Below are 57,671 nucleotides of genomic sequence, written 5' to 3' on the forward strand. Positions count from 1 at the left end.
ATACAGGACATTGAGAACAAACTAAACAACAGACCAAGAAAACGATTAGGGTTTAAAACGCCTATGCAGGCGTTCTATAATATTAATTAGTGTTGCACTTGGTGTGTTAATCTAAGCCATAAAAATACCTGATAGTTAAATCATTTTCTTCTGTTTATGGCATTTACAGGCTATTATGGCAATTACCCTTAATCGCTTGCTGTAGCAACACTATGCCCAATCCAAGACCTATAGAAACCATACACGATTTATTTGCGACCACTCGGCGTCCCTCTGATGGTGAATTGAGCGCAAAAGCAGACTTTCAAGACGATGTCTATGAAGCGCTAGCAGAACTTGACTATATTTATGTCGATGAGCTGATCGCCAAAAATGTCGATAACAGTGTGATAAAACCGCATCAACCAATCTCTTTGGTGGATTTTTTTGAAGGCTTGGCGCAGCTTGCTACTATGGGTGTCGTGGAAGTAACGGATATTGTCGAAGCTATCCACCGTGAGATTTTGCTGCGTCCTTTGGGGCGGTTTAATAATGGTAATCTTGAGCACTGGCAGCGCGGTATCACCGGGCGCATTTATGGTACGGTGCGTCAAGCGATGCAATTGGTCGGCAACAATATTGCCATAGGGCTACGTTTGTATAACACGGTTTTAAAACCCAAAAAAATACAACCACTGCCTTTAAACTTACGGCGTATGGTCAATATCCTAAATGGCGTGATGGGCGACCACCTTGTCACCCATGACAATCCGTTGGCCGTGTCGATGATGCTATACGATAAAGATAATTATGTGCAAAGTGGCGCACTATCGGGGCGAGTAATTGTTTTGTGTCATGGGCTTTGTTTGAGTCATTTAAGCTGGCAAGTTGCGGGCGAAAATAATCTCGGTGCTATGCTGACCCACAAGTTGCCAGACAGTACAGTTTTATATTTGAACTATAATACCGGTCGGCGTATCTCCAGTAATGGGCGTAGCTTTGCTAAAGTCTTGCAAGATTTGGTCGAAAGCAATCCAGACATTACCCAGCTTGATTTAATCGGCCATAGTATGGGCGGCCTGCTGAGCCGTAGCGCACTGTTTTATGGTAAAGAGCAGGGATTCAGCTGGGTTGAGCGTGTGGGTAATTTGGTGACTTTAGGTACACCGCATCATGGCGCAAGTTTGGAGCAGATTGGCAATTTTGTGCAATATAAAATCGCTAAGCTGCCTTTTGCTGGGTCATTGGCGAAACTGGGCGACTTACGTAGCGCTGGTATTATCGATTTGCGTTATGGCAGTATTCGCGATGCCGATTGGAAATCTTTAGAGGAGCGCAGCGTGCTACCGGCAGAGTTTCGTCATCCGACGCGCCTACCGCTGCACGTCAATACTTATCTGGTCGCAGCGGCGTTGATTGAAACCCATTATGAAAATAAAACCACCAGCTTATTGGGTGATGGGCTGGTGTCAGTAGAGTCGGCGCTTGGCGAATATACTGAAGAGCACACATTGAGCGTACCTGAGGGTCATAAGGCGATATTTTATGGCGTCAATCATATGAATTTAACTTATAACGATCGGGTGCTTGCGCAAGTGATTTCTTGGTTATCAGCCAATAGATTAGGCGACGCGCATGACGCCAAATATGGGCTTGATAGCCGTATCTATTCTTATCCGATAGATTACGAGGTCGAGATTTAAGGTGTTAACACTATGAATGTTATTATCAATAAAATTATAAAAACGAAAAACCCTCAAGCATGACACTTGAGGGTTTTAAATTTTAGGGACGGTAGAAAACAGATAAGAAGCTATTCAGCGAAAATAGCCGCTACATCGTCTTTATCAAATTTGTAGACCTCACCGCAAAATCCGCAGTCCATCTCAAACGTACCGCCTTGTTCGTCCACGATATCTAACGCTTCGGTTTCACCGATTTGCTCAATTGCCATCTCACACTTCTCGCGTGAGCAGGTGCAGCCAAACGATAACGCTACAGGCTCAGGGGCAACGACTTTTTCTTCGTTATATAAACGGTACAGGATTTCATTGGCATCAAGCGTGGTCAGCTCTTCTGCTTTTAGCGTACGCGTGAGCACACTTAAGCGCGTCCACAAGTCATCATCGATCCCTGCGTCTTGGTTTTGCTCGACTTCATAGGTCTCGGCTGCGGTACGAGGTAGCATTTGCACCAAGATACCACCGGCTTGCAAACCATCGGATGCCAGATTGATCAGCGTTGGAATCTGCGCCGATTGTTTTTGATAATGCGCTAAGCAATCAGCTAAGTTGTCATGGCTACGCTCAACGATACCTTGATACGGCTCGCCGCCATCAGGCTGGATGTTGATAAATAACACGCCTTGACCAGCAGCGCCGAGCTCAGCAAAGGCGTCTTTGGCATGGATCATATTTTCCCATGCTTGCACTTGCTCGTCGGTGTCGCTTTTCCAGCTGGCAAGGGCGCGAATGATACCGTCTTGGTCGCATTCTGCCATCGCCCAATTGAGCAAGCTGTCACTATCTGATGATTGTAATTGAATCGATAAGCGACCATTAATTTTAACGGTACTGATCAACAAGCTTGCCGCCGTCAGCATCTCACCTAATAAGCGCTTAATGGCCTCAGGATAAGCTTTTTGGGCAATTGTCGTCGCATAGCTGTGCGATAGGCGCACCACATCGCCGCGCACCGGTGAGTCTTCGATAAAAAAGCGTTGGCGTACGTCATTATCGCGGTGGCTGCTCGCTTGTTGATTAATATTTGGGACTTGAGTATCTTGGGTCATAGGTCATAACTAGTATTAAGAAGTTGTTAACTTTATGGGGATTAATGGTTATTTATCAATCATAGCGGTTTAGTTATTGGTTTAATTTGAATGATTGATAAACGAAATCTGTAAAATATCAGTCGCATTAAAAAAAGTTTACCCGCATCGTGCAAATTGTTGTACAGTAACATTAAGTTGCATAGTGATAACTTAAAGCAACAGCATGGATGCATGACGGAAAAGTCAACCAAGGGCTTATATAAAGTCAAATAATGGCGCAAATACCGTCAAAGTCCCCCCTAGTTTGTATAAATGTGATAAAAGGATGTATCTCATGACCTACTTAATCTCAAAACCGCTAACGTTGGTTGCCTTTATGGCACTTGGCCTAGCAGGCTGTAACAATAGCAATCAAACCAACACCGAAGCGCCGCCAGCAGATGGCACAGCGACAACGACAGAAGCGGCAGAAAATACCAACGGTACGCTACAAAAGATCAAAGAATCGGGCACTATCGTGGTCGGTCACCGAGACTCTTCTATTCCCTTTTCTTACATCGCTGATGACCCAAATCAGCCGATTGGCTATGCGCACGATTTAGAAATGAAAGTGGTCGATGCGGTAAAAGAAAAGCTTAATATGCCGGATTTAAAAATTCGTTATAACTTGATTACTTCGCAAACGCGTATTCCACTGGTGCAAAACGGCACGGTTGATTTTGAATGTGGCTCAACCACCAATAACGAAGAGCGCCAAAAACAAGTGGCCTTCTCAAACGGTTTCTTTGAAATTGGCACGCGTTTATTGACCAAAAAAGACTCTGGTATTCAAGATTTTGAAGACCTAAAAGGTAAAACTTTGGTCACCACTGCTGGTACGACCTCAGAGCGTTATATTCGTGAATACAATGATAAAAATAAAATGGACATCAATGTCATCTCGGCAAAAGACCATGGCGAAGCTTTCCTTATGCTAGAAAACGGCCGTGCCGATGCCTTTATGATGGATGATGTACTACTTGCCGGTGAAAAAGCCAAAGCCAAAAATCCAGATGAATGGGTGATTGTTGGTACGCCGCAATCGTTTGAGATTTATGGTTGTATGATGCGTAAAGACGATCCTGAATTTAAAGCGGTGGTCGATGAAGCGCTTGCCAATGTCTTTAGCTCAGGCGAGATTAATAGCATTTATGATAAGTGGTTCACCAACCCAATTCCGCCAAAAAACGTCAATCTAAACTTTGAGATGTCAGACAATCTAAAAGCCTTGATTGCCAATCCACATGATAGCGCTCAGCCAAAAGTCGCGACAGCACAGTAATTATTGTCCCTCAACATAGCTTGCTTACGCGCTCAGATTGACAGCAATGTCAATCGGGCGCGTTAGCTTTTCAATCGCTGCTTGGAGAGACAATCATGAATTATAGCTGGAACTGGGGTGTGCTCTTTGAGCAGACCGGTATCGGTAACGAGCTTTACCTGCATTGGATGGTGACCGGTCTTGGCTGGCTGCTATTGATTGGCAGTATCGCTTGGGCAATTGCCATGGTGATTGGTACTATTTTGGGCATCATGCGCACCTTGCCAAATAAGGGCGCGCGTAGTATTGGTACCGCTTATGTGACATTTTTTCGTAATATTCCTCTTCTTGTACAATTATTCTTTTGGTTTTATATCGCCCCCGGTTGGCTGACGCCTGCGCTACAAGAGTGGTGGTATAAAGGCCTATCGCCTAATACCTCAGCCATGCTGTCCGCCAGTATTGGTTTGGGATTATTTACCGCCGCGCGTATCGTTGAGCAGGTGCGTACCGGTATCGAATCCTTACCTGAAGGGCAAATCAATGCCGCTTACGCGCTCGGCTTTACGATTCCGCAGGCGTATAAAGAAGTGCTACTACCGCAGGCATTTCGTGTTATTTTGCCACCGCTAAGCTCGGAGCTCACCAACTGCTTTAAAAACGCGTCGGTAGCGTCGCTTGTCGGGGTGATGGAGCTGATTAGCCAAACCAAAACCATCAGTGAATATACCCAAAACAGCCTCGAGATTTATACTTATGCGACCATTATTTATCTGGTTTTTAATCTGTCGTTAATTGCCATTATGGGACTGATTGAGCGTAAATTACGAGTACCTGGGCTGATTGCAGGGAGTCAAAAATGAATATGATGACCGAACTTGCAACGGCGTATCCGGGCTTAATGGGAGGTATGCTGACCACTTTAAAGGTGCTGTTTCTCGCTATCTTAGGCGGTATTAGCTTAGGGACGGTATTGGCTTTGATGCGCTTGTCCGGCATCAAAGCGCTAGAAATTCCTGCCAAATTATACGTCAATTACTTTCGTTCTGTGCCGTTGCTATTGGTATTGCTGTGGTTTTATTTTGCCGTGCCGATGATGTATTTTTGGATAGCCGGTAAATACCTACAGCTTGATACTGCGTTTACCTCGTGTGTCGTCGCCTTTATGATGTTTGAAGCGGCATACTTCTCAGAGGTGGTGCGCGCAGGTATTCAATCTATCGGTAGCGGGCAAGTGAATGCCGCAAAGGCATTGGGCATGACTTATGGCCAAACCATGCGCTTGGTGATTTTGCCGCAAGCCTTTCGCAAAATGCTACCGCTGATTTTGCAGCAATGTATTATTTTATTCCAAGATACGACATTGGTTTTTGCTATTGGGTTGACGGATTTTTTCCGCGCCGCTTACGTCCGTGGTGAGCTGATGGGCTTACTGACGCCTTACATTTTAGGTGCGGGAGCTGTTTATTTTATCATCAGCCTAAGTGCCTCTATCGGCGTACAGCAATTGCAAAAACGCTTGAGGTTTTAATTTAAATTTGGCGCAGTATTTTACTATTAAGATTTTCATTTAATAATGATGGAAAAAGTGGTTAGGAGCCAGCGATGAATGAGCCAGTGATAAATGAGCTAGGGATAAATGAGCTAGGGATAAACAATGCTGACACCTATATAAATGAATTTGGCGGACTGGTCACCGACAATGGCCATGCAAGCGCCGAGATAGTCATCAAAATGACTGACGTTAGCAAATGGTACGGCGACTTTCAGGTGCTAACTGACTGTACCGCGCACGTGCATAAAGGCGATGTGGTGGTGGTTTGTGGTCCATCGGGTAGTGGCAAATCGACCCTTATTAAAACCGTAAATGGCCTTGAACCGTTTCAAAAGGGCGATATCATGGTCAATGGTATCTCGGTTGGTGCAGCAAAAACCAACTTGCCTAAGCTGCGTAGTAGCGTAGGCATGGTGTTTCAGCATTTTGAGTTGTTTCCGCATCTGACTATTATCGATAACTTAACGGTCGCGCAAATCAAAGTGTTGGGCCGTAAAGAAGATGAGGCTAAGAAAAAAGGCATGGCCTATCTCGACCGTGTGGGCTTAAGTGCGCAAGCGCCAAAATACCCCGCCGAGCTATCAGGCGGACAGCAGCAGCGCGTAGCGATTGCGCGTGCTTTGGCGATGGATCCGGTAGCGATGTTATTTGATGAGCCAACTTCCGCACTTGACCCAGAGATGATTCAAGAAGTGCTCGATGTGATGGTCGAGTTGACCCGCGATGGCATGACCATGATGTGCGTGACCCATGAAATGGGCTTTGCCAGTCAGGTGGCCAATCGGATTATTTTTATGGATGAAGGGCATATTGTCGAAAACTGTAGTAAGGATGAGTTTTTTGAAGGCGCAAAAAGTGAGCGCGCGCAGCTGTTTTTATCAAAGATTCTCAATCATTGAAACTAAGTACTGTGTTTTAAGTATCTATCAAAGCGTCTTTAATAAAGGCGCTTTTTTATGTCTTTTACTTTTTGTTCATTACTCTCAGCTTACAAGTGTTCCCTGTTTGCTGCTACAATAGACGCCATCAGTTTTTAATCCTATTCCAAATTCATAACAAATAATAAATAGTGTTTCGGAGTCATTATGAGTGTAGAAAACCAATCAGCAGGTATTGTGATTATTGGCGCAGGCTTGGCAGGCTGGCACGTTGTCGATGCCATTCGCGCAAAAGATAAAGACATTCCCATCACCTTAATCACGGCTGATAATGGCGACCGTTATCATAAACCTATGCTAACAATGGCAATTAGTCAGCAGAAAAACGCCGCGGATTTGGTACGGGCGACCGGTAGCGATGCGGCAAAGGCGGCAAATATCAATTTGCTTGCCAATACGCAAGTGACCGATATCGATCCTGCTAGCCAAACGGTACAACTTATCTCAGCACTGCGCTTGGACCCTGTGTATACCAATTACGCCACTATTAGCTATGACAAACTGGTACTGGCGATGGGCGCCCATCCTATTTTTCCAAAAAGTCTGCCTGAAGATTTGGTTTGGCATGTCAATCATATCGAGCGTTTTGGGCAGCTGCAAGAAAAGCTGGCAGCAGGCAGTCAGCGTGTTGCCATCGTTGGCGCTGGTATGGTCGGGACGGAGATTGCCGAGGATTTATTAAAAGCGGGGCATGAAGTGACACTGATTGACTTAAATGACGCGCCGCTCTCGCAAATGCTACCGCCACAAGCGACCGCGCGTATTGCCAAGGCAGTACAGTCACAAGGGATTCACTTTTTAGGCGGTTATCAAGTATCCAATGTCACGCGTCATGATGATGGTAAATTGCAAGTCAGCTATGCACCAGTTGCCGCTACCGACAGCGATACGGCGCAGCAGCCAGAGCCATTAATCGTTGATCATGTGATTGCTAGTACGGGTCTGACGGTCGATGATAAATTACCAACCGCTGCTGGAGTTGAGTTCAATCGTCGCACTGGTATCGTGGTCGATGCCACCACGTTACGTACCCATGCGTCCAATGTGTATGCGATTGGCGATTGTATGTCCATCAACGGCGTCGCCTGCCGCTATGTCGCGCCACTACGTGCGCAGGCAGCGACGATTGCTGACGATATCTTGGGTCACGAGCACAGCGGTTATGATCATAAGCCACCGATGATTCGCTTAAAAAATAAAGCCATTTCGGTGATGGTCACTGGCGTACCGCAGGCTGCTGGTAATTGGCAAGTGACTACTGAAACGGATGACGAGCTGGTTATGGACTTGCTTGATAATAGCAATGCCGTCACTGCGACGGTAACGATTAAAGCACCGCCAATGGTGAAATCTTAATCAATGCTTAACCATTGCAGATTTAACTTTTAGCTTTAAATTCTAGTCTTAATGCTTATTAAAAGCCAGCTGTGTAGCAATACATAACTGGCTTTTTTGCATATAATAACCGCGTGATTTTATGCTATCTTTTACTGGGTAATGCTTCTTATTAATTAATTTAAATGATACATAATGTATTACTATGATTGACAGCCTTCGATTTAAGGCGGTATAGTAGCTCATGCTTGTTAAGACCTGTTCAAGGAAAAAAGAATAGGAACAAGCGAAAAATTAGCACCATTCAGGCGTGCTGTAAAAAGTAAAACGAAAGGACTCGTTATGACTCAAGTTTCTGACTTCGATAGCATTCTAAATAATATTCCCACCGTAAATATGGGCGCGCGCTCGGCAAATGCGCCGCTTATTCAAAGCTATGATAAAGGCCCCGATGTACCGCTGATTGAGGCGACTATCGGCGATTTTTTTGATGCGATTGTCTCCAAATATCCGGAGCGTGAAGCGCTGGTCGTCCGTCATCAAAATATCCGCTGGACATATCGCGAGCTACAACAGCAGGTCAATCAATTAGCCAGCAGCATGATTGAAATGGGGCTTGAGATTGGCGATCGCATCGGTATCTGGTCGCACAACAATGCTGAGTGGCTGCTGATGCAATTAGCGACCGCAAAAGTCGGCGTTATCCTCGTTAATATCAACCCTGCCTACCGTACCTTTGAGCTGCAATATGCGTTAAATAAACTCGGCTGCTCAGCCTTGGTATTGATGCGCCACTTTAAAAGCAGCGATTATGCGCAGCTGATTCGTGAGCTTTGTCCTGAAATTTATCATAAAGACTATACCCAGCTGGATTTGGTCGAGATTCCAACCATTGAGCGCATTATTTGGATTGATGAGCCAGACTCTGATGAAGAGTTTAAATTTATGCAGAAGTTCTCTGCTTGGATGGCGGAAGGCGATGCCAATGATCCACGCGTCGCCGAGCGTCAAGCCCAGCTTAAAAACACCGACGCGATTAACGTGCAGTTTACCAGTGGTACGACTGGCACGCCAAAAGGCGCGACCCTAAGCCACCGCAATATTTTAAATAACGGCTATTTTATCGGTGAGGCCATGAATCTCACTGAGGAAGACAGACTGTGTATTCCCGTGCCTTTATATCATTGCTTTGGTATGGTGCTTGGCAACTTAGCGATTTTGACCCATGGCGGCTGTATCATTTATCCGAACGATGGTTTTGAGCCTTTAAGCGTCTTGCAAGCGGTTGAAGAAGAGAAATGTACGGCTTTGCATGGCGTACCGACGATGTTTATCGCCGAGCTTGACCATCCTGAATTTGATAAATTTGATTTGTCGACCTTGCGGACTGGCATTATGGCCGGCTCTAGCTGCCCGATTGAGGTCATGCGCCGCGTCATTGATAAGATGCATATGAAAGAGGTGACCATTGCTTACGGCATGACCGAGACCAGTCCGGTTTCTTGTCAGACCAATGAGCATACGCCATTAGAGAAACAAGTATCAACGGTTGGGCTTGTGCAGCCTGCGCTTGAAGTCAAAGTCGTCGATACCGAAACGGGCGAGATTGTACCTTTAGGGGAAACCGGCGAGCTGCTAACGCGTGGTTATTCGGTGATGAAAGGCTATTGGGGCAGCCGCTTTAAAACCCGTGAAGCGATACAAGATGGCTGGATGCATACCGGTGATTTGGCGACGATGGATGAGGACGGCTATGTCAAAATCGTTGGTCGTAGTAAAGATATGGTCATTCGCGGCGGTGAAAACATTTACCCAGTTGAGATCGAAAACTATCTGTATCGCCATCCGAAAATTCGTGACGTCCAAGTTGTCGGTATCCCAGATAAGCGTTATGGAGAAGTGCTTGCTGCTTTGATCATATCAAAAGAGCCGGGCTGCCTAACCGAAGATGAAGTGCGCAAGTTTTGTAGCGAACACATCGCCCATTATAAAGTGCCGACTTACTATCGCTTTGTGACTGAATATCCGATGACCATCACCGGTAAAATTCAAAAGTATAAAATTATCGAGCAGATGAAGGCGGAGCTAGGAATAGAGTAGTCAAAAAATCGGTCAAGATTTTAAGAAGTTATTGAATAATAAACACAAGTATAAAAAGGGATATCATGAGCGCTATCATAACCAGTAAATTGAGTCCGAACGCTGCCGATTTTCAGCAAAACCGTGCCGCCATGCAAGAAATAGTCGATGACTTATATGTGCACCTGCGTAAAGTCGCTCAAGGTGGTTCAGAGCGCGCGCGTGCCAAGCATTTAGCGCGTGGCAAGCTGCTACCTCGTGAGCGTGTTGAGCGCCTGCTCGATGTCGGTACGCCATTTTTAGAAGTCGCACCAATGGCAGCGCATGATATGTATGGCGAAGAGATTCCAGCGGCGGGCGTGATTGCCGGTATCGGCCGTATCAACGGCACTGAGTGTATGATCGTCTGTAATGATGCCACCGTAAAAGGCGGCACTTACTATCCGATGACGGTCAAAAAGCATCTGCGCGCGCAAGAAATCGCCCAAGAAAACAACTTACCTTGCGTGTATTTGGTCGATTCAGGCGGCGCAAACTTACCCAACCAAGATGAAGTATTCCCTGATAAAGATGACTTTGGCCGTATCTTTTTTAATCAAGCAAATCTGAGTGCGGCCGGTATCCCGCAAATCGCCGTAGTGATGGGCAGCTGTACCGCAGGCGGCGCTTATGTGCCCGCGATGAGCGATGAGTCTATCATTGTCAAAGATCAGGGCACTATCTTTTTGGGTGGTCCGCCACTCGTTAAAGCAGCGACGGGCGAAGAGGTCACCGCTGAAGACTTAGGCGGCGGTGATGTACATACGCGTCTGTCAGGGGTGGTCGATCATTTGGCGCAGAACGATACCCATGCGTTATCGATTGCGCGTAATATCGTTAGCCACTTAAACCGTCCTGCCAAGCAAATCCCCAATCAAATCAAACCGCGTCCACCGCGCTATGATGCCAAAGAGTTATACGGCATCATTCCAACCGATAAGCGTAAACCTTTTGATATCAAAGAAATTATCGCTCGTATCGTCGATGATAGTGAGTTTGATGAATTCAAAGCACGTTTTGGCACGACGCTGGTTTGCGGTTTTGCCCATATCGAAGGTATGCCAGTAGGTATTATCGCTAATAATGGAATTCTTTTTAGTGAATCAGCACAAAAAGGCACGCACTTTATCGAGCTATGCTGTAAACGTAAAATCCCATTGGTGTTTTTGCAAAATATCACTGGATTTATGGTTGGTCGCAAATACGAAAACGAAGGTATTGCCCGTCATGGCGCCAAAATGGTCATGGCAGTGGCTAACGCCAAAGTGCCGAAATTCACCGTTATCGTCGGCGGCTCGTTCGGTGCTGGTAACTACGGCATGTGTGGCCGTGCTTATAGTCCACGCTTCTTATGGATGTGGCCAAACGCGCGTATCTCGGTGATGGGCGGCGAGCAAGCGGCGTCGGTACTGGCAACCGTCAAGCGTGATAATTTTGACCGTAAAGGTGAAGAATGGAGCGCGGAAGATGAGGCTGCCTTTAAAGCGCCGATCCTTGAGATGTACGAAGAGCAAGGTCACCCTTATTATGCGACAGCACGTCTTTGGGATGATGGGGTGATTGACCCCGCCGATACGCGTCATGTATTAGCATTAGGGCTAAGTGCTGCCTATAACGCACCGATTGAAGAGACGACGTTTGGGGTCTTTAGAATGTAGCATTAAATGGAACACGGGCAAGCATTTCACGTATATAAAAATAGAGAAGGTTATGCAAAAAAATCTGAATAATTATAAAAGCTTATTCGTTAATGTTGAACAGCATATCGCGACGGTAACGTTAAACCGTCCTGAAATACGTAACGCCTTTAACGATGAAATGATCGCTGAGCTGACAGAGGTTTTTACCACGCTTGGCACTGATGATAATGTGCGTGTCATCGTGCTAGCGGCAGCAGGCAAAGCCTTCTGTGCGGGCGCTGATTTAAACTGGATGCGCGCCATGGCGGATTATAGCTATGAAGAAAATCTAGCCGACGCCGATAAACTCGCGCAAATGCTCAAAACCATTTATGAGTGCCCAAAACCAACCGTGGCTGCCATTCAAGGCGATGTCTATGCAGGTGGCATGGGTCTGGTCGCCGTCTGTGATGTGGCCATCGCGGTGAAAATTGCCAATTTTTGCTTAAGCGAAGTGCGCTTAGGATTGGCCCCAGCAACAATAAGCCCGTATGTGATACGAGCACTGGGCGCACGAGCATCGCAGCGTTATTTCTTAAGTGCGGAAGTGTTTGATGCCAAAAAGGCACGGCAGCTTGGCTTTATCCATGAGCGCGTTAGTGACGAATCACTTAACGACACAGTCGCAGCCTTATGCGCCAAAATAGTTAATAATAGCCCCAATGCGGTCAAGACTTGCAAGCGTTTATTGCACGAAGTCGCAGGTGCACCGATTACCGATGAGCTGGTTGCTGATACCGTTAAAGGTATCGCTGATATTCGCTCATCAGCGCAAGGAAAGGAAGGCGTGCAAGCCTTTTTACACAAGCGTAAACCTGATTGGTTAACGACAGACTAGTAGCAAAAACGATAGTCAAACCGATAAATAAAAACGACAAGACACAGGGATAGTTATGTTTTCTAAAATTCTAATTGCCAACCGTGGTGAAATTGCTTGCCGTGTTGCTGCGACTGCCAAGCGTATGGGTGTTCGTACCGTCGCTGTTTATTCTGATGCTGACCGTGGTGCCAAGCATGTCGCTGTCTGTGATGAAGCGGTTTATTTAGGTGGTTCTGCACCAAAAGACAGCTATCTTAAAGGTGATGCGATTATTGCGATTGCCCTCGATGTTGGCGCCCAAGCAATCCATCCAGGCTATGGTTTTTTAAGTGAAAATGCCGACTTTGCTCAGGCTTGTCAGGATGCAGGTTTGATGTTTATTGGCCCATCTGCCGACGCGATTCGGGCGATGGGCGGCAAGTCTGAATCCAAGCGTTTGATGGAAGCGGCTGGCGTGCCATTAATACCGGGTTATCATGGTGACAATCAAGATGCCCAGTTTTTACAACAGCAAGCAGACAGTATCGGTTATCCCGTCTTAATTAAAGCCAGCGCAGGCGGCGGCGGTAAAGGCATGCGTATTGTAGAAAATAGCAGCGATTTTATTGACTTACTAGACTCCTGTCGCCGTGAAGCGATTACCAGTTTTGGTGACGACCAAGTACTCATTGAAAAATATGCTCTAAAACCTCGCCATATCGAAATCCAAGTATTTGGTGATATGCATGGCAATTATGTGCATTTGTTTGAGCGTGATTGCTCGGTACAGCGCCGCCACCAAAAGGTATTAGAGGAAGCGCCAGCACCCGGTGTTGACGCTGCCATGCGCGAAGCAATGGGAACAGCGGCAATCGAAGCGGCGCGTGCGGTCAATTATTTTGGTGCAGGTACGGTTGAATTTATCGTTGAGCAGCGCGAAGGGGCGATGAATTTCTATTTTATGGAGATGAATACCCGCCTGCAAGTGGAGCATCCAGTTAGTGAAGCGATTTCGGGTGTCGATTTGGTCGAATGGCAACTGTTGGTTGCAGCAGGTAAACCATTACCGAAAAAGCAAGACGAGTTAAATATAAATGGTCATGCTATCGAAGCGCGTATCTGCGCTGAAAATCCTGATAACGGCTTTTTGCCAGCGACGGGTACTTTATTTACCTATCAAAAGCCTGAGCACAGTACCTTTAACGTTGCCGATGTGCGTATCGACGATGGCGTGCGCGAGGGCGATGTGATTAGCCCGTTTTACGATTCGATGATTGCGAAGCTTATCGTCCATGCGCCGACCCGCGAGCAAGCGTTGGCGAAACTCGACCGCGCACTCGCTCAAACGCGTATCGTTGGTTTGCCAAATAACGTGGCATTTTTGCGCTATATCTTAAATACTGAGTCGTTTAGCCAAGCCAATCTTGATACGGCACTTATCGAGCGTGAGGCGGACGAGCTGTTTAATCAGCATCCGCTTGATTTATCGACGCTGGTCGTGACTGCCATTACGCAGCAGCTTGCTAGTGAAGGCGCAGCACAAGGGTCAGACATCGATCCATTCAGTAAGCCGACTGGTTTCCGTGCTTATAGTGATTATACGCGCTCGTTTAGCTTGGTTTATGATGAGCAGGCGTACCAAGCACGTATTAGCAGCTGGCACAATGCAAATAGTGCGGAAAGTAAAAAAGGGGCTGAAAATAGCAGCAGCTTTACCCTAGTGATTGTAAAAGAAATCGCAAATACCGAAGAGAAGAGCAATGCTAATGTCGCCGCGCAGACAGAAAAAGTCTATGAAAGTGAAATTAGCTATGACAGTACTGACGCGCACAATCATACGTTATGGCTAGATGGCGTACGTATTAACGCGCAGAGCTGGACAAATAATGAAACGGTTTATGTATTCACCGATGGCGGTCGTGATGAGATTACGCTGATTGATATCATGGCACATGTCGGTGAAGAGTCTGCGGCGGTCGGTAGCTTAAAATCACCAATGCCAGGACAAGTCGTTGCCTTTAAAGTCGCTGTTGGCGATAGTGTGAAAAAAGGCGAGCCACTTGCCGTTATCGAAGCGATGAAAATTGAACATACGATTACCGCACCGACGGATGGGGTGGTGGCAGAATTATTATTTGCGGCGGGCGATTTGGTTGCCGATGGCGACGAGCTACTGCGCATCGATAGTGAGACGAGTAACTGAGGTACTGATAACATAGCCAATTCAATATAAAAGTGGTTCGTTTAAAATAGCGCTCTGCTAGTATAAATTTTCCTCGCTTGCTGTGCGCTTCGCACTCCAGAGGCTTCGCAAAATTTATCCCAGCAGTCCTGTAACATTTCTAAATGAAAACTACTATGAAAGGGCGCATAAAAAAGGACGATAAGCATGAAACTCTCGTACCCAGACCACGTCAGAATCGTTGATGTCAGTCCACGTGATGGCCTGCAAAATGAGTCCATGACGGTACCGACTGCAGTTAAGCAAACGCTGATCAACGATTTAATCGCAGCAGGCGTCAAAAAGCTCGAAACGACCAGTTTTGTTTCGCCAAAATGGGTGCCGCAAATGGGTGATAATAGCGCGCTACTTGACGCGCTAGCGCCTACACGTCAGACGGAGGTGTGCTACTCAGTCCTAGTGCCCAATATGCGTGGCTTTGAAAATGCTATTGTCCATCGTCCTGATGAAATCGTCATTTTCGGTTCAGCTAGTGAAACCTTTAGCCAAAAAAACATCAACTGTAGTATTGACGAAAGCATTGAGCGTTTTGCGCCCGTTGCCGCTGCGGCAAAAGCGCAGGGTATCAAAGTACGCGGCGTTATCTCTTGTACGGTTGGCTGTCCTTATGAAGGCGAGATTGCTCCCAGCCAGGTGGCTTATGTGACCAAGCGTTTGGTTGAGATTGGCGCTGAGCAGATTGGTATTGCCGATACGATTGGTGTTGGTACACCGCTAAAAGTACAGCGCGCCCTGCAAGCCGCATTAGAATACGCTGATATCAGCATGCTATCAGGTCATTTTCATGATACTTATGGTCAAGCCGTAAGTAATACCTTAGCTGCCTTACAAATGGGTGTTAGCGAATTTGATACCTCAGTGGCTGGGCTTGGCGGTTGTCCGTATGCCAAAGGCGCAACCGGCAATGTCGCCACTGAAGATGTTGTCTATATGCTGCACGGTATGGGCATCCACACTGGTATTGATTTGGATAAATTGGTCGTGGCTGGCGAGCGTATCAGTGAATTCTTGGGTCGTCGCAATGGTTCAAGCGTGGCGCGAGCATTGATTAATAAACGTCAGTCTTAGCTAAAAAATCAAGCCAGTCATAAGCTAAATGAATAGAAATAAATGAACAGAAATAAATAAATAACCCCACTCTCAACTTGTTTTTCTAAGGTATTGGTTTACTTAGTTTTTAAAATTTCAGTTAAAACAATTAGAATTTTAAATTCTATAAAAACCAAAAGCCTACGATAAGTTGAGATTGGCGTATAAATAGATAGCTGGTATACATTTTTGAAGCCTCTGGAGTGAAGCAGTCGCACAGCAAGCGATAAAAACTTGTACCCGCTATATGGTCTCTTTTTAAATGGATCTAAATTTTTAAGAAATTAAACATCAAAATACAAGGAACGGCTATGAGTTTACCCGGATTAAATTTTCAGCTTGGCGAAGATATTGATGCATTACGTGATGTGGTGCAGCAGTTTGCGGCAAAAGAAATTGCCCCACGCGCAGCCGAAATCGACAGTAGCGATGAGTTCCCAATGGATTTATGGCAAAAAATGGGCGAGCTCGGTCTGCATGGCATTACCGTTCCAGAAGAGTACGGCGGTTCTGATATGGGCTACGTCGCGCATATGGTGGCGATGGAAGAGATTAGTCGTGCTTCTGCTTCTGTGGCGCTCAGCTACGGGGCGCATTCTAACCTGTGTATCAACCAAATCAAACGTAATGGTTCAGAGGAACAAAAGCAGAAATATCTGCCCAAGCTGATTAGTGGTGAATTCATTGGCGCATTAGCGATGAGTGAGCCGGGCGCTGGTTCAGACGTAGTGAGTATGAAGCTTAAAGCCGAAGAAAAAGGCGGGCATTATGTGCTAAACGGTAGCAAAATGTGGATTACCAATGGCCCAGATGCTGACGTAATGGTGGTTTATGCCAAGACCAATCCAGAGCTAGGCGCTAAAGGCATGACCGCATTTATCGTTGAAAAAGGCATGAAAGGCTTTGGTACGGCGCAAAAGCTCGATAAGCTTGGCATGCGCGGTAGTCATACCGGTGAGATGACTTTTGATAATGTTGAAGTGCCCAAAGAAAATATCTTGGGCGGCGTTGGTGAAGGCGTCAAAGTACTGATGAGCGGGCTTGATTATGAGCGCGCGGTACTCGCCGCAGGTCCTATCGGTATCATGCAAGCAGTGATGGATAACGTCGTGCCTTACATCCATGATCGCAAGCAGTTTGGGCAAGCAATTGGTGAATTTCAGCTTATCCAAGGTAAAGTCGCCGATATGTATACCATCCTGCAAGCGGGACGCAGCTTCTTATATACGGTCGGTAAAAATCTCGATATGCTCGATCAACGCGGCGCCGGTCATAGCCGCGAAGTACGTAAAGATTGCGCCAGCGTGATTTTATGGTGTGCGGAAAAAGCCACGTGGATGGCAGGCGAGGGCATCCAAATCTTTGGCGGTAACGGCTATACCAATGAATATCCACTTGGTCGCTACTGGCGTGATGCCAAGCTGTATGAAATCGGCGCAGGTACCAGTGAGATTCGTCGGATGCTAATCGGCCGTGAGCTATTTAACGAGACTAAGTAGAAATTATAGAATGTTCTTTATATACTAAACTCTTGCTCATGGGCTAATTTTTTCTTGCTTGCTGTTCGCAGGCGTGACAGACGATGCAAAAAAATCATCCCATAAGCATCTAGCATCGCTTTTAAATCGAATAAACTAAAAATAAAAAAGCAGGTCGCTTAAAACGGCCTGCTTTTTTTATTTATACAAACGCTCAAAACACTATGTCTGTTTGCTATGGTCAAAATAACGGGCCAGACCATTTAATAATAAATCATCGCGCATACGCACCGAACGATTAATATGTTGCGCAATGATATGCGCATCACCGCCGGTCATGATGAGCTCAAAGTTTGGATAGCGGTTACTGATTTCATTAATCGCGCCAACGATGGACAACATAATGCCGCGATGGACGGCGTCTTTTGTGTTGATGCCGGGGCTCACGCTATCAAAAGTGCCATTAGAAATCGTAATTTGCTTGGTACCAGAAAATAACGACTCACGTTGCAGATAGATGCTGGGGAAAATATAACCGCCTAAATGCTCAGCGTGATCTATCAAATCAATCGTCACCGCTGTGCCGCAGCCAATCACGCACTGGCGTTTTTTCTTATCCACCGCACCCAGCATCTGTAGCCAGCGATCGCAGCCGAGCTGTTCGTCATCATAGGCGCTTTGCATCAAGGCATGCTCAGCATCGACGTGGACAAATTCAAACGGAATATTTAGGCGGCTCAAGGTTTCAGATACTTTTACATTTAAGTCATCGCCCAATACCGAGGAAATGCCAATAAAATCCGGCGCATAACGCGCAAAACGATCGGTCAGACCCATGAGCAGTTCGGCAGGCGCTTGCAAATGCTGCTTGGCATCGTGCGCAACTATCTGCCCGATATCATCGGTGAGCCAGTATTTAAGACGGGTATTGCCAAGATCTAACCAGAGCATAAAAATCCCTTTATATAGTGCTCGTTCAGTATGGTTTTTTAAGGGTGAGGCTGAAAGGTTTAAGCATCACCAATTACATCAATACGACCGGTAAAAAGCGCAGAAATCTTACCGTTATATTCACGTAATTGCAAACATCCATGTGTATCAAGACCGCATGCATAACCGGTCAGCGTCTCGACATTGCCGTTGTAGTCTTGGGTAACGCGCAAACGCAGCCCTGCCAATGCATCCATCGCGTCAAACTGCGCCAAAAAACTGTCCAAATAATAACGCTGGCCGGTTGGCTTCTCCAATCCTAAATACTCAAAGCGGGTCATCGCTGCCATTAAAGCCTCACTCATTTGCTGATAAAGCGTTTTTAGGTCTGGAAGTGAAATAGGCGGCGCTTTTGGCTCAAGCATGGCACCAATATCTCGTAAGCTAATCGCTTGATAACTCATGCCCTCGCAAGTTTGCGCCGTAAGCTTAGGCGTGGCTTGGACATTTAGACCCACGCCCATCACCACGCCGACCAACTTTCCTGACTTCGTTACGGGCTCTATTAAAATGCCAGCGAGTTTATGAAAGGGTAGGGTTTGTTTGGTAGATTCAAGCGGCTTTAAAGCAGCATCATTCGATTCAGGTTCAGATTGTTTTTGAAATGAATGCTGCTGCGAATATTGCTTTGAATAAAAGCCCAAATCATTGGCCCATTTTACCCCGATTGTTGCCAAGCCCTGCTTGCGCAATTGCTCATTTAGCACTTGAATTACAGGCATTTTTGCCAGTTCAACGCCGATAATCAGCGACAATAAACCGCTAATCGGCATGTGCGCGGGATGATATAACGACAGGTAAACATTGCCGCGTGGCGACTGCCAAGAGCGCCCATGTTGTCCGCGACCAGCGCTTTGGGTTTCCGCTGTTAGTAGATGCATCTCGGCTGCATTTAGGCGGCCGTTTTGCAACGCTGCTATCAGCTCACTATTGGTCGAGCCGCTACTCGCAAGGTGGTGATGGTTAAGCTTAGGTAAATGCTCAAGCTCTAATGACTCCAATGACTCAAAAGGTTGGGCAGACAAAGCGTCAGATGATGGATTAAATGGCGGCATAATAAGTTTCGTCGATGGGATAAATTGGCGTGGATAAACTTTGATATACTGAGCGATTGTTGCTCATTACCAATACAAAGCAAACAGCATAAAGGTCGGATTATGATTTAGCAAATGCGATTGAGCAGGTAATGTTCGAGTGACTATACAATTAGATGATTATACGATTTTAATAAAAAAGACGCAGGATAAAAGGCCGATTCGATGATGTTATATGTGTGGTTTGTGATAGCGGGGGCGTTTGCGGGTGTCAGTGCGGGTTTATTTGGCGTCGGTGGTGGCATGATTATCGTACCCGCATTGGTTTGGATTTTTACCGCCTATCATTTTTCACCCGAAGTGGTCACCCATTTGGCGATTGGCACCTCACTGGCGACAATTGTGGTGACCTCTATAAGCTCACTGACTGCCCATAATAAGCGCGGCGGCGTACGCTGGGAAGTGTGGCGCAAAATGGCATTGGGTTTGGTCATCGGCAGTTTGGTTGGTGCCGGTATCGCCGATATGATTGATGGAAAAGTCTTGCAAGCCATCATCGGTGTCGGGGCGCTATTGGTCGCTTTAAAAATGTTGTTTTTGTCTAACAAAGAGCAGATAGGTAAGCCGTTACCGTCAACTGGCATTCAGTTTGGGGCAGGGACAGGGATTGGTTTGGCGTCGTCTATTTTTGGCATTGGCGGTGGTAGTTTGACCGTACCGTTTTTAAACTGGGCAGGATTGCCGATGAAACAATCGGTCGGTACGTCTGCTGCTTGCGGCTTACCGATTGCCGTCGCTGGTGCGATAGGCTTTGCCTGGTTTGGTAAAGATGTGGTCAACCTGCCTGAGGGTACGATAGGATTTGTGCATATCACGGGCTTTTTATGCATATCTGTCGCTAGCTTTGCGATGGCAAAAGTCGGTGCCAAGCTTGCGCACCAGTTGCCTGCGCTAACGCTCAAGCGTGCCTTTGGCGTGCTACTTCTATTTGCTGGTGGGCAGCTGTTGTTAAGTGGGCTTGGGGTGATTTAGTTTTGGTTTAGTAAAGTAGTTATTAATCAATAAATTGAGGGTTTAAAATGGCTATTGTTGAGTTATTTCATAAAAGACAGAAAAGGCTACGGGGCGAATATCCTGATGTTTATCAATACGATGAATTGCCGGATAAATTAAAAGTTCAAATCGTGCACATGTGGGATGAAACGATAGGAAGAGACCCGAGTATATATAGTACTTATTTGGATTCAATCCAAAAAAATAGTCGTATTGTTTTAGAGCAAGTATATAAAATATTAACAAAAGAATTAGGGGTTTTTAAATTAACTTCAAACGAACAAAGTGACTCTACTTATTTTGAAAAAATATCTAACTATTTTCTTAATGAGACTGAAACAGAAAAGTCTTTAGATGTTGTTGAAATTATGATGCAAGCAATAATCTTATTCCATAGAAGCTCTCGAAATAAATTCAAATTAGTAGAGGTAATGGATGAATTGAATCAGCGTTTTCGTGAACATGGCATAGGTTACCAATATGAGAACGGACAAATTATTAGAATGGATTCCGAGTTTATCCATGCTGAGGCTGTTAAGCCTGCTTTACACTTACTTAGTGATCCAACATATAAAGGTGCACAACAAGAATTTCTAAAAGCACATGAACACTATCGTCATGAAAGGTATAGCGAAGCTTTAATCGACTGTCTTAAAGCGTATGAAAGCACATTAAAAATTATTCTAGATAAAAATAAATGGGAGTACAGTCCTAATGCAACCGCTGACGAGCTCACAGGTCGACTCATGCAGTCAGGGTTAGTTCCCGAGTTTTGGCAACAGTACTTTAAGTCCTTAAAAAATACTTTAACTTCAGGTGTTCCTACTGCTCGTAATAAATTGGCAGGTCATGGTGCAGCCAATGAAGTTAGAGAAATACCTGAATATTTAGTTAGCTATATCCTTCATATGACAGCCTCTACCATTGTATTTTTAATCAAAGCAGATGAAAGCTTGAAATGATTATTTTTTATCAATCGCATCAAGCCCCAAACGCATCCACTTTCTGGCGAGCTCATCATGGTCGCTGAGCATACTCCATAGCGCATCTTCACTAAAGATTGAGTGCGCTTGACCCGAGTGCTCAATCGGCAGATCCGCTTCACGATCTGCCATCCATTGCGGGTTAAGGTAGTAATCTTTCAACTCGTTTTGCAAGGCTTCAGCGCGCAAAAACTGCTGCTGCGCCTCAAGCTGCTGACGATGCAGCTCACACCATTCTTCATATTTTTGTTGTAGTTCTTGCGGATTATATTTATCAAAATTATCTTCAGTCATTGTCATCGCCTTAATTTTTATTTTTTAGATGAATTATGTAGATTCTCAGCACTATTATAGCATCCCTCATAAACTCTAAAAACTCGTCACAATTTGCGGTAGAATAGCCGCCTGTTTTTGCTAAGTTTATCGATATTTCATGCGCCTAAAATCTCTCAAGCTGGCAGGCTTTAAATCCTTTGCCAATCCAACCACTTTTACCTTCCGTCATGGTATCACCGCCATCGTCGGGCCAAACGGCTGCGGCAAATCCAACGTCATTGATGCCATACGCTGGGTGCTGGGCGAAACTTCCGCCAAGCAATTACGCGGCGGGGCGATGAGTGATGTCATCTTTGCCGGCACGCAAGATAAAGCGGCCAAAAGTGTTGCCAGCGTCGAGCTGACCTTTGAGCATACCCAAGATGAACAGACGGGGATTCGCCATGAGTTTAATCTCTATCACGAGCTGTCTGTCCGCCGTCAGGTAAATTTAGAGGGACGCTCGGACTACTTTATCAATGGCACGCGCTGTCGCCGCCGTGATGTGGTCGATGTGTTCTTGGGCACAGGGCTTGGCGCGCGTAGTTATGCGGTCATCGAGCAGGGCATGATTGGGCGTATTGTTGAATCAAGCCCGCTGCAGCTACGCGAGTTCATCGAAGAGGCCGCTGGTGTTTCTCGTTATCAAGCGCGCCGCGAAGAGACACAAAAGAAACTCGAGAAGACGCAGGATAATTTAGCCCGTCTGCACGATATGCAAAGCGAGCTGGTCAGCCAACAAAAACGCTTATCTAAACAAGCCGCCAGTGCTGAGCGTTACGAAGAGCTGGCATTAACGCTTGCTGATATCAAGCAGCAGCTTGCTATTCAACAGCTTTATCAAGCAAAGCATCATCAGCAGCAGCAAAAAATCGCCCATGAGCGCAGTGCTAATAAAGTTGCCGTTTTACAAGCCAGTTATGAGACTCTAAAAGCGAAGCAAGATAAGCTTGCGGCTCATATCAATCAAGAGCAGTGGCTAAAAGACGATGCGCAAAGCAACCACTATCAGCAGCAGCTAAGCTATCAACAAGCAGAGCATGAGCTTAGTGACGCAAAATCACAATTAAATGTAATTGCACAGCAGCTTACCAGTTTAGAGCAGCAGCGTCAGCAAGCGGTAAGCGAGATTGAACGCTTAAAAACTGAGCAAGCTGAGCAGCAAAATGTACTAGAAGAGTTGCGCCCACAGCTTAGCGATCTAACAAAGAAACGTGACACGCATAAACGCAATGAACAACCGTTGCAGCGCGCCTATCATGACGCGCAAAATCAGCTATCACGCCTGCAAGATAATAATCGAGCGCTTGAGCAGCAGCAAGCGATTAATAGTCAAGCGCAAAAACGCCAGCAGCAAAACTATGAGAAATGGCAGCGCCGCCAGCAGAACTGGCAAAATCTCTGGCAGCAGCTACAACGGTCGCTAGCACCTATTGATATTGTTGATGGACGTGAAAAAGGTAATTCGAGCAATTTACAGCAGATGTTAAATGCGCAAGTGACTGAGCTCAATAAACAGCTGCAACAGATTGAGCGCCAACAAGACAGTATCGATGAGCGCCTATCTGAGCTACAACCGCAAGCGCATGAATTACAGCAACGCTTAAATACTCAACGGCGCGAGTTAAGCGAGGATGAAAAACGTCATGCGGTCTTGGCAGGTGAATACGACACCTTGCATCAAATATTGCATCCGAAGCCTTTACCAAAACCACAACAGCTTGCTAACGTAAAAACTGCTTTAGAAAGTGATATAGCCAAGGATTATAACGAATTGGCCATTACCACCTTACGTGCGCAGATTGAGTTAAGCGCCAAAGGGCAGCAGCACGCAGAGCTACTCGATAGCGTGTTAGCGTTATGGTTAGATAGTCATGTGTTGGTTGCTAGCCAGTTGAATGATGAGAAAATTAATGATGACTCTCAAAAATCTAATAGCTTATGGCAAGCGCTCGAGCAGGATTTAACAGCTGTATTTACTTATCAAACCACGCAAAACGAGAACGACAATTCAAAGAATAAATCGAGGATAGAAAATAGTCACAGTCTATGGCTATCTGCTAAGCAAAATGTTAAAAACTCAAAGCTATTTATCGGTGATTTGTCAGACAATTTAACGGATAAAGTCTTGTCATTATCAGAGCTGATTACTGCACCAAATTTAGCGTTGTGGCAGCACTGTTATCTATATATCGCGCCATCTAAAACGAACGCTCAGCAAACGTTAGAAGATTTGGCTGTTACTTTAAAAGCATTGCCAGCACCCGCTATTCTACTAACCTCGGACGGCTGGATTATCAGTCGTCAGGGTACGATTAATTTGAGCAAATTTGCTGGCGCGCAAAATGGTCAAAATGAGAGCAATAGTCAATTTTTAAGCCAGCGTTTACAGCAGCGTAGCCGTTTGCAAGCGCTAGAAAATTTGCTGAATGAGTTTGAAGGCAAAATACAAGAGCAGCAAAAGGCGATTGCTAATAATCAACGCAACTATGATGCCTTAACGGTCAGCTTAGAGGAAACGCGCGCGCAAGCTGAGCAATTAATCCGCGATAAGCATCAATACCAGCAACAGCTGACCACTAAGCGCGCCAATGCGGAACGACTACAAGCAGACAGTCAGCGCCTCAATGCTGATAAAGTTGCCCTTGAGCAGGAACAGCAAGAATTAGAGCAAGAACAGCAGACCCTAACTCATGAGCAGCAGCATATCCAAAGTGAGATAGCAGCGCTAACGCCGCAAATAGCCGATGCGCGTTTATTAAGTCAGCAATTACAGTCCGAGCGCAGTGAGCTAAATCGCGCGCGGCAGGTAGATGATGACGCTTGGCAAGCAATACAGCTGCGTATTCAGCAGAGCGAGATGCGCTTAGAGCATAGCGTCAGTAGTCTTACGCGGGCAACCGAGCAATATGATAAATCGCTACAAAGCGAGCAGAGTCTAAAAACGCGTCATGAACAGCAGCAAAATAAACTGCCAGCACTGCAAGCAGCATTACAAATTGCGCAAAGTGCGCGCGATGAGCAGCAGGCAGTATTAACCACACGCGAAACGGCATTAACAGCGCTTAAAGAGGAGTACAGTCAGCAGCAGACCGAACTAGATACGCTACAAAATACCTTGCAAATTCAGCAAGGCGAGCTTGCCAATCTCGCGACAGAATTGGCACTCAGCGCCGCGCGTTTGGATGATGCCAGTAGCCATACCCAAGAAGCGCTAGAGGCTTATTACAAGGTCAGCCATAAATATCAAGCGCAATCGGACACAGTTCAGCAGCATCAGCAACAAGTAATGAGCGTCTCAAATTTATTGGCGGATTTTATCGCTCATGATCGCCGCGTCCGCCCAGACAAAATCGCAGAATTAGAGTCTGAGCGTGCGAAGCTTGAGCAGCAATTAAGTAAAATTGGCGCGGTCAATCTCGCCGCAGTAGCAGAATTGGCAGAAGTTAATGAGCGCTTAGAGCCACTTGCGCAGCAAACAGCAGATATTGCCGCCAGTATGCAGACCTTGACGGAAGCGATTGCCTCAATTGATGAAACCACCAAGACGCTATTTATGCAGACACTCGATGCGGTCAATAATGAGCTTGCCAATTTATTTGCTAAAGTCTTTGGTGGCGGGCAAGCAAGCTTAACGCTTAATACGGACGAGATGCCTGCCAATGCGCCAAAGTCAGAACAGTGGCGGGCAGGGTTGACCTTAATGGCACAGCCAAAGGGCAAACGCAATAGTCGTCTTGCGGTACTGTCAGGTGGTGAAAAAACCTTGACCGCGCTGAGCTTAATTTTTGCGATATTTAAGCAGCATCCGGCACCATTTTGTGTGCTCGATGAAGTCGACGCGCCGCTTGATGATGCCAACGTCGCCCGCTTTACCAGCTTGATAAATGAGTTGGCAGATGATTTGCAGTTTATTTTTATCAGTCATAATAAGCTGACGATGCAAATTGCTGATGAGTTAAAAGGCGTTACTATGCCGAGCGCGGGGATTTCTACCTTGGTCAGTGTGTCGCTTGATGAGGCAGCAAGCTACCTTTCTGATTAAGAGCAGCGCCCAGTATCAAAATAATTAATAACGACAAGCGCTCGTCGGTGGTATAGTTAGGACTAGCATTTAACGTCAGGCGAGTAGTCGGAAAATTAGTCAGTGAAGACTTGAGGGCCAATGATAAACGCTGACTATATGGTGACGATATGCATTAGCCATGCTAGACTATTGCCATTTCTTCGCACTTGTACTCTCCCTTTTGTCATATATTAGGATGTATTTCTCATGACCGCTATCCAGTTTATCTTGATCGCCATTGCCGCATTTATCGTGCTTGCAGGGCTATTTATGGTCATTCGCAGCTTTAAACGGCGCAAAACTGCTGAGGCTGCTGCGGTCAATTATGATAAAAACGGTATACCCATTATTCCGCGTCATGAGCGCAATATCGTCGAGCAGCCAGACTTGGACGATACGGTCGCAGGCGAAACCAGCATCGCCCCTGATCGTAGTTATCTCAATGCCGTGGTTGAAGATGCGCCATTGACCCAATCTCATAGCAATGGCGATGCCCAACTAACCGCTGATCGCCATGATAGTAATGAGGATAATGGCGTGGTAGATGACGCCGACTATGCGCGCTGGCAAGAAGAGCAGCAGCGAGAAGACAACAGCGAGTTCACCGAAGCGGCTGAGCAGATGCATATCGAGCAAGAGCCGGACGCGTTTTCAAGTCTTATGTCAGCGACTGACAGCTTGATGCCAGTTATTGATACCGCTGATGAGCCAAGCTTTGATAATAATAGCCCGATACTCGATCAGCATCTCTCAGAGCCAGTTGATGAAGCGCAAAATGGTCCGTTAATTAATGCCAAAGACAATATTAATATCACCATCTTGCCGCATCAGTATCGCGACCGCCCAGCAGCCGTAATTCGTGGGCGTGATTTGCTGGCGTTAGTAGATAAATATGGTTTGCGTTATGGCGCGATGAATATGTTCCATCGCTATGAGCAAAAAGACGGCACTGGCATGCTATGGTTTAGCATGATGGGCATTACGGATAGTGGTATCGCGCCTTTTGACCCGCATAGCGTGGCGACCAATACTTACAATGGCGTGGTGCTATTTTTATCGCTGCCGCATCCGCAAGCGCTACGCAGCTTTGATAGTATGATGAGTATTGCCTATATGATGGCAAGCGATTTGGACGCTGTGATGCTCGATGAAGAAAACGACCCCATTACCCCAGAATACAAACAGCAATTGCGTAACCAAGTTCGCGATTATGAAGGGTAAAATCTGAATAGATAAACGGTTAAAATTATTTCTAAAGTATTGTAAAAGGCAAATAGCGCTTGACGTTATTTGCCTTTTTTAATTTTTAACTTTTGATTTAAGAGCCTTTCATTCGCCTGATTCTCTATAAATTTAGTTGTCTATAAACCTAGTTCTCTACAGAAGCGGCTCTCTACAGGATGAGTTTTCAACAAAATCATATCCGACTAACCTGCAAACTTGTTATCATATCGGCATCTTGAATTGCAAAAAAAAAGACGCCAACTATGACTGATCCTATTGTACCGACTGCTTCTAAAAATACTGCTGATACCAAATCTGCAGACAATGCTGCTGCCATCGCTGCTCAAATGCGCACGCTTATTGATACTTTAAAAACGCATAATTATGCTTATTATGTGCTTGATAATCCGATTTTAGAAGACAGCGAATACGATCAGCTGCGGCGCTCTTTATTGGAGCTTGAAGAGGCGTACCCTGATTTAATACAGCCGGACAGTCCAATCAATCAAGTTGGCGACACGCCGCTGTCCGCCTTTACCCAAGTCAGACACGACGTACCCATGCTATCGCTTGGCAATGTTTTTGATTATGACGAGCTGCATGGCTTTATGCGCCGCGTCAATGATCGCCTCAATGACGCGCAGAAAAACCCTGAATATGAGATGGAGCTAAAGCTTGATGGCTTGGCGGTGTCACTCAAATACGAGTATGGAAAGTTTGTGCAAGCGGTGACGCGCGGTGATGGGCAAACGGGCGAGGATATTACCCAAAATGCCAAAACCATTCGCAATCTGCCGCTTTGGCTTACTGCTGCAAGCGAGATTCCCTTGTTAGAAGTACGCGGCGAAGTACTGATGCCAAAAGCAGGTTTTGAGCGCTTGAACCGACTCGCAGAAGAAAAGGGCGATAAAACCTTTGCCAATCCACGTAATGCCGCCGCTGGTAGTTTACGTCAGCTAGATCCCGCTATCGCTGCCAGTCGTCCGCTGGCTTTTTATTGTTATTCTGTCAATCAAGGTCTACCTGAGAGCATCGATACTCAATCAGCCGCCTTGGCTTGGCTTGGTGACATAGGTTTTAGCGTCAGCGCGGTGAGAGTGGTAAAAAACCCACGCGAAGTACAAGCCTATTATGAGTCGATGATTGAAACCCGTAGTCAGCTGCCGTTTGAGATTGATGGCATGGTTATCAAGGTAAACAACCTATCATTGCAGCAACAGCTTGGATTTTTATCACGCGAGCCGCGCTGGGCAACCGCGTATAAATTCCCTGCCGAAACGGTGATGACGCGTCTAAATGATATCGAATGGCAAGTCGGACGCACCGGACAAATCACCCCTGTTGGTAAGCTTGAACCTGTTAAAGTCGGCGGCGTCACCGTCAGCAATGTTACCTTGCATAACTTTGGTGAAATTCAGCGCTTGGATGTGCGCGCAGGCGATATGGTCAGCGTGCACCGTGCAGGCGATGTCATCCCCAAAGTCACCCGCGTTTGGGTTGATCAACGTCCAGCAGATTCAGAACCGGTTAAATTGCCAGCGACTTGCCCTGTCTGCGACTCACCTGTGGTATTGCCTGAAGGCGAAGCGTTGGCACGCTGTACTGGCGGCCTGTTTTGTCCCGCGCAGCAGCAAGAAGCCCTCATTCATTTTGTCTCACGCCGGGCGATGGATATCGATGGCTTAGGCGCAAGTTGGTTGATTAGCTTTTTTGAGCACGGTTTGGTCAAGACCGTCGCCGATATCTATCAGTTGCACAAGCATTCGGACGAGCTGATTAACTTTGAAAAACTAGGGGAAAAATCGGTAAAAAATATCCTCAGCGCTATTAAAACCAGTAAGCAGACCACGCTGGCACGCTTTATCTATGCGCTCGGTATCCGCGGCGTCGGTGAGACAACAGCGCAGAATTTGGCGCAGCAATTTGGCGACCTTGATCGCCTGATGGCAGCAGATATCGACAAGCTCCTACAAACGCCTGACGTTGGCGCAATCACCGCTGAGCTGACTTATAAGTTCTTCCGTGCACCGCACAATATCGAAGTCATCACCGCATTACGCGAAGCAGGCGTGCATTGGGATAAGGTTGAGCAAGTGCTGTCAGAGGGATTGCCGCTCGATGGGCAAACATGGGTCATCACAGGTGCGCTCGATAGTATGGCGCGCGATGAAGCCAAAGCTAAGCTACAAGCGCTCGGTGCAAAAGTGTCAGGTAGTATCTCGACAAAAACCACCGCGCTATTGGCAGGGGATAAAGCTGGCTCGAAGCTCACCAAAGCGGAAAAATTGGGCATTAAGATAGTGGGTGAGGAAGAGTTTTTGGCGATGGTAAATTAATATAAATAACTTTGGAGATAGATATGTCTAATTTAGCAATTGTCATAGGTGTTAGTGAGTATGATGATCAAGAGACTTTACTCGCATGCAAAAACGACGCTCAAATAATATATAGCATTTTGTCGGAGTCAAAAAAGTTTGATAATATTTTAAAGATCGACGGCTATGTAAAAGGTAGGGATATTAAATCAAAGATTTCAGAGTTTGTTAGAAATCACGAAAATCAAAAAATAGAAGAGATTTTTTTCTATTTTAGTGGACATGGCACACGCATTAATGACGACTTCTGGTATGTATTATCAGATTTTGATAATAATAATATTCATACAACAGCGTTATCAAACGATGAGTTAGATGAGATTTTGAAGTCACTTAATCCTACATTAACAGTAAAAGTAGTAGATGCCTGCTTTGCTGGTACTGAATATATAAAGAGTTCATATAATATCTCTAATATATTTGATAAGTCACTTCAGGAAAAAAACTTCGAGAAAGTATATTTTTTATTTTCATCTACAAGGAATGAGACTTCTATAGCTTTTAGAGATATCAGCTTATTTACTAAAAGCTTTGTAACAGCCGTATTTAGTTTTGAAAAATCTAGTATTCGATATCAAGATTTAGTGAATTTTATAACAGATGATCTTAGCAGTCCAAAAGTAAATCAGAACCCTTATTTTGTAACTCAGGCTAATCAAACGGAAATCTTTATTGATGTTAATAATATTGACATCCCTAGTATAAAGAATGAGTTCCCATATTTCGTAGATAGTACTGAATTTGTTTCTGTAACAGATAGTGTAGAGTCAAGTTTGCTTGAGAGAGTCAGAGAAGCAAATAAAAACTATTGCTCTAAAGATGAAGCGACATTGATTCTTAATAACTTAGATATTATCACTGATAACTTTGAGTTTAGCAAAGAGCTTAATGAGCTTTTTGACATAAATGTCATACATTCTAATGATTTAAATAAAGTCCCTGATAAACAAAAAATAGCAAAGTGGCTCAAGGATGAAAATGATGATTATTTCATCCGTTTAAATTTTTCTAGAAAAGAAAAAGAGAGGTTTGTAGATGCTATTGGAGCTATAACAGGTACTGGTGCAAAAGAAAAGTACTATGCGGATGTACTTAGCAGTTATGATTCAACTTATCTGGACTGTAATAACGTAACAGTGGTTACTTTGGTACCAAAATTGGAGTTCTTACCAAGATATGACATGTTTATCACTTATGTTGTGTCAAAAAATAAGATAACAATTTTTAGTAAGTTTGAAAAGTACAAAGATTTGAGCTGGGATCATAATACATTGGAATCCAAAAATTCTTGGTGGGTAAATACTAAGTCTTTCAAGCCTGATGAAGCTTTATATACTTTCTTCAAAAGCTTATTATCAACATTAGATCGTGAAATAGTAATTGATATTGAGGGGCTCGTAGAGTAATTAAACTCAAGTTATAGGTAATCATAAAGTCACGACTACTTAATAGTTCTAAGCTATTAGGTATTGTTTATTTTACCGAATTGACAGCGGACATAAGCATTAAGAAGCAAAAGTGCTTTGTGGTACAAACGTAAAAATCGAACTCTCAAATAACCCTTATCGTCAGACTTGATTTTTTCAATAGCGTGTGTGTTATCAAACAAAACACACGCTACTAATTGCTACTCCTGCACTTCCCCATGCCCCTTAACCTCACCTTTCTTACTATCCGGCTGAATCACGATAGGTAATACCAGTCCCTTAGCGAAGTCATCTGACAGCACATAATCATAGCGACTGGCAGCGACATCAGGCGTGGTATGAATAACAAGTTTCATATCTTTATCATCGGTTAGCTCGTGCGAAGTATAGGTTTCGCTAAGCTGATCGAGTACTTTTGAGAGCGCTTCATTACTCGCCATGCTCACGGTCAGATTGTGCTGCGCCGTGGCATTATCGACTTTGAAATACTCCGCATAATCACGGACATTTTGGCTATCAAGCGCAAACGGATACTCATAAGTGGCAGGGTCAACAGCTTTTTCGCCGCTTGCGACCAGTGACCAGTCGATAGTATGCACGTCTGCTGCGTCAGCTGTTTGCGCAGCAGAAGATGTAGCAGTGCCATTAGAATCGTTGGCGCTATTATCGCAGCTCGTTAGTGCCGCCAAGCCTATGCTAGCCATTATCATCATACTTATGAGGCGCTTAACCATCGAAGTATCCTTTTGTTATTGATTATCATGCAATTGTTATCAGCGCTATTTTGCCAGTTTTCGCGTTGCTTCTCTAGCATAATAAAATAAAGCATTAGCGAGTACGCTTTTAAATTTGCGACCATAAAAAAACAGCCATCATTCGATGACTGTTTATATAGTGCTAGGTTTAATAGTTATGGGTTTAACAATGATGGGTTTATCATTATCAATGAGCAATTAAACCAAAATCATTATCTGCCTATCTGGCAGTTTACTTGATATTCTTTACCGTTTGCCCATTTCATAGCCAAGATACCTTTGTCTTCTTTCATATGCCAAGCATAGACCACTTCTGGGTTTGACTCATTTACATAGCTTGCCGTATCACCTTGGACGCCGCCATTTAAAATGATAGGTTGGTCGGCCCAGTTTACTTTAGGTAAAGTCGCATTTAGCATAACTTGTTTTTTATTGATAGACTGTTTTGCCAAGATTTTGCTGTCATCGGTACAGGTGTAAGGGGCGGGCGCCATACGGTCATAGGCGACATCGGTCACGCTTTCTGACGCAGGGGTCTTGTTTGGCGTAGTAGGTGCGGTGGTCGCACAGGCACTAAGTAGCGCTAGAGCAGGTAGGGCAACAGCAACTTTGGTTAGGGTATTCATGGCATTCTCCAAAAATGTAAAAACTAGCAGGTATTTTTTGACTATGCTTTTTCTAATCGTGCGCTTTTTAACGGCGCCTTATGCATATAGCGCCTATGTTAACGAAAAGCCTTTCTAGATAATGTTAGAAACTGTTTGTTACATGTTCCTTAAGTTACTTAAACACTGATTAATGTAACGTTGTCCTTAATAGATTTTTTAATATAACTATAGTGGATGAAAAATATTATCGATGCATCACGCACTGCTGATATCAATTTTTCTTGCTTGCGGTGCCTGCGCAGACAGAAGCTACAAAAAATTGATATCAGCAATACCGTCGCGTTTTTAGGATATTTTGACTATAAGCTCAAACAGTTATTTAAAAAAGCCAATGTATTTAATGGCCAATACATAAAAAAGCGCCTATCGACTGCTGAGCCGATAGGCGCTTTAATTTGGTGATGGTTAAGACAAAAAAACGTTAACAGCTGCTTAACTATTTAGTATTGAACTATTTAGTCTTGCGCGGTGGCAGACCTGTATGCTGAGTTTGGAAGTTACCTTTACTGACTCGCTTGCCATTTTTACCCGACGTATTTTTGCCCGAGGTATTCTTTGCCGCGCTGGCACTATTTTTGCTACGTTTGACCGAGTCATTACCGAGGCGGCTATTCTTTTTACGCGCCGATTGATAGCTGTCTTGCGCGGCATCACGACCTTCTAAACTGGCGTTAAAGGGCGGAATTAAGCAGCCGCGACCTTTACCGATCAAATCCCCACGTCCCATATCTTGCAGCGCTTTACGCAGCATGACCCAGTTTTTTGGGTCGTGATAGCGCAAGAAAGCTTTATGCAGTTTACGCTGCTTGCCAGACTTGACAATATCCATATCGCCCTCACTGCGGCTCACTTTATGCAGCGGGTCTTTATGCGTATGGTACATGGTGGTTGCGGTCGCCATCGGACTCGGATAAAACGCCTGCACTTGGTCAGCGCGGTAGCCATGACTTTTTAGCCACAGCGCAAGATTCATCATATCCTCGTCTCTAGTGCCGGGGTGAGCGGCGATAAAGTACGGAATCAGATACTGCTCTTTGCCGGCCTCTTGGCTGTATTGCTCAAACATGGCTTTGAATTTATCGTAATTGCCCATGCCAGGTTTCATCATTTTTGACAGCACCGCTTCTTCAGAGTGCTCAGGAGCAATCTTTAGATAACCGCCAACATGATGGCTGACCAATTCTTTGACGTATTCAGGGTCTTTAATCGCCAAATCGTAACGTAAACCTGAAGCAATCAAGATTTTTTTCACGCCTTTGATATCACGCGCTTTACGATAGAGCTGGGTCAAATTACTGTGATCGGTAATCAAGTTATCGCAGACGTCAGGATAGACACAAGACGGCTTACGGCAGTTCTTCTCTATCGTCTCGTCTTTACAGTTGAGGCGATACATATTGGCGGTCGGCCCACCAAGGTCAGAGATAACGCCAGTAAAGTTTGGCGCCGTATCACGAATCGCTTCGACCTCACGCAAGATAGACTCTTCTGAACGATTTTGGATAATACGGCCTTCATGCTCGGTGATTGAGCAAAACGTACAACCGCCAAAACAGCCACGCATAATATTGACCGAAAATTTAATCATGTCATAAGCAGGGATGCGCGCATCACCATAGCTTGGATGCGGCAAACGCGCGTACGGCAAATCAAAGACGTAATCCATCTCTTCGGTTGAGAGTGGAATCGGTGGCGGATTGAGCCAAACGTCAATCGAGGTATGCGAGTTACCAGCGCCGCTACTATGACGCTGCACCAAGGCACGCGCGTTACCCGGATTGGTTTCAAGGTGCAAGATACGGTTGGCATGCGCGTACAACACTGGGTCAGCTTTGACGTGCTCATAATCAGGCAGGCGAATGACCGTTTGCTCACGCGGCGGCATTTTAAGTTTATGTTTACGTGCGGTTTGTGGTTTATCAAAGCCGCGCAATTGTACTACTTGCGTGTCTTCATCGACTTGGTCAGCATTTAAGACTTTATTGGTCACGGGTTCGGCGACAAAACCTTGATACTGCTTCGCATATTGGGCTGACATGCCTGTCATTGCTGTCGTAGCTTGTCCAACGGGTGAGGGGCTAGTCTTATCTTGCTCGATCGAACACTGATCAACGTCTTCCGTCATCACATACGGGTTGATAATCGGATCGACGCGACCAACGGTATCGACATCATTACTGGCAACCTCGGTCATGCCCGCTTGCCAATGGCGACGGGTCGGGGTCAATAAATAAGCCGTACCGCGCAAACTGCTCATTTGCTCAAAGGTGTAACCTTTTGATAAACCATGCACCACATCGACGATGGCACGCTCAGCATTGCCATATAACAAGACATCAGCGCGCGCATCCATCAAGATACTGCGGCGGACTTTGTCTGACCAATAATCATAATGAGCGATTCGGCGTAAACTGCCTTCGATTCCGCCTAAGATAATAGGAACATCAGGATAGGCTTCGCGGCAGCGCTGGCTATAAACGATAGCGGCGCGGTCAGGACGTTTGTCAGCCACGTTACCGGGCGAATAGGCATCATCGCTACGGATTTTACGGTCAGCGGTATAGCGGTTAATCATGCTATCCATGTTGCCAGCGGTCACGCCATACGCGTAAACCGGTTTACCAAGCTCCATAAAGGCATCTTTGCTTTTCCAATCTGGCTGGGCAATGATACCGACGCGAAAGCCTTGCGCTTCTAATAAACGACCGATAATCGCCATGCCAAAGCTTGGGTGGTCGACATAAGCATCGCCTGAGATGATGATGACATCACAGGCATCCCAGCCAAGCTCATCCATTTCTTTACGGCTCATCGGCAAATAAGGCGCAGGCTCGTAGCAGCTCGCCCAATGTTTGTCGTAGTCATAAAGAGGTTTGGTGCCTTGTTTAAAGGCGGTGCGGGCGATGGTATCGGCAGACATGAGCGGACCTGTTCATTAGAAAAATGGCACTAAAAAAGCCGTTATCGTTATTCATTAACAACGGCTCATTTAAAAGCGCTCATTTTAACATGAATTGCTTTCATTATGTAAAAAAGAGATTTTATAATAGCGAGGTAAGTTATTGATAGTTTGAGATAATCTCTTGCTAAGAAGGATTATTAAACGTTAACAACCCTTCTTTATTTATGAATTTGCTAAGTGAAAAAATTTATTGATCTAAAAGCTGGAAGGGAAAGGTAACGACATCAAAAGCAAGGGCAAAGGGCAATAACACCAGCTTTTGCGCGGTATTAGCCCCACTGCGAGAGACTTGTTGTTGCTGACTTTGGGTATAAAAACTGACCGTATAAGGTTTGCTTAAAGCGCGGTAATTAGATTGAATTAAGCTTAAATTACTCACTTGCGGATAGATAGCGCCTTTAACAGGCACACTAAAGCAAAAGCGCTGAGCATTGATGCGTTGGTCGCTGACTGAAGTACAGTCGCGGCCATTATTTTGCAAAAAGAATTGATAGTCTGAGCGCTGGAATTCATCTTTTAACTTGGCATACGACAGCTTCATTTCACCCTGAAAATAGCCATCATTGCTGGGCACATAAAAACTCATGTCATTATCGACATGGATATTTTTTGGCGTCAGATTGCTTAATAAGCCAATCATTTCCGTCCCGCCTTGGGTCAGCACATAGCTATTTTTTTCACCGACGATGACCATGGTGGCGTTGGGCGTTTTTGGTAATGCCTTTGCAGGACGACCAAAAGCGACAATTTGGTCTTCAGACAAGATTTGCTTGCTAGTTTTGCTGCTGACGTGATTGTCACTTTCTAATAAAGAGCTGGTGGCGCAGCCTGAGCTGGCAAGCAATGCCGCAAGTGATGCGCCTGTTAATAAGGTTTTTGGATTGAATAACTTCGATAGGGTCTGAGCATTCTTATTGGTATCGTTAGGCGGTATCTTTTTACTCATCATTAGGCTTCCTTGTCTGCTATACGGTTGATAATTTATCTAGCATTTAATGCCAAACATTCGTTGCTATCGTACCTTTTTTAGCGATGGCTTATCCACTCTTATTGATGATAAAAATTGCATGGGCTTTGTAGCTGTTATTAATCGAGTAAAATCTTTGTCCCACTCTTCGTGAAATTCATCACAAACTGACTTTTAAAGCTGCGCACATTGTTCTCGTAAGTCAGCAAATTACGGGTAAATTCATGATAATCGTTCATGTTTTTGGCATTGACCATCAACATAAAATCCGCATCTCCTGACACTTCATAGCAGCTCATTACTCGCGGTTGGGCATGCATCAAGCGCTCAAATCGATGTTGCATCGAGGTATTGGAGCGTGACATCTCTATCATGACCACCGCCGTCAGTCCGTAACCGACCTTATTTGGATCAACGATAGCGACTTGTTTGGTAATCACACCGCTATCTATTAATGCTTGAATACGGCGCTGGGCGGTAGCGATAGAAACGTGTACACGTTCTGCCACCGTTTTTAACGGCAAAGTCGCATCATTCTGTAGCAAATTTAAAATCGCTTTATCGGTATCGTCTAAAATATGGCTCACAGTCTCTTTTCCCTAGAAAATCACAAATATTAAGATTTTTATTATAAATATTATCGATAATAATGTAAATTTAATAAAATAGTCAGTTATTGACAATATATTAGATAAATTTATTCATATAATTTATTATATAGAAATAATATCTCATAGCACCTTAGTAAAATAGACGTTATTAATCAAAGCTTAGCAATCAAAGCTTGTAAATAATTGAGTAAGCAAAATAAAAACAATCGCTAAGCCTTCTAACGTCTATCTATATTTACGGTGCTTATCATGTCGAACCTAACGCCCTCTAATGTCTCTACTAATATGCTCACAGCTACCGTTTCACGCTTGCCGTTGCCTGCTGTTTGGACAGCAGGTAGTGCGCAGCAGCGTACATTGATAATGGGCGTGGCGCTGGCGATATTATCAAACCTGTTGTTTGGTGTGCTTTATGCCTATAGCAGTTTTTTGGCGCCATTGTCAGGTACGCAAGTTTTTATCTGGCGCATGCTAGCGATGTGGGCAGCGCTAATAGGGTATTTGCTGATTAGTGGGCGTTTTGGTTTGCATCTTGATAAATTAAAGGCGCTGCGCACGGTAAAGCATTGGGCTTGGTTATTATTGCCAACGCCGATATTTCTTAGCCAGTTTTGGCTGTTTATGTGGGCACCAGTTAATGGGCAGGGCGTGCAAACCGCAATGGGTTATTTTCTCTTTCCACTGATGATGGTGGTGTTTGGTTGCGTCCTATTTGGCGAAAAGTTAAGCCGTCTGCAATGGTTGGCCGTTGGCTTTGCCGCAGTCGGCGTCGGTAGTGAGATTGTACGTACCCAAAGCGTGTCATGGGCGACATTATGGGTGTGCGGCACGTATCCTGTTTATTATATCTTACGCCGCCTACAAGGTATTGGCGCGGTTACAGGTTTATTAGTTGATTTAACCATTTTTGCCCCGTTTGCCGTCGCCTATTTATTATTTGTTGCGCCGAGCAGTTTAGGATTGGTTGGCAGCTCTAGCTTTTTTATCATGATGTTGGCAGGACTTGGTATGCTTAGCGTGCTCGCGATGAAGACCAATGTTGATGCCAGTCAAATGCTCCCTGTCAACGTCTACGGTATGATGAGCTATATAGAGCCGGCGTTATTATTTATCTTAGCAATCACTGTCTTGGGCAATCCTTTTGAATCTGCAATGATTTATAGCTATGGTTTAATTTGGCTCGGAATCGCTTGCTTAATCGCGCACGGTATCCGTCAATTATGCCGTGCGCATAAAGAGTCAAAAGTGAGCAAAATAGCCCAAACGGTCTAAAATTTGCTGCGTTAAATCAACAAGTTTATCTTAGTAATGTCATAAAAAAGGACGACTCAACAATATGATGAATCGTCCTTTTTGCGTTAGATTAAAATTCATCTTACGAAAATTTTAATCCAAATGCTGCTTAAAGCCGCGCTGCTTATCACGTTCCCAGTCGCGGTCTTTGAGCGTTTTACGTTTGTCGTGCTGCTTTTTACCGACGGCAAGCGCAATTTGGCATTTCACTAAGGAATTTTTCCAATAGCAAGATAACGGTACGCACGCATAGCCTTTTTGATTGACCGCACCCATGAGTTTTTCAATTTCGCGGCGATTGAGCAGCAGCTTACGGGTACGGATGCTATCAGGGCTGACATGCGTTGAGCTTGAAAGCAGCGGCTGGATATGCGCGCCAAATAAAAATGCCTCATTATTACGAAAGATAATATATGCTTCGGTAATGGTCATTTTGCCGGCACGAATGGCCTTCACTTCCCAGCCTTGTAACGATAGACCTGCCTCAAAGGTTTCTTCAATAAAATACTCGTGACGAGCCTTTTTATTAGCACAGATTTGATTGTCAGGTTTTTTTGATTTTTTTGACATAATTTCTCCATAAGGACTTTTATATATGGTTTGTATAAATTGTCCCGGTCTAACTGTTCCTCATTCTAACTCTTTAATGTAGATATTTTTTTTACCTATTAAGAGCGATGAGTCGAACCGACTATTGTAGCAAAGCGCACGGCTAAAAGGTAAATCGGCTGTTAGGACAAATGTAGCAGATAAGTAGGAAGTTTGAGCAAAATTTGCTAGCATATGGGTCATTATCATTAACCATATTAGCCCTGTTATGAGCCTTCCTGCTACTTCATCAAAATTGCATACCAAAATTTTATACCCTGGTACCTTTGACCCGATTACCAACGGTCATGTCGACTTGGTTAAACGCGCGGCTAAATTGTTCGATGAGGTCGTCATCGCCGTGGCCTCTGGTCATCATAAAAAACCTTTATTTGACTTTGAAGAGCGCGTGCATTTGGTTGAGACGGTATTTACGGATTTACCGCAAGTGTCGGTGATTGGCTTTGAAGGCTTGCTGGTCGATTTTATGCGCGAAAAAAATGCCACCGCCGTATTACGAGGTCTGCGAGCGATGTCAGACTTTGAATATGAGTTTCAGCTGGCCAATATGAATCGCGAGCTTGATGAGAATTTTGAAGCGGTATTTTTAACGCCGTCGCAAAATTACTCGTTTATCTCATCGACGATGATTCGTGAAATTGCCAAACTTGGCGGCGATGTGACGAAATTTGTGCCATCTTGCGTCTCAGAAGCTTTTATAAAAAAACTCAGCAGCTAAATTTAGCTAAACGCTTAACAAGTTAAGCTTTAATGATGGGCTGGTGGTTTAATATTAAGTGTAATCGTAAACCACTGACGTACTCATTTATTATCAACTGCTAGCGAATAAGGAGCAGTTTATGGCGTTATTAATTACCGATGAATGTATCAATTGTGATGTCTGCGAGCCTGCTTGCCCAAATGAAGCCATCTCAGAGGGCGATGATATTTATGTCATCGACCCTGATTTATGTACAGAGTGTGTCGGTCATTTTGATGAGCCGCAATGCGTGGTCATCTGTCCTGTCGACTGTATCCCGCATGACCCAAACCACGTCGAAACCCAAAGCGATTTATTGGCAAAATACAAACGCATTACTGGCAAATAAAAAATGAAGAGATCTGACCGCTCAACGAGTAGCCTCTCAACCAACGATTTCGACCAACAGCACCTTTGGCATCCTTATGCCAGCTTGCCGCCCACCTATCCTAATATCGTCATCGACCATGCCGAAGGTATTTATATCGTTACTAACGATGGCATGCGCCTGATTGACGGCATGTCGTCATGGTGGGCAAGCGTTCATGGCTATAATCACCCCAAGTTAAATGCGGCGATGATTGCACAATTGGGCAAAATGGCGCATGTGATGTTTGGCGGCTTAACCCATCAGCCAGCGATAGATTTAGGCAAAAAATTATTATCCATTGTCCCGGATGGTCTTGATGCGATATTTTATGCCGATAGCGGCAGCATTGCCGTCGAAGTAGCGCTAAAAATGGCGCTGCAATACCAAAGTGCAGCCGGATGTCCCAATAAAAACCAATTTGCCTCGACCCATTCTGGCTATTATGGCGATACCTGGCATGCAATGAGTGTCTGTGACCCAGTCAGCGGCATGCATAGCCTGTATGGTAAACAATTGCCTTTGCAGCATTTTGTCCCTGCACCGCCATTAGGATTTGAGCGTGAGCTGGCTCAAAATGAGCGTGATGAATTAACCACGTTTTTTGCTAAACATAGCGCTCAGCTTGCCGGATTTATTATTGAGCCAATTATTCAAGGCGCAGGTGGTATGCGCTTTTATAGCCCTGAGTATTTACAACTACTGCGTCAGCTATGTGATGAGCATGACGTGCTGCTGATTGCGGATGAAATCGCCACTGGGTTTGGGCGTAGCGGCAAGCTATTTGCTTGCGAACATGCCAATATTAGTCCTGATATTATGACCATTGGCAAGGCGCTAACAGGCGGCTATATGACCTTTGCAGCGACCCTCTGTACCCGTGAGGTTGCCGAAACCATTAGCCAAAGCGACTATCCAGCCCTGATGCATGGTCCGACCTTTATGGGCAATCCGCTGGCCTGCGCAGTCGCTTGTGCATCGATTGATTTAATCTTGTCTTATGATATCGAATCGCGTACGGCAAATATGCAAACTATCATGGATGAGCAGCTAGCCACAGCGGCAAATTTAAATGGCGTTGCGGATGTTCGTTGTTTAGGCGCGGTCGCTGTGATTGAGCTAGATGAGGCGGTTGATATGCCAGTTTTTCAATCTTTGCTGATTGACAATGGCATTTGGGTCAGACCCTTTGGCAAATTGGTCTATATTATGCCGCCTTATGTCATTAGCGATGACGAACTGGTGACGTTGTGCCAAGCGCTAATAACCGTCGTCACTATTTATTTGGGTCAAATGTCTACGACCAACAGAGTTTCGCTATGAGTGTGCTATTTATATCCGGCATTGATACCGATATTGGCAAGACTTATGCCACAGGTATGATGGCGAAAGCGCTGATGCAGCAAGGCATTAGCGTCATCACTCAAAAGCTGGTACAAACAGGCGTTAGTATCGATTCAGCTAGTGGTAAAATGAATATTGCAGATGATATTGTCACTCATCGTCAATTAATGGGAATTCCATTGCAGCCTTGTGATTTAGACTTTACCACTTGTCTGTATCGTTATGAAAAACCCGCGTCGCCGCATTTATCTGTCAAGCTTGCCAATGCTGTTTTAGATTTTAAAATCATCACTAAATCTACGCAGCAATTGCAACAAAGCTACGACGCGGTACTATTAGAAGGCGCAGGCGGGTTACTGGTACCAATCACTGAACAACTATTAACCTTAGATTATATTGCTGAGCAAGGCTATCCAGTTGTGTTGGTAACCTCAGGGCGGCTTGGTAGTATCAATCATACCTTGCTGAGTTTAGAGGCGATTAAAGCGCGCGGTTTAACGCTGCATAGCGTCATTTATAACCATATTCATGATAGTGCCGCTCAGACGGATGATGAGATTACCAATAGTACGATTGATTATTTAAAAAACTACTTAGCGCGCCATTATCCAAACAGCTATTGGTTACAAATGGCGCAACAAACAAATAGCACTATAGGTAATGATAGTTTAGCTTTACCGCTAGATTTTATTTAAACGCTTTTATTTAAATGGTTTTATAACAACAAATAAATAAGCGCAAAACACTTTCCACACCTGATACTAATTTTGCTATACTAGCGCGCTTGGTAGACTAGGCGATCGCCGCTGCAAACTGGCAACAGATGCGCAGGGGAGGAAAGTCCGGGCTACATAGGGCAGCGTGCCAGCTAACGGCTGGGCAGGGTAACTTGACGACAAGTGCAGCAGAGAGCAGACCGCCTTTGGTGTCGCAAGACATTATCGGTAAGGGTGAAAGGGTGCGGTAAGAGCGCACCGCGTGAATGGTAACATCTCACGGCAGGGTAAACTCCACGCGTAGCAAGACCAAATAGGCATCGATATGGCGCGGCCCGCGTTCGATGCGGGTAGGTTGCTTGAGCGTATCAGCGATGATACGCCTAGAGGAATGATCGTCCACGACAGAACCCGGCTTATCGGTCTACCAACTTTTTTGTTTTGCGGTTCGTTTTTATTGTTAGTATTATACATATTTGCGTTAATTTGGATGAAATGCGTCTTTTTCGCAAAAAATGCTAATTAGGGGTTGACGCAAGTCCTCTCTATCGGTATTATACCGAGCCTTAAATGGCGATGTAGCTCAGCTGGTTAGAGCGCACGACTCATAATCGTGAGGTCAAGAGTTCAAGTCTCTTCATCGCCACCATATTTAGTAAGACCAGCAGTAATAAAATGCCAATCATCTTATGATTGGTTTTTTTTTGCCTGATTTTTGCTTGCTGACAAAATCAACTTACTTTATAGCGGAAAACTGCTAGAATACCTTCGTATGCCTGCGCGTCATAAAAGTTAGTCATTTGCGCTGTGGGCATTTCAATTGCGGCAATACAGTAGGTACTTAATCTGTCTCTTTTGGCGTATTGGCCAGTATGAGCTATAAGTATGTATTCGACGGTTGCCATCTGACACTATGTATATCCGTTATTCAATCCTCCATTATTTAGTAGGCGCTTTGTGACTGCATTAGCCAATATTCGTAACTTTTCTATTATTGCCCACATTGATCACGGCAAGTCGACCCTTGCTGACCGTTTTATTCAAATGTGTGGTGCCTTGCAAGATCGTGAGATGCAGGCGCAAGTTCTTGATTCTATGGACATTGAGCGTGAGCGCGGCATCACTATTAAAGCTCAGTCTGTGACCTTGTTTTATGATCATCCTAACGGTGAGCGTTATCAGCTAAACTTCATTGATACCCCCGGTCACGTCGATTTCTCTTATGAGGTCTCACGCTCATTAGCGGCTTGCGAAGGCGCGCTATTGGTCGTTGATGCCGCACAAGGCGTTGAAGCACAGTCGGTTGCCAACTGTTATACCGCTGTTGATCAGGGCTTAGAGGTGATGGCGGTTTTAAATAAAATTGACTTGCCGCAAGTTGAGCCTGAGCGCGTGATTCAAGAGATTGAAGACATTATCGGTATTGATGCCGTTGATGCGCCGCGCGTCTCGGCAAAATCCGGTCTTGGTGTCGATAAACTGCTAGAAGCCTTGGTTGAATTTATTCCTGCGCCAACGGGCGACCGTGATGCACCGCTACAGGCATTGATTATTGACTCATGGTTTGATAACTATCTGGGCGTGGTGTCTTTAGTACGTGTGCGTGAAGGAACGATTAAAAAAGGCGATAAGCTGTATATTAAGTCGACCAAAGAGGCGCACTTAGTAGGCTCAATTGGTGTCTTTACCCCGAAACCTGTAGACACAGGTATTTTACAAGCGGGCGAAGTAGGCTTTGTTATCGCAGGAATCAAGGATATTGCTGGTGCACCTGTTGGTGATACGATTACCCATGCCAGTACGCCTGATGTTGAGCGCATTCCTGGATTTAAGCAAATCACGCCGCAAGTTTATTCTGGTATGTTCCCAGTAGATTCTAGTGATTTTGAAAAATTCCGTGAAGCGCTGCAAAAACTACAGATTAATGATGCGTCGCTATACTTTGAGCCTGATACCTCCGACGCGCTCGGCTTTGGCTTTCGCTGTGGCTTCTTAGGTATGCTGCACATGGAGATTATCCAAGAGCGTTTAGAGCGTGAATATGACTTGGATTTAATCACCACCGCGCCGTCGGTTATTTATGAGATTGAAAAGAAAAATGGCGACGTCATTTACGTAGATAATCCGTCAAGATTGCCTGAACCAAATAATATCGAAGAGTTCCGTGAGCCAATTGCCCGTTGTCAGATTTTAGTGCCGCAAGATTACTTGGGTAACGTCATGACGCTATGCATTGAGCGCCGCGGCGTCCAAGTCGATATGCGTTTTATGGGCCGCCAAGTGCAGCTGATTTTTGATATTCCGATGGGCGAGGTGGTCATGGACTTCTTTGACCGCCTAAAATCAGTGTCGCGCGGATTTGCGTCGCTCGATTATAATTTCGAGCGCTATCAAGCTGATAAATTGGTCAAAGTTGACGTCCTCATCAATGGCGATAAAGTCGATGCCTTAGCGATGATAGTACACCAAGATCAAGCACGTTTCCGTGGCAATCAGCTGGTTACTAAGATGAAAGAATTGATTCCACGTCAGATGTTTGATGTGGCGATTCAAGCGGCAATTGGCAGTCAAATTATCGGTCGTAGTACGGTTAAAGCCATGCGTAAAGACGTCCTAGCGAAGTGTTATGGCGGTGACGTCTCACGTAAGAAAAAACTACTGTCTAAGCAAAAAGCGGGTAAAAAACGTATGAAGCAAGTGGGTAACGTCGAGATTCCACAAGAAGCCTTCTTGGCCGTCTTGCAGGTCGATAATTAAACGTTCATTATCTTTTAAAAGATAAAAAGACAGCAATATTTGGCATAGACAGCTTTACTGCAACCGTGGTTTGATTTTCAGCTCGTTAATAGGCAAATTCGTATGGATTTTGATTTTAATTTAATTTTAGTGCCATTAACCCTCGGCTTAGGTATTATTTGGCTATTAGAGAAGCTGACGCTCAAACAGCGTAAAACCCGCGGTCGCGGCAAAGAAAGCTTACTGGTACGTTGGGCGTATGATTTTTTCCCAGTGTTGGCGGTGGTGTTAATAGTGCGCTCATTCTTGATTGAGCCGTTTAATATCCCTTCATCGTCGATGGTGCCGACTTTATACACGGGTGATTTTATCGCGGTCAATAAATACGCATATGGCGTACGTCTACCGCTGACTTATAATAAAGTACTTGATACAGGCGCGCCTGAGCACGGCGATGTAGCGGTTTTCCGCTACCCAGAAAATCCAAGTATTTACTATATTAAGCGCGTGATTGGCTTGCCGGGCGATACCGTCAGTTATAATCAAGGGACGCTTGCAATTAATGACACGCCAGTTCCTACTAAGGCGGTCAATTTTGACGCCGATGCTGAGCTGACCTCACAGCTATATCCAGCCGGCCAAGTGGCACCCGGACAGGTCTTGAGTGAAGACAATGCCATACGAATGGGGCAGCAAGAAGAAAGTGAGGCAAAGTACTTTGAAGAGATTCAAGGCGACAACAAACACTTGGTTCGCTATTTAGCGGATATGAATAGCTCGCAGTACGCGCCGTTTTTACAGCAAGAATCGCCGGAAGTGGTCAGCTCTGAAGGCACAGAGTGGCGTATCAAAGTGCCAGAAGGTCATTACTTTGTAATGGGTGACAACCGCGACCGTAGTGCTGATGGACGTTTTTGGGGTTTTGTGCCCGATGATAATTTAGCGGGTAAAGCGGTCTATATTTGGATGCATAAACCGCCCGGTCTTAACTTACCAACCTTTAAGCGCAATGGTAGTATTGATTGATATTATTGCTGCGTTAAAGAGTAACGCTCGCTAAAGAATAATGCTGTGCTAAAGAATAATGTACCGATAATAGTTTGTGCTAATATGATGGTTGTTTGATAAAAACCATCATATTAAAGGTGGTTAACAAGACAGTTTTCTAAATATGGCAGTTTACCTATAGCAACTTACCCCTTGAGAGGTCTTATGGTGCAGCAGTTATCTGGTTTGTCTTCGCAGCGCGGCGCTAGTGTAACGAGTGTCGTTTTTATCATTATCGTTTTGGGCGTGGCGGCTAAATTGCTCGTCGCTATTGCACCAGCGCAAATTGGCGATTACCAATTGACAAAAACCTTAAGTGCGCAGCTTAAAGAGTCCAATGCCAATAAAGAAACGGCCAAGCAGTTTGTAGAGCGCGTGAATAAGCAGCTGTCTATTAACGCCGATTATGATACCAAAGCAGAAGAAGTGTTTACTTTTACTGATAAGAAACCAGGTCAATTGGCTATTCATAAAAAGTATGAAACCACCAATAATTTTTTTGGTAATATCGATATTGTTAACCGCTTTGAAGGCGACATTGATGCTACTACTGCTAAATAACTTAACTATTAAAGCTTATATATCAAAACTTAAAGCGTTAAAATCAAAGTAATAAAGTACTTTGTTATTTTTAATTTTCTAACCAATTTCTAAAACACTGGTATTTCATTATATTTACCACTGAAAAAAAGGGATACACACAGACCACGCATGAAACCAACTTCGCAGTCTCCTCAGGCGGTTCCCAATCCTCATAAAAATAGCGTGTCTGATGACACGCTTATTATTAGCGCAGAATTTATTCAACGGTTAGCGATCTTGTCGCGCAAGTTGGGCTATGTGTTTAATGATTTAAGCTTGCCTAAACTGGCGCTTACCCATCGTTCCTTTGATAGTAAGAAAAACTATGAGCGCTTGGAGTTTTTGGGCGACGCTTTATTAGGGATGATCGTCGGTGAAGCATTGTATCACCGCTATCCGACGCAAAATGAAGGCCGTCTGACGCGCATGCGGGCAACATTGGTACGGCAGGAATCGCTTGTGATTATTGCGCAAAACTTAGAGCTGTCTAATCATTTGATATTGGGCGTTGGTGAGCGAAAAGGGGGCGGGCGCAATCGTGCTTCCATCTTGGCAGATGCGGTAGAGTCATTGATAGGCGCTATTTATTTAGACAGTCAAGATATGGATATTACCCGAGCGTGCGTGCTATCGTGGTATGGTGATCTCATAGACAATGTCAGTGACCAAAAAGCGCTAAAAGACGCTAAAAGCCGATTACAAGAATGGCTGCAATCTAAGCAGTTTGACTTGCCACATTATGAGCTGATGGAAACCCGTGGTAACGCTCCGCACCAAATCTTTGTGGTGCGCTGTCAGGTTAATATAAATAATTGCCCTGATATTACCGAGTCTGGTGAAAGCCGCCGTATCGCTGAGCAAAAAGCAGCAGAATTAATGATTAATCAGCTACATAAACTGCCAGGACAGCCAAAAAGACGTACCTAGTTTTTTAAAGCTCATTTTTTTAAAACCATTTTCTCTAATGCTAAATTCGATGGTTTTAATAAATGATTTCAATGAGTCGTTTTTTGAAATAACTCATACCTTTAACATGATCAGTTTTATGTCGCCTTTCTTTAAAAAACCAACAAGTGGCATAACTGATGACAACCTCCAAGGATTAATCCATGAGCAATCAGCATGACTTGCCATTAAATAATGAAGATAATGCCAAAAATATGACCGAAAACCCAGATATGAGTTCAAACCAAAATGCGACTGCAGCAAATGGCGTTGTACAAGATGATGTGCAGAAAAACAACGTCAGATTAAACGATACCAATCTAAAAGTTGATAACACCGAAGATACGACGTTAGATAATGATACGACGATAGAAGAATTCTTTTCATCAAATAACAATGCCCATGTCGCTGAAGATTTTAAAGCCGGTTATGTGGCGATTGTTGGTCGCCCAAATGTGGGTAAATCAACCTTGATGAACCATTTATTGGGTCAAAAGCTGTCTATCACATCGCGTAAACCGCAAACCACCCGTCACCGTATTCACGGCATTTTGTCCAATGACGAGATGCAAGCGGTGTTTGTTGATACCCCAGGTATTCATCGCAATGAGGTACGCGCTATCAATGAGCGTATGAATAAAGCAGCCGTCTCTGCATTGGTTGATGTTGATTTGGTCTTATTTGTCGTTGATTCAGATCAGTGGCGTGATGACGATTTGTTGACCCTACAAAAGCTTGGCGATACCAATCTGACCGTAGTATTGGTGATTAATAAAGCCGATACGCTAAAAGATAAAGGTAGCGTGTTACCACTGATCGAAACGTTTAATGAAAGTTTTGATTTCGCTGATATCGTCCCTGTTTCTGCTTTAAAAAATCAAAACCTAGACCGCTTGCAAGAAGTGATTGCCTCGCATTTGCCAATCGCCGACCCTATCTATGATAGCGAGCAGATTACCGATCGCTCAGAGCGCTTCTTAGCCAGTGAAATTATTCGCGAAAAAATCATGCGTAGTGCCGGTGATGAAGTACCTTACGATTTGACAGTACAGATTGATGGTTTTAAAGACGAAGCGGCGCATATTGACCCCAAAACTGGCCGTCCGCGTAAAGCGGTCACTTTTATCGATGCGACCATTTATGTTGAGCGTAGCGGACAAAAAGCGATTGTCATTGGTGATAAGGGTCAGCGTATCAAACAAGTAGGCATGGATGCACGTAAAGACATGGAACAGCTGTTTGATAAAAAAATCATGTTAACACTGTGGGTGAAAGTGAAACGCGGCTGGTCTGATGATGAGCGCGCTTTGACCAGTTTAGGATATTAAGCACGATTAAAAAAGCATGGTGGGTAGATGTTTACCGCCATGTATCTATATCACCACGGCTGAGGTAATAATCCATGCGTAATGAAGCGTTAATCGGTTATTTATTACATCAGCGCCCCTACCAAGAAAAGCGCGCCTTATACTATCTGTTTTCTCAGCAACATGGTGTCATCCATGGCGTTGGCAAAAAAGGCGCGCCGCTTTTTATGCCCCTGCAACTTTTTGCCAGTGGTAAACGCGATTTAAAAACATTCACGCAGATTAATATCGCGCCATTAAGCTCGATTCAAGATTCAGTAGCCCAAAATTCTTTAGCACTAAAAGACAGTAACGTAAATCTAGCCCAGACGCTGCATCATGAAAATATCAGCGGCCAACATCAGTATGCAGCCTTGTATTTAAATGAAATACTGTGGCGGCTATTACCCACCGAAGATCCCATGCCAATATTATGGCAACACTACCAAAATAGCCTACAGCAGCTTAAGCAGCCCTTAACTGCCGATGAGCTGCGTTTGTGTTTGCGTCAGTTTGAAGCGTATTTATTCAACGAATTGGGCTTTGCTCTAACCTTAAAACATGACAGTTTAGATCAAGCTATCGAGCTCGACACCTGGTACCGTTTTTTACCTGATGTGGGCTTAGTGCCAATTATTCATAATGATGATATAGCTGTTACACAAAACATTTTTAAAGGTAATGAGATTTTATCGATGGCAGAGCAAGGTTTATCTACCTCAAATCTCAATGCATGGTCACGTTTGCATCGACAATTGATTGATCATTTGCTCGATTATCAACCGTTGCAAAGTCGCTTACTTTGGCAGCAGCAACAGCGCTATCAATCTTAACTTAAGCGTAAGATACCAATATTCTATAAACTATTTTTTAGTAAATTACTTCAATATGTATAAAAGGATTTTTTTATGATTAATGCAACAGTAAAGACTTCCAACTTAGCACAAACTTCAGAAAATGCCTTAAAAAAGCCTCTGTTAGGGGTAAATATTGACCATGTAGCGACCTTACGTCAGGCTCGCGGTGTCAGTTACCCTAGCCCCTTGGCGGCTGCTCTGCTATGTGAGCAAGCTGGAGCTGATGGTATCACCATTCATTTGCGTGAAGACCGCCGACACATTCAAGACGCTGACGTTTATGAGATAGCTGAGCAGCTAACCACCAGAATGAACTTGGAGATAGCAGCAACGGCTGAGATGCTAGAGATTGCTCGTCAAGTTAAGCCGTATTGGGTATGTCTAGTACCTGAAAAACGTGCCGAATTGACTACCGAAGGCGGACTTGACGTTGCAGGGCAGGTAGCTTGGCTAACAGATTATGTTAGTAAATTACAAGCAGTAGGTATCAAGGTTTCTTTATTTATTGATCCAGAAGACAAGCAGATTGCAGCAGCGGTAAGCTGTGGGGCAGATGCAATTGAATTGCATACTGGTGCTTATGCGGAAGCGGGTTTAGCAGGTAATATCGCTAAAATGAATGATGAGCTTACTCGAATTAAGCAAGCTGTGCAAACCGCGCAACATGCTGATCCCAAGCTTTTAGTTAATGCTGGTCATGGTTTGACGCGTGATAATGTCCACGCTATTGCGCAAATTGATGGTATATATGAGCTAAATATCGGACATGCCCTCATCGCCGACGCCGTTTTTGTGGGATTAGAGCAAGCGGTCATTATGATGAAGTCTGCTATGCGTCAAAATGCTTAAACACCTAATGTCGTAATTTCTATTGTCCACAATCAGTAGGGTGGCTTGCATTAGGCTTATAAGTAATGCCTCCGCCTTGGTTGAATGAGATTTGATACATGGCATGATTATAGGTTGAGGTTGGACAGTACTTAATATGTCCGAAATGGCCGCGAGGTTTACCGCTATCGCCCCAGAATTTAGTGTAATGGCGATTATTTCCTACCCGTAAATACAAGGTGCTGTATTTAGGTTCTAAAGCCTGTTCTTCTAGCAGGTCATCAACTCCTAAGTCGAAGTTTTTATTATCATTTGCATCTAAAAATAATAATAGCTTCTTATAGCTGTCTCTATGACATGTAGCGCCGTCATTAGAAAGACAAACCAACAAGTTTTGTCTTCTAATGTGGCTTTCAGCTTTCGCTAACTTTAGCGTATTTTTAATTTGGCTCTCGATACGTTTTGCTTCCATGCTTGCTAATTGCTCTAGAATATAGGGCGTCGCAATCATTACTATAATAGTCAGCACAGCGACAGTAACAATCAGCTCTATCAAGGTAAAGCCATATTTATTATGTGCTTGAAAATGAGTCTGCTTTCTTGACGATACTTTATATAATTCAATCATGAGAGACTGCTACCTATACAAGAGGTACGGCTATACATTAATAATCGACTAACCTGAATATTGCGCCCGAATTTCAAGTAACTATAAAATTTGCGTAAGTTTTATACTATTAGGGCGTGTTGAACATTCGCAAATAGGCACTGCTGATCGCTAAAATTTTTCCAGACAAGGCACAAAGCGACGATAATGCAGATGCCTTAGCGAGATTTGTAACGCAATATGGGGCAATTTTAGCATCAGGCCGCAGGGACAGGACTCTTTTTTGCCGCTTCATCGTTAAAAATAAGCGCTTAGAATGACTAAACTTATTATTTTTAACATCGAATCGCCTAAAAAATAGTCGCTGTCAGTGCCATGGTCGAATGTTCAACACGCCCTAGCTATTAGTAAAAAAAAGTTCAATTATCCGAATATAAACCAAATATATGTCTACTGTCAAAGAATGTTTCAATTCGTGAATAAGGAGTTTTAACGATAGAGAAAATTAACGATTTGTATTAAAATATCTTGAAACAATAGATAGGATTCGTTTCATCATCTATTGCGACCTCACACACAAAAGATAAAGAGTGTAAAGTGTGTTAGTCGTCAGTAAGTTAAGTTGGCTAATGTGTTTTAGTTATGACATTATCGTGTAATAATGTGTAGCTGGTTAACGAAAAAAGTTGTAAACTGAATTGATAATCGCTAAGCTACTTCTCAATTGGTTTTGCTTTGTAATTTCAAATTCGTAAATGATGTCTGCTTTTGGGCATCTTAAGATGCGGTTTTGCTTGACGCATTACTAAAATTATCCTTTGGAGGAATTTCATGAAATTAAATAAAATTGCTTTGGCATTATTTGCCATTACAGCGGCTCCACTAGCTGCAAACGCTGGTGTTACTATTAGCCCGTTATTACTTGGTTACCATTGGACAGAAGATGGTGAAGACCAACGTGAGTTACTAGCAAACTACAATGATGGTGCTGAAAACTATTATGTAGAGAACGGCTTATATACTGGTGCGGCTCTTGGTATCGAGCTGACTCCTTCTACGCAATTCCAAGTAGAGTATGGTGTTTCTAATACCGATGCTATAAGCAACAGAGGTTCAGCATACGACGCAGATGCTGAACATGAAATGATTTCTGGTAACTTCTTGATTGGTTTTGAAGAGTTCAGCGGTTATACAGATAACGCATTCAAACCTTATGCATTGATTGGTGCAGGCCAATCTAAACTTGAAATCGAAGATGCTAGCGGTAATATGGTTTCAGGTACAAAAGATACTATTGGTAACCTAGGTTTAGGTGCTATGTATCGTATTAACGATTCATTAAGCCTACGCGGTGAAGGTCGTGCGATTCATAACTTTGATCAAAACTGGTGGGAAGGTATGGCTCTAGCTGGTCTAGAAGTCGTACTAGGTGGTCACTTAGCTCCTACTGTTGCTGTACCGCCAATGCAAGAGCCATTAGTTGATACTGCTCCAGTACCAGTAGTAGTCGTTTCTGATCTTGACTCTGACGGTGATGGCGTACCTGATAGCATCGATGCATGCCCAGGCACTCCAATGAACCAAGTAGTTGATGAGCGCGGTTGCCCAGTACCAGTAGATATTACTGATGAGCTAAAAATGGAACTACGTGTATTCTTTGATAACGACAAATCAACTATCAAAAACCAATACAAACCTGAAATCGCTAAAGTAGCAGAGAAGATGCGTGAGTATCCTAACTCTACCGCTCGCGTTGAAGGTCACGCTTCTAAAACAGGTCCTTCAGCACGTTATAACCAACGTTTATCTGAAGCCCGTGCAGTTGCTGTGAAATCTATGTTGACTAACGAATTTGGTATCGCACCAAACCGTCTATCAACAGTTGGCTATGGTTATGACCAACCAATCGCTGATAACAACACTGAAGAAGGTCGCGCTATGAACCGTCGTGTATATGCCATCATTACTGGTGACAAAACCATGACTGTTGAACAAACTAAAGATATGGTTGTTCAGTAAGTAGACGCTACTAATTATGTATTAACTTAATTAGTTACAAAAAAAGTCATCCTTTGGGTGGCTTTTTTTTATTTATACACTCAGAAAAGTAAGTTATTGCATAAATTGATAGCGCAATAATGTTATACTAGCGACCCAAACACTTTGTAAACTGACAAAGTGTACATTAGCATAGCTATCTGTACGATGGATTTATCAGCATAGGTATTTGATTTCGTTAATATTAAATTGCTGTACGTATTGTGCAATTATTTAATCCTAAGCCAATCATGTCTATCTGGTTGATGTTAACAGTTTATCCAGCGGTGCTTACTGCTACTGCATTTTTTAAGACGAAACGAGCATTTTATATGGCGAACGATATCAAACACCTGCGTAACATTGCAATTATTGCCCACGTTGACCACGGTAAAACCACTTTGGTTGATAAGTTATTACATCAATCTGGTACTTTTGGCGACCGTGCAAACATTGCGGAACGCGCAATGGATTCAGGTGATATTGAGCAAGAGCGTGGCATTACTATTTTGGCAAAAAATACGGCCATCCGCTGGACAGATGACACTGATGGCACTGAATACCGTATTAATATTGTCGACACCCCAGGTCACGCCGACTTTGGTGGCGAAGTCGAACGCGTTATGTCAATGGTTGACTGCGTATTGTTGGTTGTTGACGGTGTTGATGGCCCAATGCCGCAAACCCGTTTTGTCACTCAAAAGGCGTTCGAGCAAGGCCTAAAGCCGATTGTGGTTATCAATAAAATTGACCGTCCTGGTTCACGTCCTGATTGGGTAATGGATCAAATCTTTGATCTATTTGATAATTTGGGTGCTACTGACGAGCAATTAGATTTCCCAGTGGTTTATGCATCTGCCTTAAACGGTATTGCTGGTTTGGAAGCAGATAATTTAGCAGGTGACATGACGCCGTTGTTTAAAACCATCGTTGATGTGGTACAGCCACCGCAAGTCGATGCAGATGCACCTTTCCGCATGCAAATTTCTAGCCTTGACTATAACAGCTTCGTTGGCGTTATCGGTATTGGCCGTATTCAACGCGGTAAAGTTAAAACCAATACGCCTGTGACTGTCATTGATAAGAATGGTAAAACGCGTAACGGTCGTATCCTAAAAATCATGGGTTATCACGGTCTTGAGCGTATTGAAGTAGACGATGCGCAAGCGGGCGATATCGTTTGTATTACCGGTATTGATGCGCTAAATATTTCAGACACCATTTGTGACCCTAACCATGTTGAAGCGTTGCCAGCATTGACTGTTGATGAACCAACGGTATCGATGAACTTCCAAGTAAACAATTCACCATTTGCCGGTCGTGAAGGTAAATTTGTGACATCACGTAATATTCGTGAGCGTCTTGAGCGTGAATTGATTCACAACGTGGCGCTACGTGTAGAAGACACCGAGTCTCCAGATAAATTTAAAGTATCAGGTCGTGGTGAGCTGCATTTATCAGTATTGATCGAAAACATGCGCCGCGAAGGTTTTGAGCTTGGCGTATCAGGTCCAGAAGTTATTGTTAAAGAAGTAGATGGCAAGCTACAAGAACCGTATGAAAATGTTGTCTTTGATATTGAAGACGCGCATCAAGGTCCAATTATGGAACAAGTCGGCTTGCGTAAAGGCGAGATGACCAATATGGAGCTTGATGGTAAAGGTCGTATGCGTATTGAAGCGACTATGCCTGCGCGTGGTTTGATTGGTTTCCGTTCAGAGTTTTTAACCTTGACCTCGGGCACTGGTATCATGACTTCAAGCTTCTCACATTACGGTCCACAAAAGATTGGTGATGTTGGTGGTCGTTCAAACGGCGTATTGGTTTCTATGGCCAATGGTGTTTGCTTAGGTTTCGCTCTATTTAACCTACAAAAACGTGGTAAATTGTTCGCTGAGCCACAGCTTGAAGTTTACGAAGGTATGATTGTTGGTTTGAACTCTCGTAATGATGATATGGTTGTCAATCCAACGACTGCTAAACAGTTAACCAACGTCCGTGCCAGTGGTACTGATGAAGCGTTGACGCTGACGCCAGCGGTTAAATTTACCCTTGAGCAAGCGCTTGAATTCATTCAAGATGACGAATTAGTAGAAGTAACGCCAAAAGCCATACGTCTGCGTAAGCGTTATTTGACTGAAAATGAGCGTAAGCGTCATGGACGCAAGAAAAATGCTTAATATCGATACGTAAATTACTTGGTAATTTATATTTTTAATATTAAAAAAGTACTCAAAGCTAATTTTTCATGATTAGCTTTGACATCGAAAATTAGCAGTATAAGGTGAGCAAAATAAAGTTCACTTTATATTGCTTTTTTTTGTGTTTAGTTTTCATATATAATAAAAATGATCTAATCAATAAGTGCTATCTCTTTAAAAGGGTTTAAAAACTCAATATTAGAGAATCTAGTTCATCATCTATATAATAATTAATTGAACTTTCAAGGAGTGACATCATGAGTATGGTATCTGAGTTTAAGGAATTTGCTTTAAAAGGTAACGTAATGGACCTAGCAGTCGGTGTCATCATTGGTGGCGCTTTTGCGACTATTACGACTTCTTTAGTTGAAGACATTATCATGCCTATAGTCGCTTTTATTGCCGGCGGCGAAATTAATTTCAAAAACATGTTTTTTATACTAGGAGATGCGCCTGAAGGTGTGGCAATGACTTATGATGCACTTAAGGCAGCAGGCGTACCGGTGTTGGCTTATGGTAGCTTTATCACAGTGTTGATTAACTTCCTAATTTTGGCGTTTATCATATTTATGATGGTAAAAATGGTTAATAGATTACGCCGTGCAGATGAGGTAGAAGAAGCGGTTGCAGAGCCGTCAGAAGAGGTGCAATTACTGCGTGAGATTAGCGCTAAGCTGAGTAATACTCACCTTACAAAATAAAATCATATAATTCGCTTACCAAAATCAAAAAAGGCTAACAATAAGTTAGCCTTTTTTATTGTCGATTGATAAGCTCGAAGTTTTTTAATTAAGGTTTAACTACCACATAGTCATTGGTATTAATGAGAATTTCTGAAGGACCATCGACCACAATACGAACGACATTATTGTCAACAACTTGTGACTTATAATAGTTATCCTCGGCAACCGTACAGCCTAGGCAGCGTCCCATGGCATCCCAAGGTTCAACGAATAACTTCTGCTGTGCTTGGTCGGCGTTACCGCCGATAAGCGAGAAGGGCAGACTTACAAGATAAGCGGCGGTGCCTGCCACAGCGGTCACTAACTGTAATGGTTTACCAACAATAGTATCAACTGCCATGGTCTCATAAGAGGGGCCAAAATCCGTTTCATCGATTTCTATCGCTGCTAGAGCGGGCTGCATGCTAGCAAAAATCAAGCTTATGCTTGCCATCATGGTCAGTAGTTTATATTTAGCTGTGCGTTTCATTTTAGCTGGAGCGCTCATAATGATATCCTAAAACTCATAAGAAGTATGATTCATAGCTGCTGCTATTTCCATACAGAGACAACTTCCCTATAGAAATAATGCGACAACGATAGGCATTGATAAATAGTTTTAATATTACAGATAAATAAACGCTTTGCACTATTTATGTAAATATTGGCACTATTAAAGCAAGATTTAAGCCAATAAGCAACAAAAATGCGCAGGATATATTTATATGAAAGATGTTTCTTAAAACGAATAAGTTTGAATGGAGTTTTTAATAGCGTTAAATCAGATTTCCATAAAAAGTATTCATTGTGGCAATTTAGTGCTTTATAGCTTTGCAGACTTTTTAAATCTTCAGCTGTGAGGGAGTTTAGAAATGGATTATTTAGTAGGCTGACAGTTAGGGCAGAAGACACTGGCACGCCCATTTAACTTAATATTTTCTAATAGCGTATCGCAATGCGGACAGGTTTCGCCCTGTCTACCATAAACATTTAAAGTTTGCTGGAAGTAGCCGGTTTGACCGCTGGCAACGGTAAAATCGCGTAATGTGGAACCACCTAGCGTGATGGCCTTTTTTAAAATGGCTTTGATATGATCAACCAAGGTATCTATTTGCTCATAGGAGACTTCATTAGCTGGTGTTGCCGGATGAATACCTGATAAATAAAGGCTTTCAGTTGCATAAATATTACCAACGCCAACAACGACTTGCTGCTCCATAATTACTGATTTAATCGCGCGCTTGATAGGCTGCTTGCTATTGGTTTTGTTAGCTATGTTGTTATCCAAGGTTTGATTTGGATTGTCCGAGCGCTGTATTAAATGATATAAATAATCAGCGGTAAAGTCTGCTGATAATGGCTCCGGACCCAAATGGTCTAAAAGCTTATTACCGTAATCTTTAAACCATAATACTGAGCCAAATCGCCTCGGATCATAATAATGTAGCTGTGTTTGGCTATTATCAGCGGCGCTAAATGTTACTACTAAGTGGTCATGTTTACGCTTATCGGTGCCATGGCTATGTTGCTGTAAACTACCCGACATACCAAGGTGAATCAAAAGTTGACGCGGTGCTAAGCTATTTGGCTGAATAGAAGCGTTGGTATTAACAGAAGTGAGCGGTATAAAATTTAGGATTAAATACTTCGCTCGGCGCTCGACACTGTCCAAAGTATAATCAACCAGTTCACTCAAGTTATCGGGCATCGACCAGCGTAGCTTTGGTTGAAAAACTTTGACATCGACCACTTGTTGACCTAATAAAGGTGTCAGGCTGGTTTTGGTGGTTTCTACTTCCGGCAACTCAGGCATAGTATTTCTTATCAGACTCTATTATATATAAAGGTTATTTCCAAAGATTTTAAAGTTTAAGCTATCAAACAACAGCACGGCGAGCATGCAAAATACCATGCTGCTGCTCGAGCTTGGCAAGTAACTTAGACAAATGCGCGAGCCCTGAAACTTCAATATGAAACTTT

The 57,671-nt window shown here is 44.1% G+C and carries 47 protein-coding genes, 1 tRNA gene and 1 other RNA gene (1 of these 49 running past the window's edge); 35 read left to right on the forward strand and 14 right to left on the reverse strand.

All coding sequences use genetic code 11. The features are described from left to right. Nucleotides 1-212: 212 nt before the first annotated feature. Nucleotides 213-1,682, forward strand: coding sequence for a triacylglycerol lipase (locus tag FOR85_RS08195; RefSeq protein ID WP_068405986.1), 1,470 nt, complete (start codon nucleotides 213-215; stop codon nucleotides 1,680-1,682). 110 nt (nucleotides 1,683-1,792) lie between these two features. Here FOR85_RS08195 and FOR85_RS08200 read toward each other — a convergent pair whose 3' ends face one another. After that, the gene (locus FOR85_RS08200) at nucleotides 1,793-2,770 is read right to left on the reverse strand and encodes an Hsp33 family molecular chaperone HslO (RefSeq protein WP_144297519.1); all 978 of its coding nucleotides are present in this window, start codon (nucleotides 2,768-2,770) and stop codon (nucleotides 1,793-1,795) included. 316 nt (nucleotides 2,771-3,086) lie between these two features. On the opposite strand from FOR85_RS08200, the gene FOR85_RS08205 reads away from it, so the two are divergent. From FOR85_RS08205 to FOR85_RS08255, 11 genes are all read left to right on the forward strand, one after another. Next, nucleotides 3,087-4,073, forward strand: a complete 987-nt coding sequence (locus FOR85_RS08205; RefSeq protein WP_190295526.1) for a glutamate/aspartate ABC transporter substrate-binding protein — start codon at nucleotides 3,087-3,089, stop codon at nucleotides 4,071-4,073. 95 nt (nucleotides 4,074-4,168) lie between these two features. Then, nucleotides 4,169-4,915 (forward strand): amino acid ABC transporter permease, encoded by a 747-nt coding sequence (locus FOR85_RS08210; protein ID WP_144297521.1) that lies wholly within the window; start codon nucleotides 4,169-4,171, stop codon nucleotides 4,913-4,915. Continuing rightward, nucleotides 4,912-5,583, forward strand: a complete 672-nt coding sequence (locus FOR85_RS08215) for an ABC transporter permease subunit (RefSeq protein ID WP_068405974.1) — start codon at nucleotides 4,912-4,914, stop codon at nucleotides 5,581-5,583. Before FOR85_RS08210 ends, FOR85_RS08215 begins: the two co-directional genes overlap by 4 nt. A 203-nt stretch (nucleotides 5,584-5,786) precedes the next feature. Then, nucleotides 5,787-6,506, forward strand: coding sequence for an amino acid ABC transporter ATP-binding protein (locus tag FOR85_RS08220; protein ID WP_190295528.1), 720 nt, complete (start codon nucleotides 5,787-5,789; stop codon nucleotides 6,504-6,506). Between the two features lie 186 nt (nucleotides 6,507-6,692). Further along, entirely contained in the window at nucleotides 6,693-7,901 is a 1,209-nt protein-coding gene (locus tag FOR85_RS08225; RefSeq protein ID WP_144297523.1) for an FAD-dependent oxidoreductase, read from the forward strand. 321 nt (nucleotides 7,902-8,222) lie between these two features. Then, nucleotides 8,223-9,980, forward strand: coding sequence for an AMP-binding protein (locus tag FOR85_RS08230; protein ID WP_144297524.1), 1,758 nt, complete (start codon nucleotides 8,223-8,225; stop codon nucleotides 9,978-9,980). A gap of 65 nt (nucleotides 9,981-10,045) precedes the next feature. After that, entirely contained in the window at nucleotides 10,046-11,656 is a 1,611-nt protein-coding gene (locus FOR85_RS08235) for a carboxyl transferase domain-containing protein (RefSeq protein ID WP_144297525.1), read from the forward strand. A gap of 52 nt (nucleotides 11,657-11,708) precedes the next feature. Next, the gene (locus FOR85_RS08240) at nucleotides 11,709-12,515 is read left to right on the forward strand and encodes an enoyl-CoA hydratase/isomerase family protein (RefSeq protein ID WP_144297526.1); all 807 of its coding nucleotides are present in this window, start codon (nucleotides 11,709-11,711) and stop codon (nucleotides 12,513-12,515) included. Between the two features lie 55 nt (nucleotides 12,516-12,570). Beyond that, nucleotides 12,571-14,679 carry an acetyl/propionyl/methylcrotonyl-CoA carboxylase subunit alpha gene (locus tag FOR85_RS08245; RefSeq protein ID WP_144297527.1) on the forward strand — a complete coding sequence of 703 codons (2,109 nt, stop codon included), beginning with the start codon at nucleotides 12,571-12,573 and terminating at the stop codon, nucleotides 14,677-14,679. 186 nt (nucleotides 14,680-14,865) lie between these two features. Next, on the forward strand, nucleotides 14,866-15,786 hold the full coding sequence (locus FOR85_RS08250; protein ID WP_144297528.1) for a hydroxymethylglutaryl-CoA lyase: 921 nt from the start codon (nucleotides 14,866-14,868) through the stop codon (nucleotides 15,784-15,786). 332 nt (nucleotides 15,787-16,118) lie between these two features. After that, a complete protein-coding gene (locus FOR85_RS08255; RefSeq protein ID WP_144297529.1) occupies nucleotides 16,119-17,306 on the forward strand; it encodes an isovaleryl-CoA dehydrogenase in 1,188 nt (395 codons plus the stop codon). A gap of 201 nt (nucleotides 17,307-17,507) precedes the next feature. Here FOR85_RS08255 and FOR85_RS08260 read toward each other — a convergent pair whose 3' ends face one another. Both FOR85_RS08260 and FOR85_RS08265 read right to left on the reverse strand, forming a co-directional pair. Then, nucleotides 17,508-18,236 carry a pantothenate kinase gene (locus tag FOR85_RS08260; protein ID WP_068405931.1) on the reverse strand — a complete coding sequence of 243 codons (729 nt, stop codon included), beginning with the start codon at nucleotides 18,234-18,236 and terminating at the stop codon, nucleotides 17,508-17,510. Nucleotides 18,237-18,295: 59 nt separating this feature from the next. After that, nucleotides 18,296-19,330 carry a biotin--[acetyl-CoA-carboxylase] ligase gene (locus FOR85_RS08265; RefSeq protein ID WP_144297530.1) on the reverse strand — a complete coding sequence of 345 codons (1,035 nt, stop codon included), beginning with the start codon at nucleotides 19,328-19,330 and terminating at the stop codon, nucleotides 18,296-18,298. Between the two features lie 207 nt (nucleotides 19,331-19,537). Between FOR85_RS08265 and FOR85_RS08270 the strand changes: the two genes are divergently transcribed. Further along, nucleotides 19,538-20,341, forward strand: coding sequence for a sulfite exporter TauE/SafE family protein (locus tag FOR85_RS08270; protein WP_190295529.1), 804 nt, complete (start codon nucleotides 19,538-19,540; stop codon nucleotides 20,339-20,341). A gap of 47 nt (nucleotides 20,342-20,388) precedes the next feature. After that, the gene (locus tag FOR85_RS08275; RefSeq protein ID WP_144297532.1) at nucleotides 20,389-21,324 is read left to right on the forward strand and encodes an STM4504/CBY_0614 family protein; all 936 of its coding nucleotides are present in this window, start codon (nucleotides 20,389-20,391) and stop codon (nucleotides 21,322-21,324) included. On the opposite strand, the gene FOR85_RS08280 is transcribed toward FOR85_RS08275, so the two are convergent. Further along, entirely contained in the window at nucleotides 21,325-21,639 is a 315-nt protein-coding gene (locus FOR85_RS08280) for a DUF4298 domain-containing protein (protein ID WP_144297533.1), read from the reverse strand. It abuts the gene before it with no gap. A 139-nt stretch (nucleotides 21,640-21,778) separates the two neighbouring features. On the opposite strand from FOR85_RS08280, the gene FOR85_RS08285 reads away from it, so the two are divergent. From FOR85_RS08285 to FOR85_RS08300, 4 genes are all read left to right on the forward strand, one after another. Continuing rightward, nucleotides 21,779-25,705: an AAA family ATPase gene (locus FOR85_RS08285; protein WP_144297534.1), complete on the forward strand. Its 3,927-nt coding sequence runs from the start codon at nucleotides 21,779-21,781 to the stop codon at nucleotides 25,703-25,705. Nucleotides 25,706-25,933: 228 nt separating this feature from the next. After that, nucleotides 25,934-26,947 carry a cell division protein ZipA C-terminal FtsZ-binding domain-containing protein gene (locus tag FOR85_RS08290; RefSeq protein WP_144297535.1) on the forward strand — a complete coding sequence of 338 codons (1,014 nt, stop codon included), beginning with the start codon at nucleotides 25,934-25,936 and terminating at the stop codon, nucleotides 26,945-26,947. A gap of 266 nt (nucleotides 26,948-27,213) precedes the next feature. Next, nucleotides 27,214-29,286: an NAD-dependent DNA ligase LigA gene (ligA, locus tag FOR85_RS08295; RefSeq protein WP_144297536.1), complete on the forward strand. Its 2,073-nt coding sequence runs from the start codon at nucleotides 27,214-27,216 to the stop codon at nucleotides 29,284-29,286. A gap of 23 nt (nucleotides 29,287-29,309) precedes the next feature. Beyond that, nucleotides 29,310-30,731, forward strand: coding sequence for a caspase family protein (locus tag FOR85_RS08300; protein WP_144297537.1), 1,422 nt, complete (start codon nucleotides 29,310-29,312; stop codon nucleotides 30,729-30,731). A gap of 221 nt (nucleotides 30,732-30,952) precedes the next feature. Here FOR85_RS08300 and FOR85_RS08305 read toward each other — a convergent pair whose 3' ends face one another. The 5 genes from FOR85_RS08305 to FOR85_RS08325 form a co-directional block, all read right to left on the reverse strand. Further along, nucleotides 30,953-31,456 carry a hypothetical protein gene (locus FOR85_RS08305; protein ID WP_223808578.1) on the reverse strand — a complete coding sequence of 168 codons (504 nt, stop codon included), beginning with the start codon at nucleotides 31,454-31,456 and terminating at the stop codon, nucleotides 30,953-30,955. Nucleotides 31,457-31,719: 263 nt separating this feature from the next. Beyond that, on the reverse strand, nucleotides 31,720-32,133 hold the full coding sequence (locus FOR85_RS08310; RefSeq protein ID WP_144297539.1) for a hypothetical protein: 414 nt from the start codon (nucleotides 32,131-32,133) through the stop codon (nucleotides 31,720-31,722). A gap of 493 nt (nucleotides 32,134-32,626) precedes the next feature. Further along, complete coding sequence (locus FOR85_RS08315; protein WP_144297540.1) at nucleotides 32,627-35,095, reverse strand: YgiQ family radical SAM protein; 2,469 nt, start codon at nucleotides 35,093-35,095, stop codon at nucleotides 32,627-32,629. 229 nt (nucleotides 35,096-35,324) lie between these two features. Then, nucleotides 35,325-36,086: a hypothetical protein gene (locus FOR85_RS08320; RefSeq protein ID WP_223808579.1), complete on the reverse strand. Its 762-nt coding sequence runs from the start codon at nucleotides 36,084-36,086 to the stop codon at nucleotides 35,325-35,327. Between the two features lie 137 nt (nucleotides 36,087-36,223). Further along, nucleotides 36,224-36,691: an Lrp/AsnC family transcriptional regulator gene (locus FOR85_RS08325; RefSeq protein ID WP_144297541.1), complete on the reverse strand. Its 468-nt coding sequence runs from the start codon at nucleotides 36,689-36,691 to the stop codon at nucleotides 36,224-36,226. A gap of 273 nt (nucleotides 36,692-36,964) precedes the next feature. Here FOR85_RS08325 and rarD point away from each other — a divergent pair, with 273 nt between their 5' ends. Then, nucleotides 36,965-37,987, forward strand: coding sequence for an EamA family transporter RarD (rarD, locus tag FOR85_RS08330; RefSeq protein WP_144297542.1), 1,023 nt, complete (start codon nucleotides 36,965-36,967; stop codon nucleotides 37,985-37,987). A 114-nt stretch (nucleotides 37,988-38,101) separates the two neighbouring features. On the opposite strand, the gene smpB is transcribed toward rarD, so the two are convergent. Then, on the reverse strand, nucleotides 38,102-38,578 hold the full coding sequence (smpB, locus tag FOR85_RS08335; RefSeq protein WP_068405891.1) for an SsrA-binding protein SmpB: 477 nt from the start codon (nucleotides 38,576-38,578) through the stop codon (nucleotides 38,102-38,104). Between the two features lie 247 nt (nucleotides 38,579-38,825). On the opposite strand from smpB, the gene coaD reads away from it, so the two are divergent. From coaD to FOR85_RS08400, 13 genes are all read left to right on the forward strand, one after another. Further along, a complete protein-coding gene (gene coaD / locus FOR85_RS08340) occupies nucleotides 38,826-39,335 on the forward strand; it encodes a pantetheine-phosphate adenylyltransferase (RefSeq protein ID WP_144297543.1) in 510 nt (169 codons plus the stop codon). A gap of 121 nt (nucleotides 39,336-39,456) precedes the next feature. Continuing rightward, a complete protein-coding gene (locus FOR85_RS08345; RefSeq protein WP_068405886.1) occupies nucleotides 39,457-39,705 on the forward strand; it encodes a YfhL family 4Fe-4S dicluster ferredoxin in 249 nt (82 codons plus the stop codon). 3 nt (nucleotides 39,706-39,708) lie between these two features. Further along, nucleotides 39,709-41,046, forward strand: coding sequence for an adenosylmethionine--8-amino-7-oxononanoate transaminase (gene bioA, locus FOR85_RS08350; protein ID WP_144297544.1), 1,338 nt, complete (start codon nucleotides 39,709-39,711; stop codon nucleotides 41,044-41,046). Then, entirely contained in the window at nucleotides 41,043-41,762 is a 720-nt protein-coding gene (gene bioD, locus FOR85_RS08355; RefSeq protein ID WP_144297545.1) for a dethiobiotin synthase, read from the forward strand. Before bioA ends, bioD begins: the two co-directional genes overlap by 4 nt. Before the next feature lie 89 nt (nucleotides 41,763-41,851). Further along, nucleotides 41,852-42,218, forward strand: an RNA gene (gene rnpB / locus FOR85_RS08360) — RNase P RNA component class A. Between the two features lie 137 nt (nucleotides 42,219-42,355). After that, nucleotides 42,356-42,432: transfer RNA gene (locus tag FOR85_RS08365), tRNA-Met, on the forward strand. A gap of 308 nt (nucleotides 42,433-42,740) precedes the next feature. Beyond that, on the forward strand, nucleotides 42,741-44,540 hold the full coding sequence (gene lepA / locus FOR85_RS08370; RefSeq protein WP_144297546.1) for a translation elongation factor 4: 1,800 nt from the start codon (nucleotides 42,741-42,743) through the stop codon (nucleotides 44,538-44,540). Between the two features lie 102 nt (nucleotides 44,541-44,642). Next, nucleotides 44,643-45,545, forward strand: coding sequence for a signal peptidase I (gene lepB / locus FOR85_RS08375; protein ID WP_144297547.1), 903 nt, complete (start codon nucleotides 44,643-44,645; stop codon nucleotides 45,543-45,545). A 186-nt stretch (nucleotides 45,546-45,731) separates the two neighbouring features. Further along, complete coding sequence (locus FOR85_RS08380; RefSeq protein WP_144297548.1) at nucleotides 45,732-46,127, forward strand: DUF4845 domain-containing protein; 396 nt, start codon at nucleotides 45,732-45,734, stop codon at nucleotides 46,125-46,127. 150 nt (nucleotides 46,128-46,277) lie between these two features. After that, nucleotides 46,278-47,075: a ribonuclease III gene (rnc, locus tag FOR85_RS08385; RefSeq protein WP_068405869.1), complete on the forward strand. Its 798-nt coding sequence runs from the start codon at nucleotides 46,278-46,280 to the stop codon at nucleotides 47,073-47,075. A gap of 182 nt (nucleotides 47,076-47,257) precedes the next feature. Further along, nucleotides 47,258-48,421, forward strand: coding sequence for a GTPase Era (gene era, locus FOR85_RS08390; RefSeq protein ID WP_223808580.1), 1,164 nt, complete (start codon nucleotides 47,258-47,260; stop codon nucleotides 48,419-48,421). 74 nt (nucleotides 48,422-48,495) lie between these two features. Continuing rightward, the gene (locus tag FOR85_RS08395) at nucleotides 48,496-49,272 is read left to right on the forward strand and encodes a DNA repair protein RecO (protein WP_144297549.1); all 777 of its coding nucleotides are present in this window, start codon (nucleotides 48,496-48,498) and stop codon (nucleotides 49,270-49,272) included. 75 nt (nucleotides 49,273-49,347) lie between these two features. Continuing rightward, nucleotides 49,348-50,145: a pyridoxine 5'-phosphate synthase gene (locus FOR85_RS08400; protein WP_144297550.1), complete on the forward strand. Its 798-nt coding sequence runs from the start codon at nucleotides 49,348-49,350 to the stop codon at nucleotides 50,143-50,145. A gap of 19 nt (nucleotides 50,146-50,164) precedes the next feature. Here FOR85_RS08400 and FOR85_RS08405 read toward each other — a convergent pair whose 3' ends face one another. After that, entirely contained in the window at nucleotides 50,165-50,752 is a 588-nt protein-coding gene (locus tag FOR85_RS08405; RefSeq protein WP_144297551.1) for a Tfp pilus assembly protein FimT/FimU, read from the reverse strand. Nucleotides 50,753-51,562: 810 nt separating this feature from the next. Between FOR85_RS08405 and FOR85_RS08410 the strand changes: the two genes are divergently transcribed. The 3 genes from FOR85_RS08410 (at nucleotide 51,563) to mscL (ending at nucleotide 55,670) form a co-directional block, all read left to right on the forward strand. After that, entirely contained in the window at nucleotides 51,563-52,750 is a 1,188-nt protein-coding gene (locus tag FOR85_RS08410) for an OmpA family protein (protein ID WP_144297552.1), read from the forward strand. 350 nt (nucleotides 52,751-53,100) lie between these two features. Continuing rightward, a complete protein-coding gene (gene typA, locus FOR85_RS08415) occupies nucleotides 53,101-54,948 on the forward strand; it encodes a translational GTPase TypA (protein ID WP_144297553.1) in 1,848 nt (615 codons plus the stop codon). A gap of 278 nt (nucleotides 54,949-55,226) precedes the next feature. Beyond that, nucleotides 55,227-55,670 carry a large conductance mechanosensitive channel protein MscL gene (gene mscL / locus FOR85_RS08420; protein ID WP_144297554.1) on the forward strand — a complete coding sequence of 148 codons (444 nt, stop codon included), beginning with the start codon at nucleotides 55,227-55,229 and terminating at the stop codon, nucleotides 55,668-55,670. 88 nt (nucleotides 55,671-55,758) lie between these two features. Here the strand turns inward: mscL and FOR85_RS08425 are convergent, their stop codons facing one another. From FOR85_RS08425 to FOR85_RS08435, 3 genes are all read right to left on the reverse strand, one after another. Beyond that, complete coding sequence (locus FOR85_RS08425) at nucleotides 55,759-56,199, reverse strand: hypothetical protein (RefSeq protein WP_144297555.1); 441 nt, start codon at nucleotides 56,197-56,199, stop codon at nucleotides 55,759-55,761. 369 nt (nucleotides 56,200-56,568) lie between these two features. After that, nucleotides 56,569-57,504 carry a bifunctional DNA-formamidopyrimidine glycosylase/DNA-(apurinic or apyrimidinic site) lyase gene (gene mutM / locus FOR85_RS08430; protein WP_144297556.1) on the reverse strand — a complete coding sequence of 312 codons (936 nt, stop codon included), beginning with the start codon at nucleotides 57,502-57,504 and terminating at the stop codon, nucleotides 56,569-56,571. A 64-nt stretch (nucleotides 57,505-57,568) separates the two neighbouring features. Beyond that, nucleotides 57,569-57,671, reverse strand: the 3' end of a protein-coding gene (locus FOR85_RS08435) for a bifunctional (p)ppGpp synthetase/guanosine-3',5'-bis(diphosphate) 3'-pyrophosphohydrolase (RefSeq protein WP_144297557.1). 2,450 nt of this gene lie beyond the right edge of the window; only the last 103 of its 2,553 coding nucleotides appear in the window; its start codon lies off the right edge, out of view; its stop codon occupies nucleotides 57,569-57,571.

The organism is Psychrobacter sp. YGAH215, from assembly GCF_007280595.1.
Taxonomy (GTDB): Bacteria; Pseudomonadota; Gammaproteobacteria; order Pseudomonadales; family Moraxellaceae; genus Psychrobacter; species Psychrobacter faecalis.

What these genes read in the sequence shown, in the direction of transcription:
- FOR85_RS08195 (WP_068405986.1), top strand. Translation starts at nt 213, where the DNA reads ATGCCCAATCCAAGACCTATAGAAACCATACACGATTTATTTGCGACC.
- FOR85_RS08200 (WP_144297519.1), bottom strand. Translation starts at nt 2,770, where the DNA reads ATGACCCAAGATACTCAAGTCCCAAATATTAATCAACAAGCGAGCAGC.
- FOR85_RS08205 (WP_190295526.1), top strand. Translation starts at nt 3,087, where the DNA reads ATGACCTACTTAATCTCAAAACCGCTAACGTTGGTTGCCTTTATGGCA.
- FOR85_RS08210 (WP_144297521.1), top strand. Translation starts at nt 4,169, where the DNA reads ATGAATTATAGCTGGAACTGGGGTGTGCTCTTTGAGCAGACCGGTATC.
- FOR85_RS08215 (WP_068405974.1), top strand. Translation starts at nt 4,912, where the DNA reads ATGAATATGATGACCGAACTTGCAACGGCGTATCCGGGCTTAATGGGA.
- FOR85_RS08220 (WP_190295528.1), top strand. Translation starts at nt 5,787, where the DNA reads ATGACTGACGTTAGCAAATGGTACGGCGACTTTCAGGTGCTAACTGAC.
- FOR85_RS08225 (WP_144297523.1), top strand. Translation starts at nt 6,693, where the DNA reads ATGAGTGTAGAAAACCAATCAGCAGGTATTGTGATTATTGGCGCAGGC.
- FOR85_RS08230 (WP_144297524.1), top strand. Translation starts at nt 8,223, where the DNA reads ATGACTCAAGTTTCTGACTTCGATAGCATTCTAAATAATATTCCCACC.
- FOR85_RS08235 (WP_144297525.1), top strand. Translation starts at nt 10,046, where the DNA reads ATGAGCGCTATCATAACCAGTAAATTGAGTCCGAACGCTGCCGATTTT.
- FOR85_RS08240 (WP_144297526.1), top strand. Translation starts at nt 11,709, where the DNA reads ATGCAAAAAAATCTGAATAATTATAAAAGCTTATTCGTTAATGTTGAA.
- FOR85_RS08245 (WP_144297527.1), top strand. Translation starts at nt 12,571, where the DNA reads ATGTTTTCTAAAATTCTAATTGCCAACCGTGGTGAAATTGCTTGCCGT.
- FOR85_RS08250 (WP_144297528.1), top strand. Translation starts at nt 14,866, where the DNA reads ATGAAACTCTCGTACCCAGACCACGTCAGAATCGTTGATGTCAGTCCA.
- FOR85_RS08255 (WP_144297529.1), top strand. Translation starts at nt 16,119, where the DNA reads ATGAGTTTACCCGGATTAAATTTTCAGCTTGGCGAAGATATTGATGCA.
- FOR85_RS08260 (WP_068405931.1), bottom strand. Translation starts at nt 18,236, where the DNA reads ATGCTCTGGTTAGATCTTGGCAATACCCGTCTTAAATACTGGCTCACC.
- FOR85_RS08265 (WP_144297530.1), bottom strand. Translation starts at nt 19,330, where the DNA reads ATGCCGCCATTTAATCCATCATCTGACGCTTTGTCTGCCCAACCTTTT.
- FOR85_RS08270 (WP_190295529.1), top strand. Translation starts at nt 19,538, where the DNA reads ATGTTATATGTGTGGTTTGTGATAGCGGGGGCGTTTGCGGGTGTCAGT.
- FOR85_RS08275 (WP_144297532.1), top strand. Translation starts at nt 20,389, where the DNA reads ATGGCTATTGTTGAGTTATTTCATAAAAGACAGAAAAGGCTACGGGGC.
- FOR85_RS08280 (WP_144297533.1), bottom strand. Translation starts at nt 21,639, where the DNA reads ATGACTGAAGATAATTTTGATAAATATAATCCGCAAGAACTACAACAA.
- FOR85_RS08285 (WP_144297534.1), top strand. Translation starts at nt 21,779, where the DNA reads ATGCGCCTAAAATCTCTCAAGCTGGCAGGCTTTAAATCCTTTGCCAAT.
- FOR85_RS08290 (WP_144297535.1), top strand. Translation starts at nt 25,934, where the DNA reads ATGACCGCTATCCAGTTTATCTTGATCGCCATTGCCGCATTTATCGTG.
- ligA (WP_144297536.1), top strand. Translation starts at nt 27,214, where the DNA reads ATGACTGATCCTATTGTACCGACTGCTTCTAAAAATACTGCTGATACC.
- FOR85_RS08300 (WP_144297537.1), top strand. Translation starts at nt 29,310, where the DNA reads ATGTCTAATTTAGCAATTGTCATAGGTGTTAGTGAGTATGATGATCAA.
- FOR85_RS08305 (WP_223808578.1), bottom strand. Translation starts at nt 31,456, where the DNA reads ATGGCTAGCATAGGCTTGGCGGCACTAACGAGCTGCGATAATAGCGCC.
- FOR85_RS08310 (WP_144297539.1), bottom strand. Translation starts at nt 32,133, where the DNA reads ATGAATACCCTAACCAAAGTTGCTGTTGCCCTACCTGCTCTAGCGCTA.
- FOR85_RS08315 (WP_144297540.1), bottom strand. Translation starts at nt 35,095, where the DNA reads ATGTCTGCCGATACCATCGCCCGCACCGCCTTTAAACAAGGCACCAAA.
- FOR85_RS08320 (WP_223808579.1), bottom strand. Translation starts at nt 36,086, where the DNA reads ATGATGAGTAAAAAGATACCGCCTAACGATACCAATAAGAATGCTCAG.
- rarD (WP_144297542.1), top strand. Translation starts at nt 36,965, where the DNA reads ATGTCGAACCTAACGCCCTCTAATGTCTCTACTAATATGCTCACAGCT.
- smpB (WP_068405891.1), bottom strand. Translation starts at nt 38,578, where the DNA reads ATGTCAAAAAAATCAAAAAAACCTGACAATCAAATCTGTGCTAATAAA.
- coaD (WP_144297543.1), top strand. Translation starts at nt 38,826, where the DNA reads ATGAGCCTTCCTGCTACTTCATCAAAATTGCATACCAAAATTTTATAC.
- FOR85_RS08345 (WP_068405886.1), top strand. Translation starts at nt 39,457, where the DNA reads ATGGCGTTATTAATTACCGATGAATGTATCAATTGTGATGTCTGCGAG.
- bioA (WP_144297544.1), top strand. Translation starts at nt 39,709, where the DNA reads ATGAAGAGATCTGACCGCTCAACGAGTAGCCTCTCAACCAACGATTTC.
- bioD (WP_144297545.1), top strand. Translation starts at nt 41,043, where the DNA reads ATGAGTGTGCTATTTATATCCGGCATTGATACCGATATTGGCAAGACT.
- lepB (WP_144297547.1), top strand. Translation starts at nt 44,643, where the DNA reads ATGGATTTTGATTTTAATTTAATTTTAGTGCCATTAACCCTCGGCTTA.
- FOR85_RS08380 (WP_144297548.1), top strand. Translation starts at nt 45,732, where the DNA reads ATGGTGCAGCAGTTATCTGGTTTGTCTTCGCAGCGCGGCGCTAGTGTA.
- rnc (WP_068405869.1), top strand. Translation starts at nt 46,278, where the DNA reads ATGAAACCAACTTCGCAGTCTCCTCAGGCGGTTCCCAATCCTCATAAA.
- era (WP_223808580.1), top strand. Translation starts at nt 47,258, where the DNA reads ATGAGCAATCAGCATGACTTGCCATTAAATAATGAAGATAATGCCAAA.
- FOR85_RS08395 (WP_144297549.1), top strand. Translation starts at nt 48,496, where the DNA reads ATGCGTAATGAAGCGTTAATCGGTTATTTATTACATCAGCGCCCCTAC.
- FOR85_RS08400 (WP_144297550.1), top strand. Translation starts at nt 49,348, where the DNA reads ATGATTAATGCAACAGTAAAGACTTCCAACTTAGCACAAACTTCAGAA.
- FOR85_RS08405 (WP_144297551.1), bottom strand. Translation starts at nt 50,752, where the DNA reads ATGATTGAATTATATAAAGTATCGTCAAGAAAGCAGACTCATTTTCAA.
- FOR85_RS08410 (WP_144297552.1), top strand. Translation starts at nt 51,563, where the DNA reads ATGAAATTAAATAAAATTGCTTTGGCATTATTTGCCATTACAGCGGCT.
- typA (WP_144297553.1), top strand. Translation starts at nt 53,101, where the DNA reads ATGGCGAACGATATCAAACACCTGCGTAACATTGCAATTATTGCCCAC.
- mscL (WP_144297554.1), top strand. Translation starts at nt 55,227, where the DNA reads ATGAGTATGGTATCTGAGTTTAAGGAATTTGCTTTAAAAGGTAACGTA.
- FOR85_RS08425 (WP_144297555.1), bottom strand. Translation starts at nt 56,199, where the DNA reads ATGAGCGCTCCAGCTAAAATGAAACGCACAGCTAAATATAAACTACTG.
- mutM (WP_144297556.1), bottom strand. Translation starts at nt 57,504, where the DNA reads ATGCCTGAGTTGCCGGAAGTAGAAACCACCAAAACCAGCCTGACACCT.